Below are 45,956 nucleotides of genomic sequence, written 5' to 3' on the forward strand. Positions count from 1 at the left end.
TTCAAGCACTACATCTTTGGTCTAATACGACTAATCAGTCAGTTTTTGGTGCTTTAGTCCAAGGTGTCGACTTTCACCCGCAAAGTCATGTCATCCCGGCCCTGAGTCGAGTAGCTGCGGGTCAGGCCCTGTTTGTCGGCCTGAGTCTGACGATTCACGCCGGCCAGGGTGATCCACTCGCCCRGTCGACCGCTGACAGTTGTGTCGGTACTTTGCACGTTCACTACATCGGGACGTTCCTGGCTCATCCGGTCACGGTTGGTGCTGATAGCCAGGTGAACGATGTTGCCGGTGACGCTGGCGGTGACGTAGAAACCCTGGGTGACATTGCGGTATTCGGTCTGGCTGCGCAGGTCGCCATAGCCGTCAGTCTGAGTGCTGGTGAGCGGCACGCTTTGGCCGACCTGGATTAGCGCCGGTGCGCCTTCGCTGGCCTGAATCTGCTGGATACCGCCTTCACGGCTGTCGGTGCTGCGATTGATGATGCGGGTTTGATTCGGTGCGGCACCGTTGACCGAGTAGCCCTGATCGCCCTGAAAGTTGTTTTCGTTGGTGTCGACGGTGATCAGTAAGCGTTTGGGGGCGGTGTCGAGTTGCGCGAGGAAGGTCTTGAGTTCATCGATCTTGTCGGGCTCGGCGTTGACGATCAGCTGGTTGCCGTAGGCGCTGACCTTGCCGTCCTTGCCGATGAAGTTCTGCGCTACTGGCAGCAGGTCGGCGCTGGTGCGGTAATTCAGGGGCACGATCTCGGTGGCGGCCATGACCGAAAAACTGCAGGTCAGCAGCAGCGTGGTGAGCAGGGTGCGTAGGGACATGTCCGTTTCTCCGCAAATCAAAGGTTTGATATTGCCAGTTTGTCGGCCCGGCGTGGTGCGAGTTGAATCACAGACAGCAAAACGCCCCGGCATCCGAGAATGGCGGGGCGTTTTGTGGTGTTCTTGATATGTATTTGTGGTGAGGGGGCAAGCCCCCTCGCCACAGGGAATCAAGTCGAGTGACGCACCATGTCCACATGCGGAATCCCGGCTTCCAGGAATTCCTCACTGACCATGCTGAAACCCAGGCGTTCATAGAACGCCGTGGCCTGCACTTGCGCGCTCAGCATCTGCTGCTTCAGTCCGCGCTTCTCGGCTTCACCGATCACCGCTTGCATCAGCGCATCGCCAACCTTCATGCCGCGCCAGTCTTTGAGCACCGACACCCGGCCGATGTGGCCATCGGGCAACAGGCGGGCGGTGCCGATCGGAAAGTCGCCTTCGAAGGCCAGGAAGTGCACCGCCGTGGCGTCATCGGCATCCCATTCCAGTTCAGGAGGAACGGATTGCTCGGCGACGAATACCGCTTCACGAATGCGCCGGATCTCGGCGTTGTCCTTTTGCCAGTCTGCGACACGTACGTGAATCTTATTCATCGGCAAACCCCAGGCTGCCCTGCTTGACCAGTTCACACAGCAGGCCACGGCCGTCTTCGTCGCTCAGCCATGGGCCGAGGTTATCGACATGTAGGGCGTCGGCGGCGCAGATCATTTTCAGCAGCTCGCGCAGCTTGCCCGGCAGGTAACGACTCTGGCCGCTGGCGAACAGCAGCAGGTCATCGTCGACTTCCGACCAGGCCAAGCGCGCACTCGGGTTGCGGATCAGCACGGCACCTTCTTCGAGAGCGCTGAGGAAGTCTTGCTCTTCGACTTCTTCCGGGCCGACCACCAGTTCCGGGTAGCGCGGCTCGGTCATGAACTGGCCGAACCAGGTCAGCAGCAGGCGCTCGTCGCTCATGTGCTCGGCCAGCAGGCTTTTGAGGCGATCAAGGGCATCGTGCTGGATCTGATGAGGATCGACCGCCGGCAGGGCGTCGGCGTCGGTGTAGCGCTCTTCGTCCGACAGGAACTGGCTGAGGAAGTCGGTGAAGTGGGTCAGCACTTCAGCGGCGCTCGGGGCGCGGAAACCGACCGAGTAGGTCATGCAGTCGTCGACAGCCACGCCACAGTGAGCCAGGCGCGGCGGCAGGTAGAGCATGTCGCCCGGTTCCAGTACCCACTCATCGGTGGCTTCGAATTCGGCGAGGATGCGCAGGTCCGCGTGCTGCAGCAGCGGGCTCTCGGTGTCGCACATCTGGCCGATTTTCCAGTTGCGCTTGCCGTGGCCTTGCAGCAGGAACACGTCGTAGTTATCGAAGTGCGGGCCGACGCTGCCACCTGGGGCGGCGAAGCTGATCATCACGTCGTCGACGCGCCAGCTCGGCAGGAAGCGGAAGTTTTCCAGCAGTTCGGCAACTTCCGGCACGAATTGGTCGACGGCTTGCACCAGCAGGGTCCATTCGCGTTCCGGCAGTTTGCTGAATTCGTCTTCGGCGAACGGGCCGCGGCGCAATTCCCAAGGGCGCTCACCGTGCTCGATCACCAGGCGCGATTCGACTTCTTCTTCCAGCGCCAGGCCGGCGAGTTCGTCGGCGTCGATCGGGCTTTCGAAATCAGGAATCGCCTGACGGATCAGCAGGGGTTTTTTCTGCCAGTAGTCGCGCAGGAATTCCCGTGCCGTGATGCCGCCCAGAAGTTGAAGAGGAATGTCAGGATTCATGTGTAACCTATTGAAAAAATGCACTTTTCAGACGGGAATAAAAACGCCCGGCGGCGCCGGGCGTCTCAAGCGGGTAGAGCGGTCGATCAGATGCGTTTGGCTTGTGCTACAGCGTTGCCGATGTAGTTGGCCGGGGTGAGCAGTTTCAGCTCAGCCTTGGCGGCGGCTGGCATGTCCAGGCCGTCGATGAAAGYTTGCAGTGCTTCAGGGCTGATGCCCTTGCCGCGCGTCAGCTCTTTGAGCTTCTCGTACGGGTTTTCGATGTTGTAGCGACGCATCACGGTCTGGATCGGCTCGGCCAATACTTCCCAGCAAGCGTCCAGGTCGGCGGCAATCTTTTGCTCGTTGAGCTCCAGTTTGCTGATGCCTTTGAGGCTGGCTTCGTACGCGATCACGCTGTGGGCGAAGCCGACACCGAGGTTGCGCAGCACGGTGGAGTCGGTCAGGTCGCGCTGCCAGCGGGAAATTGGCAGTTTGCTCGCCAGGTGCTGGAACAGTGCGTTGGCGATGCCCAGGTTGCCTTCGGAGTTTTCGAAGTCGATCGGGTTGACCTTGTGCGGCATGGTCGACGAACCGATTTCGCCAGCGATGGTGCGCTGTTTGAAATAACCCAGGGAGATGTAGCCCCAGATGTCGCGGTCGAAGTCGATCAGGATGGTGTTGAAGCGCGCGATCGCGTCGAACAGCTCGGCGATGTAGTCGTGCGGTTCGATCTGCGTGGTGTACGGGTTGAAGCCCAGGCCCAGTTCGTCTTCGATGAAGGCGCGGGCGTTGGCTTCCCAGTCGATCTCAGGGTAGGCCGACAGGTGAGCGTTGTAGTTGCCGACGGCGCCGTTGATCTTGCCCAGCAGCGGAACGGCGGCGACTTGGGCGATTTGACGCTCCAGGCGGTAAACCACGTTCGCCAGCTCTTTGCCCAGGGTGGTCGGCGATGCCGGTTGGCCGTGGGTGCGCGACAGCATCGGCACTTCAGCGAAACGGAGGGCCAGTTCGCGGATGGCGTTGGCGGTCTGGCGCATCAGCGGCAGCATCACGTCATCACGGCCTTCACGCAGCATCAGGGCGTGGGACAGGTTGTTGATGTCCTCGCTGGTGCAGGCAAAGTGGATGAACTCGCTGACCTTGGCCAGTTCCGGCAGCTTGGCCGCCTGCTCTTTGAGCAGGTATTCAATGGCTTTGACGTCGTGGTTGGTGGTGCGCTCGATCTCTTTGACACGCTCGGCGTGCTCCAGAGAGAAGTTTTCCGCCAGGGTGTTCAACACAGCGTTGGCTTCGGCGGAGAACGCCGGCACTTCGCTGATGGCAGGGTGAGCGGCCAGGCGCTGGAGCCAGCGCACTTCAACCAGAACGCGAGCACGGATCAGGCCGTATTCGCTGAAAATTGGGCGCAGGGCCTGGGTTTTGCCGGCGTAGCGGCCGTCAACAGGGGAAACCGCAGTGAGCGAAGAGAGCTGCATGGGGTGTTCTCGGACAGTCGGGCAACGAAATGGGGCGCGTATCATACATGAAAAATATCCGCCGGTCCGTTGCCAACTGACCGGCGTATTACGCGTTACTGACTACAAAACGGTATTGCAGGCGCGGTTCAGCTGCTGCGCATCAGCGGGTAAAGCTCTTTAAGCAACTTGCGTCGGCTGATCACCAACTGCCAGCGATGACCGCCCAACTGCCGCCACAGGCGTGCCGAACGAATCCCGGCCAGCAACAGTGCGCGGATTTTCGAGGCATTGCTCGGTTGCTGCAGGTTGCGCATGTCGCCATGCACCTGAATCCGTTGGCGCAAGGTGCTCAGGGTGTCCTGGTACAGCGCACCGCAAGCGGCGATCACGTTTTCGTGGGCCGGGCCGAAGTGTTCGACCTGGGACTGAATCTGCGGCAGGCGTTTGCCGATCACGTCCAGCATGTCATTGCGCTTGGCCAATTGGCGCTCCAGTCCCAGCATCGCCAGGGCGTAGCGCAGCGGTTCGCGCTGAAGGGTGCTGGGATCGCGTTCCAGGGCGCCGATCAATGCGCGATAGCCTTCGCGCAAATTGATGTCGTCGCCGCCATACACTTCCAGAGTGTCCTTGGGGTCGCGAATCAACAGGCTGCCGAGCATGCAAGTCAGGCCGGCTTCGTTGGTCTGCCCGGTCTTGGCTATCTTGTCGACCAGCACGGCGGCGAGAAACACGCCGCCCAGGGCCGTCAGTTGCTCCTGAGTCGGGCTCATGAATGGTCCTTGCTGGTCCAGGGTTCGGCCACTTCGATCACGCCGCCGCCGAGGCAGATTTCACCGTCGTAGAACACCACGGATTGGCCCGGAGTGACCGCGCGTTGCGGGTCATCAAAGGTGGCGCGGTAGCCGGTGGCGGTCTTCTCCAGGGTGCAAGGCTGGTCGCTCTGGCGATAACGCACTTTGGCGGTCAGCCTGCGCGGCTCGGTCAAGTCGATCGGGTTGACCCAATAGATGTCCGAGGCGAGCAGGGCGCGGGAGAACAGCTGCGGGTGGGCATTGCCCTGGCCAACGATCAGCTCGTTGTGTTCCAGGTCCTTGATCAATACGTACCACGGTTCTTCACCGGCGTCTTTCAGGCCGCCGATGCCCAGGCCCTGGCGCTGGCCGATGGTGTGATACATCAGGCCATGGTGGCGGCCGATGACTTCACCGTCGGTGGTCTTGATCTCGCCGGGTTGGGCCGGCAGGTATTGCTTGAGGAAATCGCTGAAGCGACGTTCGCCGATGAAGCAGATTCCGGTGGAGTCCTTTTTCTTCGCGGTGGCCAGGTCGTGTTTCTCGGCAATCGCGCGGACTTCGGGTTTTTCCAGCTCGCCGACCGGGAACAGGGTCTTGGCGATCTGTTCGCCGCCGACGGCGTGCAGGAAGTAGCTCTGGTCCTTGTTCGGATCCAGGCCCTTGAGCAATTCGGTGCGACCATCGATGTCGCGGCGACGCACGTAGTGGCCGGTGGCGATCAGGTCGGCGCCGAGCATCATGGCGTAGTCGAGGAACGCCTTGAACTTGATCTCGCGGTTGCACAGGATGTCCGGGTTCGGCGTGCGGCCGGCCTTGTATTCGGCCAGGAAGTGCTCGAACACGTTGTCCCAGTACTCGGCGGCGAAGTTGGCGGTGTGCAGCTTGATGCCAATCTTGTCGCAAACGGCCTGCGCGTCCGCCAGGTCATCCATGGCGGTGCAGTATTCCGTTCCGTCGTCTTCTTCCCAGTTCTTCATGAACAGGCCTTCCACCTCATAGCCTTGCTCGATCAGCAGGAGAGCGGAAACGGAAGAGTCCACGCCGCCGGACATACCGACAATGACGCGCTTCTTTTGTGTGGCAGAAGGGGCTGGATCACGCATAGGGATTTAATGAGTGTCTTGAAAAAGGACGCGATTCTAGCAGGCTCAAGCCTGCAAGGCTAAAGAGAAGGGCGGATCAGCTCGAGGCTGAAGTGTTTACCGTCCAGATAATCATCGATGCAGCGGATGATCAGCTCACTGCGCCAGTTTGCGCGCTGTTGCAGCAGTTCGTCACGCGTCAGCCATTTTGCGCCGACAATACCGTCGTCCAATTGATAGTCGGGATGGTGTTTCAGCGCTTTGGCGGTGAAGCAGACGCGTTGATAGGTCACTCCGTTGCTCGGGGCGGTGTAGAGATAAATGCCTATTACGCCGGTTGGCTCGACGTCCCAGCCGGTTTCTTCGAGGGTTTCGCGTACGGCGGCCTCGATCAGGGTTTCGTCCGGGTCCAGATGACCGGCGGGCTGATTGAGCACCGTTCGTCCGTGTTTGGATTCTTCGACCATCAGGAAGCGACCGTTGTCTTCGACGATGGTGGCGACGGTGATGTGGGGTAGCCAATCCATGAAATGTCCTCGATGTTGAATTTGAAGCGCTTTCCCTGTGGGGGGCGGTGTTCACATTTGAATGCTGTCAACGCTGAAAGCACAAACCCCGGCGCATGGCCRGGGTTTGTGATGTTCCCTTACAACCTTAAACCAACGCAGCAATCGCAGCGTTGAAGGTTGCGCTCGGGCGCATGGCCTTGCTGATCAGCTCGGCATTGGCGTGGTAGTAACCGCCGATGTCCACTGGCTTGCCCTGAACGGCGTTGAGCTCGGCAACGATGGTTGCTTCGTTCGCGGTCAGGGTTTTGGCCAGTTCGCCAAATTGCGCTTGCAGTGCAGCGTCTTCGGTCTGGGCGGCCAGGCCTTGAGCCCAGTACAGTGCCAGGTAGAAGTGGCTGCCGCGGTTGTCGATGTTGCCGACTTTACGCGATGGCGACTTGTTGTTGTCCAGGAACTGGCCAGTGGCCTGATCCAGGGTCTTGGCCAGCACCAGCGCTTTAGGGTTGTTGTACGTCACACCCAGATGCTCAAGGGAGGCGGCCAGGGCCAGGAACTCGCCCAGGGAGTCCCAGCGCAGGAAGTTTTCTTCCAGCAGCTGTTGAACGTGCTTCGGTGCCGAACCGCCAGCGCCGGTTTCGAACAGACCGCCGCCATTCATCAGCGGAACGATCGACAGCATCTTGGCGCTGGTGCCCAGTTCCATGATCGGGAACAGGTCAGTCAGGTAGTCGCGCAATACGTTGCCGGTCACCGAAATGGTGTCGAGGCCGGAGCGAGTGCGCTCCAGGGTGAACTTCATCGCGTCGACTGGCGACATGATGCGGATGTCCAGGCCGGAAGTGTCGTGATCCTTCAGGTAGGCCTGAACTTTCTCGATCACTACGCCGTCGTGGGCGCGCATTGGGTCCAGCCAGAAAATCGCTGGAGTGCTGCTTGCGCGAGCACGGTTGACGGCCAGTTTGACCCAGTCCTGGATCGGCGCGTCTTTGGTCTGGCACATGCGGAAGATGTCGCCGGCTTCAACCGACTGTTCCAGCAGCAGGGTGCCTTTGCTGTCGGTGACACGAACAACGCCGTTGGCCTTGATCTGGAACGTCTTGTCGTGCGAGCCGTACTCTTCGGCTTTTTTCGCCATCAGGCCAACGTTCGGCACGCTGCCCATGGTGGTCGGATCGAAGGCGCCGTTTGCCTTGCAGTCTTCGATCACCGCCTGGTAGATGGTGGCGTAGCAGCGATCAGGGATCACCGCTTTGGTGTCGTGCAACTGGCCGTCGGTGCCCCACATTTTGCCGGAGTCACGGATCATGGCCGGCATCGAGGCGTCGACGATGACATCGCTCGGCACGTGCAGGTTGGTGATGCCTTTGTCGGAGTTGACCATGGCCAACGATGGGCGAACGGCATAAACCGCCTGGATGTCCGCTTCGATCTGCGCTTGTTGCTCGGCAGGCAAGGCCTTGATGCGAGCGTACAGGTCGCCGATGCCGTTGTTCAGGTTGAAGCCGATCTGCGCCAGCACGTCAGCGTGTTTGGCCAGTGCGTCTTTATAGAACTCGGCAACGATCTGGCCGAACATGATCGGGTCGGAGACCTTCATCATGGTGGCTTTGAGGTGAACCGACAGCAGTACACCTTTGGCCTTGGCGTCTTCGATCTCGGCGGCGATGAAGCTACGCAGCGCGTTTTTGCTCATGACCGCGCAATCGAGGATCTCACCGGCTTGTACGGTGGTTTTTTCTTTCAGGACGGTGGTGGTGCCGTCTTGAGCGATCAGTTCGATTTTAACGGCGTCAGCGGCGTCGATCAGGGCAGCTTTTTCGCTGCCGTAGAAATCGCCGGTGCTCATGTGGGCTACGTGGGACTTGGAGTCCTTGGCCCAGGCGCCCATTTTGTGCGGGTGCTTGCGCGCATAGTTCTTGACCGACAGCGGTGCACGACGATCGGAGTTGCCTTCGCGCAGAACCGGGTTTACGGCGCTGCCCTTGATCTTGTCGTAGCGGGCCTTGGCTTCTTTGTCGGCGTCGCTGGTCACGGTTTCCGGGTAGTCCGGCAGTGCATAGCCCTGGGCTTGCAACTCTTTGATCGCGGCCTGCAGTTGCGGAACCGAAGCGCTGATGTTCGGCAGCTTGATGATGTTGGCTTCAGGTGTAACGGCCAGGTCGCCCAGTTCGGCGAGGTGGTCGGCTACTGCTTTGTCACCCAATTGCTCGGGGAAGCTGGCCAGGATGCGCCCTGCAAGAGAGATATCGCGGGTTTCAACGGCGATATCAGCGGAGGCGGTGAAGGCCTCTACGATAGGCAACAGTGAATAGGTGGCGAGGGCTGGGGCTTCGTCGGTGAAGGTATAGATGATCTTCGAGCGGGTGGGCATATTCGGATTAACTCTCTCTTCTTTGCTAAAGCGTGCATAGAAACTCGAGGGGCGCCGGGTAAGCGCGTTCGTTCAAAGTCATCCATGAGCCGAATGTCGAGGTTTCTTTGCGGTGATGTTGGGTGCATCGGTCGAGCGTCAAGCGGGTGGACTGCGGTAACAATCCTGCTTTTCCGGGCCCAGAGTCTCGGCTACATTTCCAGTGGCAGAGAGGTCGGCCGTCGTGACTCTGTGGTCAGCGGCGGCATTATACATAGGTAGCTGGCAATCTGCCGATGGTTCATATGCAACGATTCTCGTCCATTGGTCTAAAGGTCGCAGGCAGGCGTGGGGAGTAGCCTTGTATGGTGTGCTTGAGTTTGGCGCTTTTCCCTTTACTTTCAGGCTTGTACGTCACGAACTGTGCAGCTTCGCGGCAGATGGACGGAACATAGGGTTTGCGCGCCGATTCAACTGGGGTACGCTCGGACGAAGCCAGATGTTCAATCCAAACAATGGAGTTCAGCATGGGATACAAGAAGATTCAGGTTCCAGCCGTCGGCGAAAAAATCACCGTCAACGCGGACCATTCTCTCAATGTTCCTAACAACCCGATCATTCCCTTCATTGAAGGCGATGGTATTGGCGTTGATATCAGCCCGGTCATGATCAAGGTTGTCGATGCTGCTGTTAAGAAGGCCTACGGCGGCGAGCGCAAAATTTCCTGGATGGAAGTCTACGCCGGGGAGAAAGCGACTCAGGTTTACGATCAGGACACCTGGCTGCCTCAGGAAACCCTGGACGCGGTCAAGGACTACGTGGTTTCCATCAAGGGCCCTCTGACCACGCCGGTCGGCGGTGGCATCCGTTCCCTGAACGTGGCGCTGCGCCAGCAACTCGACCTGTATGTGTGCCTGCGCCCGGTGCGCTGGTTTGAAGGCGTGCCGAGCCCGGTCAAGAAGCCAGGCGACGTCGACATGACCATCTTCCGCGAAAACTCGGAAGACATTTATGCCGGTATCGAATGGAAAGCAGGTTCGCCGGAGGCGACCAAGGTCATCAAGTTCCTTAAAGAAGAAATGGGCGTCACCAAGATCCGTTTCGACCAGAATTGCGGTATCGGCGTCAAGCCGGTTTCCCTGGAAGGCACCAAGCGTCTGGCGCGCAAGGCCCTGCAGTATGTGGTCGACAATGACCGCGACTCGCTGACTATCGTGCACAAAGGCAACATCATGAAGTTCACCGAAGGTGCCTTCAAGGAATGGGCTTACGAAGTGGCTGCCGAAGAATTCGGCGCGACCCTGCTCGACGGCGGTCCGTGGATGCAGTTCAAAAACCCGAAAACCGGCAAGAACGTCATCGTCAAGGACGCCATCGCCGACGCCATGCTTCAGCAGATCCTGCTGCGTCCGGCCGAGTACGATGTGATCGCCACCCTGAACCTCAATGGTGACTACCTCTCCGATGCCCTGGCGGCAGAAGTGGGCGGTATCGGTATTGCGCCGGGTGCGAACCTGTCCGACACCGTGGCCATGTTCGAAGCCACCCACGGTACCGCGCCGAAGTACGCCGGCAAGGACCAGGTCAACCCGGGTTCGTTGATTCTGTCCGCCGAAATGATGCTGCGTCACATGGGCTGGACCGAAGCGGCCGATCTGATCATCAAGGGCACCAATGGCGCCATTGGTGCGAAAACCGTGACCTACGACTTCGAGCGTCTGATGGACGGTGCCAAACTGGTGTCGTCTTCGGGCTTCGGTGATGCGCTGATCTCGCACATGTAAGCGAAGAGCGGCTGCAATAAAACCGCCCGGCTCGAGTGATCGAGTCGGGCGGTTTTATTATGACTGGATGCCTTGGGTGGTATGAATCAGCTCACGGCTTTGGCGTGGCTGCTGGTAGCGGCTGCGGCGGCTACTGCGTCAATGGCCACTTTGTCCGTAATGTTGACGGCGTGCAGCCCCTTGGGGCCTTGAACAATGTCAAAGTATACGGCTTGCCCGGCCTTGAGGGTCTTGTATCCATCCATCTTGATTGCCGAAAAGTGGGCAAAGAAATCGATATCCTTGCCATCCTCGTCGCGACCTTCTCCGGCGTCGGTGTTAATGAAACCGAACCCCTTGGCATTGTTGAACCATTTCACCTTACCGACAGCCATACTCATATCCCTCTGCAACAGACTCCATCACTGGAGTATCATCCAGTTAATCCGCAGTCTAATCTTGTAAATAGATTGACTCCGCGGACCTTTTTTACCCACTGTGGGCTCTATTGGTTGTAACACCGTTTTCCCGATAGTCAAGGTGACCGGGCAGTCGGAGTTGAAATCGCTGATGGCCGCCCCCACCACTGTATTTGCACAACTGACGAACCTTTCTTTCCATGCATGCAATCAGCCAGATTCGACTAACATTCAATCAGGATCGCCCTGATTTACACGACGACGATTCCGCAGGCATTGCTGTTCAGGAGGCTAAGCCTGCTTTACAGGCGCCGCCTATGTACAAGGTGGTTTTGTTCAACGATGACTACACACCGATGGATTTCGTCGTCGAAGTGCTCGAGGTGTTTTTTAACCTGAATCGCGAGCTGGCGACCAAGGTCATGCTGGCCGTTCATACAGAAGGACGGGCAGTATGTGGAGTGTTTACCCGCGACATCGCCGAGACCAAGGCCATGCAGGTCAACCAGTACGCCAGGGAAAGCCAGCATCCGCTACTCTGTGAAATCGAGAAGGACGGTTAATCGCCGACCACTTGGGTATGAGGTGAAGCTATGTTAAACCGCGAGCTCGAAGTCACCCTCAATCTAGCCTTCAAGGAGGCTCGTTCGAAGCGTCATGAATTCATGACCGTCGAACACCTGCTGCTGGCCCTATTGGATAATGAGGCTGCCGCTACCGTTTTGCGTGCCTGCGGCGCAAACCTCGACAAACTCAAGCATGACCTGCAGGAGTTCATTGACTCCACCACGCCATTGATCCCCTTGCATGACGAGGATCGTGAAACCCAGCCAACCCTGGGCTTCCAGCGTGTACTGCAACGTGCTGTCTTTCACGTACAGAGCTCGGGCAAACGCGAAGTGACTGGCGCCAACGTGCTGGTCGCGATCTTCAGTGAGCAAGAGAGTCAGGCAGTGTTTCTGCTGAAACAGCAGAGCGTTGCGCGCATCGATGTCGTCAACTACATCGCCCATGGCATTTCCAAAGTGCCGGGGCATGGCGATCACTCTGAAGGTGAACAAGATATGCAGGACGACGAGGGCGGTGAGTCTTCTTCTTCAGGCAATCCTCTGGATGCTTATGCCAGCAACCTCAACGAACTTGCGCGCCAGGGTCGTATCGATCCGTTGGTAGGCCGTGAGCTCGAAGTCGAGCGCGTCGCGCAGATCCTGGCGCGTCGTCGCAAAAACAATCCGCTGCTGGTGGGCGAGGCGGGCGTGGGTAAAACCGCGATTGCCGAAGGCCTGGCCAAACGCATTGTCGATAACCAGGTGCCGGACCTGCTGGCCAACAGCGTGGTGTATTCCCTCGATCTGGGGGCCTTGCTGGCCGGAACCAAATACCGCGGCGATTTCGAGAAGCGCTTCAAGGCGTTGCTCAATGAGCTGAAAAAACGTCCGCAGGCGATCCTGTTCATCGACGAGATTCACACCATCATCGGTGCGGGGTCGATGTGTCGGAGCCTTCGGTGGAAGACACCATTGGCATCCTGCGTGGCCTGAAAGGGCGTTTCGAGCTCCATCACAACATTGAATACAGTGATGAAGCCCTGCGCGCCGCTGCTGAACTGGCCTCGCGTTACATCAATGATCGGCACATGCCGGACAAGGCCATCGACGTCATCGACGAGGCGGGCGCCTATCAGCGTCTGCAGCCAGTCGAGAAGCGCGTGAAACGCATCGAAGTGCCTCAGGTCGAGGATATCGTTGCGAAAATCGCGCGAATTCCGCCAAAACACGTCACCAGTTCCGACAAAGAGTTGCTGCGTAACCTTGAGCGTGACCTGAAGCTCACGGTATTCGGCCAGGATGCGGCGATCGACTCACTGTCGACCGCGATCAAGCTGTCCCGTGCCGGCCTCAAGTCGCCTGACAAGCCCGTCGGTTCGTTCCTGTTCGCGGGCCCGACCGGCGTCGGTAAAACCGAAGCTGCGCGGCAGCTGGCCAAGGCGTTGGGGGTCGAGCTGGTTCGCTTCGACATGTCCGAGTACATGGAGCGCCACACCGTATCGCGTCTGATCGGTGCGCCTCCAGGCTATGTCGGGTTCGACCAGGGCGGTCTGCTGACCGAAGCCATCACCAAGCAGCCTCACTGCGTATTGTTGCTCGATGAAATCGAGAAGGCGCATCCGGAAGTCTTCAACCTGCTGTTGCAGGTCATGGACCACGGTACGCTGACCGATAACAACGGGCGCAAGGCAGATTTCCGTAACGTGATCGTCATCATGACGACCAACGCCGGTGCCGAGACTGCAGCGCGTGCTTCGATCGGTTTCACCTATCAGGACCACTCGTCCGATGCGATGGAAGTGATCAAGAAGAGCTTCACGCCGGAATTCCGCAACCGTCTGGACACCATTATCCAGTTTGGTCGCCTCAGCCATGAGGTCATCAAAAGCGTGGTGGACAAGTTCCTTACCGAGCTTCAGGCGCAGCTGGAAGACAAGCGTGTGCTGCTGGAAGTCACCGACGCTGCTCGCAGCTGGCTGGCGGCCGGTGGTTACGACGTGACCATGGGTGCTCGACCAATGGCGCGCTTGATTCAGGACAAGATCAAGCGTCCGCTGGCGGAGGAGATTCTCTTTGGCGAACTGGCCGAACATGGCGGTGTGGTGCACATCGACATCAAGGATGGCGAGCTGACCTTCGAGTTCGAGACCACGGCTGAAATGGCCTGACGTTAACCGCAACAAAGCCAAAAGGCGCCGAAAGGCGCCTTTTTGCTGCCTGCCATGATCGTTCCTGCGCAGAGCGTGGGAACGATCCGCACACAAAAACGCCCGGCATAGCCGGGCGTTTTGTATTGACTTGATTAGCGAGCGCGGTAGGTGATGCGCCCTTTGCTCAAGTCATAGGGCGTCAGCTCGACGCGCACTTTGTCGCCGGTAAGAATACGAATGTAGTTCTTGCGCATCTTGCCGGAGATATGCGCGGTTACGACGTGCCCATTTTCCAACTCCACACGAAACATGGTGTTGGGCAGGGTGTCGACGACAGTGCCTTCCATTTCGAAGCTGTCTTCTTTCGACATGCAGTAAAGCCCTCGGTGTCCAATGAATGGCCCGGTGCAACTGCGCCAGGCAAAAGCGGCGTGCATTGTGCCCGAAAAGTGGGGTTTAAGCCAAGGGGTTCTAGTTCAGGATGACCCAACGTTGATTAATCAGCAGTTCGATAGGGCGATATTGGGTCTTGTAGCTCATTTTTTTGCAGTTTTTGATCCAGTAGCCGAGATAGACCGCTTCCAGCCCCAGGCGCCCGGCTTCGGCAATCTGCCAGAGAATCGCGTAACGCCCCAGGCTGCGACGCTCCTCGCCGGGCTCGTAGAAGGTGTACACCGCTGACAGGCCATTGGGCAGCAAGTCGGTGACGGCCACCGCCACCAGTCGGCCTTCGAGACGAAACTCGTAGAAGCGGGAGAACGGCAGGTCACGCACCAGGAAGGTCGAGAACTGGTCGCGACTCGGCGGATACATATCGCCGTCGGCGTGGCGTTGTTCGATGTAGCGCTGGTAGAGGTCGAAATACTCCTCGCTGAACGTTGGTCGGGCCGGGCGTACCTGCAAGTCGGCATTGCGTTTGAGAATGCGTTTCTGCTGACGGTTGGGGGTAAATTGCGCCACAGGAATACGCGCCGGTACGCACGCATTGCAATTCTGGCAATGGGGCCGGTAGAGATGATCACCACTGCGACGAAAGCCCATTTCCGACAGATCTGCGTAGACATGCACATCCATGGGCTGACTGGGATCGAGGAACAGCGTAGTGGCCTGCTCCTCGGGCAGATAACTGCAAGAGTGGGGCTGAGTGGCATAGAACTTCAAACGCGCCAACTCGGTCATGATCAACCCTCGGGATAAACTTTTGATAAGGGGACTTTCTCAATTCGTCTCCCCGCATTAAGTGTAAGCCACACGGGCCAATGTCGCTCAGCAAACCCAGGTGGCACGACCGGGTTGATCCAAGTGCCGGGCAAGGTAGCCGGCAAACTCGGTGCGGGGAATCGCTCGGGCGCCCAGGCTATGCAGATGATCGGTAGGCATCTGGCAATCGATCAGCACAAAACCTGAGTCTTTCAGATGTCGCACCAGCGTGGCAAAGCCATATTTGGAGGCGTTGTCGGCGCGGCTGAACATCGACTCACCGAAAAACAGCTGTCCCATGGCCAGGCCGTAGAGCCCGCCGACCAGCACGCCATCGTCCCAGACCTCCACCGAATGGGCGTAGCCGCGCCTGTGCAGTTCGACGTAGGCGTCCTGCATCGCTTGGGTGATCCAGGTGCCATCGGCGTACTCGCGCGGCGCGGCGCAGGCGCTGATGACCGCGGCAAAATCCCGATCGAAGGTCACTTGATAGCGTTGTTGACGCAGCAGTTTATTCAGGCTGCGGGAGACATGCAGTTCGTCGGGAAACAGCACCGTGCGCGGATCCGGTGACCACCAGAGAATCGGTTGGCCTTCCGAGAACCACGGAAAGCAGCCATGGCGATACGCCTGAATCAGACGGTCGGCGGACAGATCGCCGCCCGCGGCCAGCAGTCCGTTGGGGTCGCGCATGGCTTTTTCCAGCGGCGGAAAAGTCAGGGTATTGCGTTGTAACCAAGTCAGCATGGCATCCGGGCTTGCAGAAGGGGAGGGCGGTGGCGGGCGATAAACCCGCCAGATAGAAGGTTAACCGTCAAACGCCGGGAATGTCATCGAGATACTTCTCGGCATCCAGCGCAGCCATGCAACCGGCTCCGGCAGAGGTCACTGCCTGGCGGTAAACGTGGTCGGCCACGTCGCCGGCGGCGAATACACCCTGGATGGCGGTGGCGGTGGCGTCGCCTTCGCTGCCGCCCTTGACCAGCAGGTAGCCGTTGCGCATCTGCAGCTGGCCCTGGAACAGGTCGGTGTTGGGTTTGTGGCCGATGGCGATGAACACGCCGGCCAGCGACAGTTCAGCGGTTTCGCCGGTATGGCTGTGACGCAGGCGGGCGCCGGTCACGCCGCTGGCGTCACCGAGTATTTCGTCCAGGTTCTGGTTCCAGTGCAGGCGGATATTGCCGTTGGCGGCTTTTTCGAAGAGCTTGTCCTGCAGGATCTTCTCCGAACGCAGTTTGTCGCGACGGTGAATCAGATGAACCTCCTTGGCGATGTTCGACAGGTACAGGGCTTCTTCCACCGCGGTGTTGCCGCCGCCGACCACTGCGACCACCTGGTTGCGATAGAAGAAACCATCGCAGGTGGCGCAGGCCGAAACCCCTTTGCCGGCAAAGGCTTCTTCCGATGGCAGCCCCAGGTATTGGGCCGAAGCGCCGGTGGCGATAATCAGCGCATCGCAGGTGTAGGTGCCGCTGTCGCCGATGAGCTCGAACGGGCGCTGTTGCAACTTGGCGGTATGGATGTGGTCGTAAACGATCTCGGTGTCGAAGCGTTCGGCGTGTTTCTGCATGCGTTCCATCAGCACCGGGCCAGTCAGGCCTTCGATGTCGCCGGGCCAGTTGTCGACTTCGACGGTAGTGGTCAGCTGGCCACCGGCCTGTATGCCGGTAATGACAACGGGTTTGAGGTTGGCGCGAGCGGCATAAACGGCTGCGCTGTAACCGGCAGGGCCGGAACCCAGAATGATCAGGCGGGAATGCTTCGCTTCACTCATAAAAACACCTCATAAGCCTTTGTCACAAAAGAGAATGCATGCTCAAATTGGACTGCGCGTATTGTGCTGTTGGCTATGCTGGAGCCAAGGGTCTCAAGCATGGCATTGGGCGAACAAACCCGTACAATGCCCGCTTGTAACAGTGTTTGTATCAAAAAAGCGCTGCGTGCCGTATTTCGAAAAGCCGGGGCACAGTGTTAAAAGTAGTCCCGGTTGGGACTGTTAACTTTTTTACCTGCCTGGATTGGGCAGTTTTTATAGTCATTCAACAGATGGACGCGCCAAGGGCGCAGGAAAAGAAGCGTTTTGAAGAAATCCACCGCAGCACCTAAAACAGTCGTTCCGCTCTGGCGCCAGCAATTGCACTACCGGCTCAAGGAAGGTGCATTGATCGCCATCGGCGCCTTGTGCCTGTTCCTGATGATGGCCTTGTTGACCTATGGCAAGGACGATCCGGGCTGGAGCCATAACAGCAAGATCGACGATGTACAGAACTTCGGCGGGCCTGCCGGTTCTTACAGCGCCGACATCCTGTTCATGGTCCTGGGTTACTTCGCCTACATTTTCCCGCTATTGCTGGCGATCAAGGCCTATCAGATCTTCCGTCAGCGCCACGAGCCATGGCAGTGGAGCGGCTGGCTGTTTTCCTGGCGCCTGATCGGCCTGGTGTTTCTGGTGCTGTCGGGCGCGGCGCTGGCCCATATCCATTTCCATGCGGCGACCGGTCTGCCGGCCGGCGCCGGCGGCGCTTTGGGTGAAAGCCTCGGCGACCTGGCGAAGAATGCGCTGAACATTCAGGGCAGCACGCTGTTGTTCATTGCGCTGTTCCTGTTCGGCCTGACGGTATTCACCGATCTGTCGTGGTTCAAGGTGATGGACGTCACCGGCAAGATCACCCTCGATTTGTTCGAATTGTTTCAGGGCGCGGCCAATCGCTGGTGGGCAGCCCGTACCGAACGCAAGCAACTGGTCGCCCAGCTGCGTGAGGTCGACGATCGCGTGCATGACGTGGTTGCGCCGACGGTCACCGATAAACGTGAGCAGGCCAAGGTCAAGGAACGCCTGATCGAGCGCGAGCAGGCCCTGAGCAAGCACATGTCCGAGCGTGAAAAGCAGGTGCCGCCGGTGATTGCTCCCGCACCGCCGAAGCCGGCCGCTCCGAGCAAGCGCGTGGAAAAAGAGAAACAGGCGCCGTTGTTCGTCGACAGCGCCGTGGAAGGCACCTTGCCGCCGATTTCGATTCTCGACCCGGCGGAAAAGAAACAACTCAATTATTCGCCTGAATCCCTGGCGGCCGTCGGCCACTTGCTGGAAATCAAGCTCAAGGAATTTGGCGTCGAAGTCTCGGTGGATTCGATCCACCCGGGCCCGGTCATTACCCGTTACGAAATCCAGCCTGCCGCCGGGGTGAAAGTCAGCCGCATTGCCAACCTGGCGAAAGACCTGGCCCGTTCCCTGGCCGTGACCAGTGTGCGCGTGGTGGAAGTGATTCCGGGCAAGACCACGGTCGGTATCGAGATCCCTAACGAAGACCGGCAGATCGTGCGGTTCTCCGAGGTCTTGTCGACCCCCGAGTACGATAACTTCAAGTCTCCGGTCACCTTGGCCCTGGGTCACGACATCGGCGGCAAACCGGTCATCACTGACCTGGCGAAAATGCCCCACTTGCTGGTGGCCGGTACGACCGGTTCCGGTAAGTCGGTGGGTGTGAACGCGATGATCCTGTCGATTCTGTTCAAGTCTGGCCCAGAAGACGCCAAGCTGATCATGATCGACCCGAAAATGCTTGAGCTGTCGATCTACGAAGGCATCCCGCACTTGCTGTGCCCTGTGGTCACCGACATGAAGGACGCCGCCAACGCCTTGCGCTGGAGCGTCGCCGAGATGGAACGGCGCTACAAACTGATGGCGAAGATGGGCGTGCGTAACCTGTCGGGCTTCAATGCCAAGGTCAAGGAAGCCCAGGACGCCGGCGAGCCGTTGAGCGATCCGCTGTACAAGCGCGAAAGCATCCACGATGAGGCACCGCTGCTGCAGAAGCTGCCGACCATCGTCGTGGTGGTCGACGAATTCGCCGACATGATGATGATCGTCGGCAAGAAGGTTGAAGAGCTGATCGCGCGTATCGCGCAGAAGGCGCGTGCGGCGGGTATCCACTTGATCCTCGCGACCCAGCGTCCGTCGGTGGATGTGATCACCGGTCTGATCAAGGCGAACATCCCGACCCGTATGGCGTTCCAGGTATCGAGCAAGATCGATTCGCGGACCATCATCGACCAGGGCGGCGCCGAACAACTGCTGGGCCACGGTGATATGTTGTACATGCCGCCGGGCACCAGCCTGCCGATTCGTGTTCACGGCGCATTCGTGTCCGATGACGAGGTGCACCGGGTGGTTGAAGCCTGGAAACTGCGCGGCGCGCCGGAATACAACGATGACATCCTGGCCGGTGTCGAAGAAGCCGGTAGCGGCTTTGAAAACGGCGGCGGTGGTGGTGACGATGATGCCGAAACCGATGCGCTCTACGACGAAGCGGTGCAGTTCGTCCTGGAAAGCCGCCGTGCGTCCATCTCCGCGGTTCAGCGCAAGCTGAAAATCGGCTACAACCGCGCGGCGCGCATGATCGAAGCCATGGAAATGGCCGGGGTCGTGACGTCCATGAACACCAACGGCTCGCGTGAAGTCCTGGCCCCTGGCCCGGTGCGCGACTGATCCGGTATTGAAAGGGGCGGCGTCTTGAGACGCCGCCCGCACTCCCACGAATGTTTATGAGGACTCCCATGCGTCTTATCCGCATGCTGTTGCTGCCGGTACTGGCTCTGACCACGCTCTCGGCCCACGCCGACGACAAGGACGTGGCGCGTCTGACTCAACTGCTGGAAAAATCCCAGACCCTGACCGCGCGCTTCTCCCAGCTGACCCTCGATGGCAGCGGCACCCAGTTACAAGAAACTGCAGGTGAAATGTCCTTGCAGCGCCCGGGCCTGTTCTACTGGCACACCAACGCGCCGGCCGAGCAAACCATGGTCTCGGACGGTAAGAAAGTGACCCTGTGGGACCCGGATCTGGAACAGGCCACCATCAAGACTCTTGATCAGCGTCTGACCCAGACCCCGGCGTTGTTGCTGTCCGGTGACGTGTCCAAGATCAGCCAGAGCTTTGACATCAGCGCCAAGGAAGCCGGCGGCGTGATCGACTTCACCCTGAAGCCGAAAACCAAGGACACCTTGTTCGACAGCCTGCGCCTGTCGTTCCGCAATGGTCTGGTCAATGATATGCAGATGATCGACAGCGTCGGCCAGCGCACCAACATCCTGTTCACCGGCGTGAAGGCCAACGAGCCGATCCCGGCCTCCAAGTTCAAGTTCGACATCCCCAAGGGTGCCGATGTGATCCAGGAGTAAACCTGTAGAAGCGGGCTTGTGTGGCGAGGGGGCTGCTCTTGTCACAGGGTGTTCGCCAAACTTGAGAATTGACTCGAGGTTTTAAAAGTACGTGATGGACCTGTTTCGCAGTGCCCCGATTGCTCAGCCCCTGGCCGCCCGTTTGCGTGCGGCCAATCTGGACGAGTACGTCGGTCAGGAACACGTGCTCGCTCGCGGCAAACCTTTGCGCGAAGCCCTGGAGCAGGGTGCCCTGCACTCGATGATTTTCTGGGGGCCACCGGGCGTGGGTAAAACCACCCTGGCGCGGCTGCTGGCGGAAGTCTCGGATGCGCACTTCGAAACGGTTTCGGCGGTGCTGGCCGGGGTCAAAGAGATTCGTCAGGCGGTGGAAGTCGCCAAGCAGCAGGCCGGGCAGTACGGTAAACGCACCATCCTGTTCGTCGACGAAGTGCATCGCTTCAACAAGTCCCAGCAGGATGCGTTCCTGCCATACGTTGAAGACGGCACGCTGATTTTCATCGGCGCGACCACGGAAAACCCCTCGTTCGAACTCAACAACGCGCTGCTGTCCCGGGCGCGTGTCTATGTGCTCAAAAGCCTCGACGAAGCCGCCCTGCGCAAGCTGGTGCATCGCGCGCTGACCGAAGAGCGTGGGCTGGGCAAGCGGCAACTGACCCTCAGCGACGAGGGCTTCCAGATGCTGCTGTCCGCCGCCGATGGCGATGGCCGGCGTCTGCTCAACCTGTTGGAAAATGCCTCGGACCTGGCCGAAGACCACAGCGAAATCGGCATCGACCTGCTGCAAAGCCTGCTCGGCGACACCCGGCGGCGTTTCGACAAGGGCGGCGAAGCCTTCTACGACCAGATATCCGCGCTGCATAAATCGGTACGCGGTTCCAACCCTGATGGCGCGCTGTACTGGTTCGCGCGAATGATCGACGGCGGCTGCGACCCGCTGTACCTGGCCCGACGCGTGGTGCGCATGGCCAGCGAAGACATCGGCAACGCCGACCCCCGCGCCCTGAGCCTGTGCCTGGCGGCGTGGGAAGTGCAGGAGCGCCTCGGCAGCCCCGAAGGCGAATTGGCGGTGGCCCAGGCCATTACCTATCTGGCTTGCGCGCCAAAAAGCAACGCGGTGTACATGGGCTTCAAGGCCGCGATGCGCAGCGCTACCGAACACGGTTCGCTGGAGGTGCCGCTGCACCTGCGCAATGCGCCGACCAAGTTGATGAAGCAATTGGGCTATGGCGATGAGTATCGTTACGCCCACGATGAACCGGATGCCTACGCCGCTGGCGAAGATTACTTCCCGGACGAGTTGGAGCCTCAACGGTTCTATCAACCCGTGCCCCGCGGCCTGGAGCTGAAGATCGGCGAAAAGCTCAACCACCTCGCGCAGCTTGACCGTCTAAGCCCCCGACAGCGGAGAAAATAGTGATTCCCTTGATTGTTGCGGTTTCTGTCGGTGGTGTCGCCGGCACGCTGTTGCGCTTCGCCACCGGTAACTGGATCAACGCGAATTGGCCGCGGCACTTCTATACCGCGACGCTGGCCGTTAATATCGTGGGCTGTTTGCTGATCGGCGTTCTATACGGCCTGTTTTTGATTCGCCCGGAGGTATCGTTTGCGGTACGCGCCGGGTTGATCGTCGGCTTCCTCGGGGGGCTGACGACTTTTTCATCCTTTTCACTGGATACGGTGCGCCTGCTGGAAACCGGGCAAGTGCCGCTGGCCTTGGGCTATGCGGCCATCAGCGTATTCGGCGGGCTGCTCGCCACCTGGGCTGGCCTGTCCTTGACCAAACTTTGATAACGAGAAACCGACATGCTCGATTCCAAACTGTTACGTAGCAACCTTCAGGACGTAGCGGACCGCCTGGCATCCCGTGGCTTTGCCCTGGATGTTGCGCGCATCGAAGCGCTGGAAGAACAGCGCAAGACCGTCCAGACCCGCACCGAAGCTCTGCAGGCTGAACGTAACGCGCGCTCCAAATCCATCGGCCAGGCCAAGCAGCGCGGCGAAGACATCGCGCCGCTGATGGCGGATGTCGAGCGCATGGCGGGCGAGTTGAGCGCCGGTAAAGTCGAGCTGGACGCGATCCAGACCGAGCTGGATTCGATCCTGCTGGGCATTCCGAACCTGCCGCACGAATCGGTGCCGGTCGGCGATGATGAAGAAGGTAACGTTGAAGTGCGCCGTTGGGGCACGCCGAAGGCGTTCGACTTCCCGGTTCAGGACCACGTGGCCCTGGGTGAGAAGTTCGGCTGGCTGGATTTCGAAACCGCCGCCAAACTGTCCGGCGCCCGTTTCGCCCTGCTGCGCGGCCCGATTGCTCGCCTGCACCGTGCACTGGCGCAGTTCATGATCAACCTGCACATCAACGAACACGGTTACGAAGAAGCTTACACGCCTTATCTGGTACAAGCGCCGGCCCTGCAGGGCACCGGTCAGTTGCCGAAATTCGAAGAAGACCTGTTCAAGATCAGCCGCGACGGCGAAGCCGATCTGTACCTGATTCCGACCGCTGAGGTGTCGCTGACCAACATTGTGGCTGGCGAAATCGTCGATTCGAAACTGCTGCCGATCAAGTTCGTGGCACACACGCCGTGCTTCCGCAGCGAGGCTGGCGCGTCGGGTCGCGACACTCGCGGGATGATCCGTCAGCACCAGTTCGACAAGGTCGAGATGGTCCAGATCGTTGAGCCGTCGACCTCGATGCAAGCGCTGGAAAACCTGACCGCCAACGCCGAGAAAGTCCTGCAACTGCTGGAGCTGCCATACCGCACCCTGGCGCTGTGCACCGGCGACATGGGCTTCAGCGCGGTCAAGACCTACGACCTGGAAGTGTGGATTCCGAGCCAGGACAAGTATCGCGAGATTTCGTCGTGCTCCAACTGTGGCGACTTCCAGGCCCGCCGTATGCAAGCGCGTTTCCGCAACCCGGAAACAGGCAAGCCTGAGCTGGTGCACACCCTGAACGGTTCCGGCCTGGCGGTCGGTCGTACCCTGGTGGCGGTACTCGAGAACTATCAGCAGGCCGACGGTTCGATCCGTGTCCCTGAAGTGCTCAAGCCGTACATGGGTGGCCTTGAGGTCATCGGCTAAATGGACTATCTGCCGCTGTTCCATAACCTTCGCGGCAGTCGTGTGTTGGTCGTCGGCGGGGGGGAGATTGCCTTGCGCAAATCCCGCCTGCTGGCCGAAGCCGGTGCGCTGCTGCGGGTGGTCGCACCTGAAATCGAACCGCAGTTGCGTGAGCTGGTAGCCGGCAGCGGTGGCGAGTGCCTGGTGCGTGGCTACGTCGAGGCGGATCTGGATGGTTGCGGGCTGATCATCGCCGCCACCGACGATGAACCGCTGAACGCGCAAGTCTCCGCCGATGCCCATCGGCGTTGCGTGCCGGTCAACGTGGTGGACGCGCCGGCCCTGTGCAGCGTGATCTTCCCGGCGATCGTCGACCGTTCGCCGCTGATCATTGCCGTGTCCAGTGGCGGCGATGCGCCGGTGCTGGCGCGGTTGATTCGCGCCAAGCTGGAAACCTGGATTCCTTCCGCTTACGGTCAACTGGCCGGTCTGGCGGCGCGTTTCCGCAACCAGGTCAAAGGCCTGTTTCCGGATGTGCAGCAGCGTCGGGCGTTCTGGGAGGATGTGTTCCAGGGCCCGATTGCCGACCGGCAACTGGCCGGGCAGGGCGCCGAGGCCGAGCGCTTGATGCTGGCCAAAATCAATGGCGAAGCCCCTGTGGCCACCGGTGAGGTCTATCTGGTGGGCGCCGGGCCGGGTGACCCCGACTTGTTGACCTTCCGCGCCTTGCGCCTGATGCAGCAAGCCGACGTGGTGCTGTATGACCGTCTGGTGGCGCCGGCGATTCTGGATTTGTGCCGTCGCGATGCCGAGCGGGTCTACGTCGGCAAGCGCCGCGCCGATCACGCCGTGCCTCAGGAACAGATCAACCAGCATTTGGTGGATCTGGCCAAGGCCGGCAAGCGCGTGGTGCGCTTGAAGGGTGGCGATCCGTTCATTTTCGGGCGTGGCGGCGAAGAGATCGAAGAACTGGCGGCCCATGGCATCCCGTTCCAGGTCGTGCCGGGCATTACCGCTGCCAGCGGTTGCGCGGCGTATGCCGGGATTCCGCTGACTCACCGCGATTACGCGCAGTCAGTGCGGTTTGTCACCGGGCACCTCAAGGACGGTTCCACCGATTTGCCGTGGGCCGACCTGGTCGCGCCGGCGCAAACCCTGGTGTTTTACATGGGGCTGGTGGGCTTGCCGATCATCTGCGAGCAGTTGATCAAGCACGGTCGCGCGGCTGATACCCCGGCGGCGTTGATCCAGCAGGGCACCACGGTCAATCAGCGGGTATTTACCGGCACCCTGGCCGACCTGCCACGGCTGGTGGCGGAGCATGAAGTGCATGCGCCGACACTGGTGATCGTTGGGGAAGTGGTGCAACTGCGCGAGAAACTGGCGTGGTTCGAAGGGGCTCAGGCGCAGGTCTGAATACCGAGTCGCTTTCATGTGATCGTTCCCACGCAGAGCGTGGGAACGATCAACCTCAGGCCTTGCGCCAAACCCCTTTCCCGCTCAACCGCCCCCGATCATGTGCCCCGGTGAAATCCTGCGCCGGCCCTTTCGGCACAATCCCGGTCGGATTGATGGTCTTGTGGCTACCATAGTAGTGGTTCTTGATGTGGGTGAAATCCACCGTCTCGGCAATCCCGGGCCACTGATAAATCTCCCGTAGCCAGTTCGACAGGTTCGGATAATCGGCAATCCGCCGCAGATTGCATTTGAAGTGGCCGTGATACACCGCATCAAAACGAATCAGCGTGGTGAACAGGCGAATATCCGCTTCGGTCAGGTATTCACCCGTCAGGTAACGGTTCGCGCCCAGCAGTTGCTCCAGCCGATCCAGCTCGGCAAACAACTCATCGAACGCCTCTTCATAAGCCTGCTGCGAGGTGGCAAACCCGGCGCGATAGACGCCGTTGTTCACTGCTGGATAAATCCGCTCGTTCAGGGCGTCGATTTCGCTGCGCAGCGGTGCCGGGTAGAAATCCAGGTCATTGCCGGTCAAGTCATCGAACGCACTGTTGAACATGCGGATGATCTCCGCCGATTCATTGCTGACGATGCGGTTGGTCTGTTTATCCCACAACACCGGCACGGTGACGCGGCCGGTGTAGTCGGCGGTATCGGCGGTGTAGCGCTGGTGCATGAAATTGAAATGATCGAGCTTGTCGCCGGTCGATCCGAGGTTTTTATCGAAGGTCCAGCCGTTTTCCAGCATCAACCAGCTGACCACCGACACGTCGATCAGGCTTTCAAGGCCTTTGAGTTTGCGCAGGATCAGCGTGCGGTGGGCCCACGGGCAGGCGAGGGACACATAGAGATGATAGCGACCGGCCTCGGCGGCAAAACCACCGACGCCGCTCGGGCCTGGCTTGCCATCGGCAGTCAGCCAGTTGCGACGCTGCGCCTGTTCACGCTGGAACGCGCCATCCTTGCTGCTTTGGTACCACTGATCCTGCCAGCGACCTTCGACTAACAAACCCATGTGCCTGACTCCTCAACCTATAAGCGTTGGAGAGGAGTCTATGCGCATAGGTTCGAACAAAAAGCGCAAAGGTTGGGCTGTTATGATCGACTAAATCGATCGGTCCCGGGCGTCCCAATATTGCTGGGCGGTTTCGAAGGCTTGTTCGCGGGGCTGGCCGAGGCCGCGCAAGGCCAGGGCCATGGTCGAGATCAGCGCCATTTGCGGGTAGCTGTCGACCACGTCGCCACGCCATACGGCTTTCAAGTGCTCCGGGTCCAGGCTCGCCGGTTTGACGTGGCGCTGGCTCGACAGCTGCGGCCATTCTTCATCCCAGCTTTCGCCGCCGGTGGTGCCATACAGGTGACTGTCGGCGTCCGGGTTGATCTCAATCTCGCCGCCATCGCCCTTGACGACGATTGCCGTGTCCCCGAGCAGACCGCTGGCATCGCGATGCACCGCCTGGTAGCCGGGGTGGAAAATGCTTTGCAGGCCACAACGGGCGCCAAGCGGGTTGAGAATCCGCGCCAGGGAATGGATCGGCGAGCGCAGGCCCAGGGTGTTGCGCAGGTCGATCATTCGCTGAAGCTGGGGAGCCCAGTCCACCAATGGCATGAACGCCAGACCGCCCTGATCGAGGGCCGCACCGACCTGCTGCCAGTTGCGGCATAACGGTATGTTCAGCGTCTCGAGCAGTTGTTCACTGTAGAGCCGACCCGCCGTGTGCGCGCCGCCGCCGTGCATGAAGATGCGCACGCCGTTCTGCGCCAGGCACTTGGCCGCCAGCAGATACCACGGCAAATGCCGCTTCTTGCCTGCGTACGTCGGCCAGTCCAGATCGACCGCCAGCGCCGGTGGGTTCAGGCGTTCACGCAAGGCTTCGGTGAACCCGGCCATTTCCTCGGCGCTCTCTTCCTTGTGCCGCAACAGCATCAGGAACGCGCCGAGCTGGGTGTCCTCGACCTTGTCGTCGAGCACCATGCCCATGGCCTCGCGGGCTTCTTCGCGGGTCAGATCGCGGGCGCCGCGTTTGCCTTTGCCAAGGATCCGCACGAATTGGGCGAACGGGTGCTCGGCGGGCGTTTCGAGGGTCAGCGCTGGATAGTCGGTCATAAGCAATTCGTCGGTTTGGGCAGGCCCGCCAGTTTCGCGGCGAGTTTGGCAGGGGTGCCTTTGAACAGTCGGTTCAGGTGCAGGCTGTTGCCCTTGTCGGGGCCGAGCTTCAATGCGGTGTACTTGATCAGTGGGCGGGTGGCCGGGGACAACTGGAATTCGTCGTAGAAACTGCGCAGCAGTTCGAGGATTTCCCAATGTTCCGGGCTCAACTCGATGTCTTCGGCGGCGGCGAGGGCGGTGGCCACCTCGGTAGACCAGTCGCTCAGTTCCACCAGGAAGCCGTCCTTGTCCAGTTCAATGGCGCGGGCGCCAACGGTCAGGGATTTCATAGCCAACTGTTGACCTTGTCATAGTGAATCGACAGTTCGACGAAGGCCGGGTAGTCAATGGCACTGGCCCAGTCCGGAACTTGCAGAGCCCGGGCCTGCGCGTCTTCGGCCAGTACGAACAGTTTCAGGTTGCGAGCATGCAAAGAGCTGAATGGCGCGGTGCCTGGCTGCAGGGCATAGGCCGCATCGCCACTCAGCAGCAGCGCATCGTTGGGGCYGATCACGCGCAGGCAACTGCCCAGGCGCTCGTCGCCGAAAGGGGAATGAGACAACACATGCAAAGTCGACATCAGAGGGTGATCACCTGGTCGTAACGGTCAATAAGGGCGGTGATGTCCTGGGCGCTCAGTACCCGGGCTTCTTCAAGCGACAGACCTTTGGGGTCCAGGCCTCGGGCCGCTACGCTGTCAGCGCACACGAACAGATCTTCGACGCCAAACATCGGCAAGGCTTGCAGGTTGGCGCTCAGGTCTTTCTGCTGCAATGCCTTGGCGTCCTGTTTCGCAGCGAGCTGGAACACGCCGTCATCAAGAAACAGTAGCCCGATCGGCAGATCGAAGGCGCCGCCGGCCAATACAATGTCTAGCGCTTCGCGCGCATTCGGCCCGGACCACGGCGCCTGACGGCTGATAATCAGCAAGGATTTAGCCATCTCACGCGCCTCCGAAACAGATCAGGCGGTCAGCGTCCTGCACCGCGTCATGCAACTGGCCAAGGCCGGACAATTCCCACGGCGCGCCCACGGCGACCGCTTCACGCTGATAGCGCTGGGCTTCTTCCTCGTTCAGCACGCCACGACGCAGGGCGGCGGCGATGCAGACCACGCCATCGAGTTGATGCTCGCTGACAAAGGTGCGCCATTGCTTGGGCAAGTCCTGCTCATCCTGAGGAGTGACCACACTGCCGGACGCGTTGTAGACGCCATCCTGATAGAAAAACAGCCGGACAATCTCATGCCCGCCGGCCAGCGCGGCCTGGGCGAACAGCAAGGCACGGCGCGAGGAGGGCGCATGGGCGGCGGAAAACAGCGCTATGGCGAATTTCATGACGGACTCGATCAGCAAAACTGCGGCCATGATAAAGCTTTATCGGCAGGGCGGCGAAGGGCGTTTGCTCGCAGACCGAGTCGCTGCCATTGCGAGGATTATTTGGTCAGCCCATACAACTCGCAATACTCAAGCCAGTCCATGCCGGCCATCTCTGCAACTTCCTTGTGCACTTCCATGCGTTGGGCCTGATATTCCTCGGGCGTGGCGGTGGTCAGTTGCAGTGTCAGCTCCCAGGCAAACAAACCCAGGCGCTCGGCCTCGGCTTCGAACGCTTCATGCAAGCGTTCGTCGCGGTATTGCGCCACCGTCTCGCCTTTGGCCTGGGCGAGCAGGGGATTGAGATTGTCGAGCTCAAGACGCAGCTCAGGGCGTTCATCGAGAAACTTCCTCAGCGCCTGTTCGTGTTGCTGTTCGGTTGTCGCCATGGTCACTCCTTGAGGGGATTACGAAGACTGCTTTTTGCTCGCCTTGGCAGCCGCAGCCAGACACTCAAGGGCAAACTGCTCGGTGTAGGTCATCTGGATCGGCGTGGTTTCGCCTTTGACGGTTCTTTCGCCGTCGAGAATGTAACGAATCCGCTTGTCGGTGACGCCAATTCGCTTGGCGATCCAGGCCGGCGTCTGGCCGATCTGGCTGATCAGTTTGTCGGCGTAGTCGGTGGAGGGTTTGTAGAACTCGGCATTGGGTGTCATGGCTTTCCTGAAAAATGGGCGATGCGAGGCTATCGGCGCGACAGGGTGCGCGAATCGTTGCGCGGTGTCGCGGTATAAATGAAGTAAAGCAGAACGATACGCCGCGCCGCGGTGGTACAGTCCGCTTTTTCCTGATGAGCGAACGCAATGCGAATTCTGATGGTGGCGCTGGCCGCAACCTTGCTGGCGGGCTGCGCCGGATCGGCGATGAACGACGCCCGCACCAAAACCCCGTACAAAACCCTGACCTCGGACAAACCGGAAAAAGTCGTCGCCCAGTGCGTGCAGTTTGCCTGGCAGGACGAGGCGGTGTTCGGCGTCGATGCCGGTGCGTATTTGCAGCCGGGCAAGAAGGGCGGCTCGACGGTCTACACCCGTTCGGCCGAATCTTTCGTGGACGTGACCAGCGATGCTTCAGGCACGGCCTTGAGCTACTACGCCCAGCATGATGATTTTATTGCCAAGCGTCGTTTGGCGGCGTTGGCGACCTGCCTGTAAGAGGTTTATGAGGCAGTCCCCCTGTGGGAGCGAGCAGGCTCGCTCCCACAACGTTTGCGTTTTAATCAATCAAACGCTTCTGGAAAAAGAAACGCTTATGGCCTGGCGGATAATCGGCAATCTGCCCCAGTTCGCTGAAGCCGTGTTTTTTGTAGAACTCCGGCGCCTGGAAGTCGAAGGTGTCCAGCCAGATCCCGATGCACTCTTTCTCCCGCGCCAGGTCTTCGGCCATCTGCATCAGCTTCGAGCCCAGCCCTTGGCCCCGTGCCTGGGCCGGCACCGACAACAACTCAATGAAAAACCATTGGTAAAACACCCGGCCATAAAGCCCGCCGAGAATCTCGTCGTTGTCATCGCGCACCAGCAAGGCAATCTGCTCTGACACCGTGGGCCCGGCCTTTGAGGCGTTGTAGGCGCGCAGCGGTGTGAGGATTGCTTCGCGCTCTTCCTGAGTGGCGTTTGTCGACAGTTCAATTCGCAGGGTCATGGGCTACATCCATATGGCAAAGAGGGAGCCTATCGCGATCGCAGTTTGTTTGGAACTCCCGGGCGCGCCGGGAGGTCTAGCCTCAATAATGTCATTCGCAATGCACCCATGAGGACCGCCCGTGGATATCTTTGAAGCCTTGCGCGAAAGCCATGATCGCCAGCGTAGCTATGCCGTCGCCCTGATCAAGACCCACGGCGACACCCCGGAACGGCTAGAGGCTTACAAACAGCTCAAAGCCGAACTGCACGCCCACGCAACGGCCGAAGAACGCCATTTCTACATCCCGTTGATGGCATTCGACAATGGCATGGACCTGAGTCGCCACGCCATTTCCGAACACCATGAAATGGACGAAATGATGGAGGAACTGGACGAGACTGAGATGTCCAGCGCCGCTTGGCTGATCACTGCCAAAAAGCTCTCGGAAAAGGTCCATCRCCACCTGAAAGAGGAAGAGCAGAAGTTCTTTCAAATGGCCGGAAAACTGCTCGACAACAAGCAAAAGGAATCACTCGCCGGGCAATACCAGAAAGAATATAAAGCGCAGTTGCCCTGACCTGAAGCACACAATCATTTGTTGCTTTGGCGTGTAGGCCAATTGGATTTCAAGTAACACCGACCCTCTGAATCCGTTCTGAAGGATTGGACAGAGCGTTAGAAAAAAAGAAGCCCGGCAACCATGCCGGGCTTTTCTGTTTTCGCCTAACATGGACGTCTTCTGACGAAAATAGGGATGGATTGTCATGTCGAACACAGCCGAGCGGGTCAACATCATCGAGTCTCAGGTGTTGTCCCACAACTGGTATCTGCTGAAGAAAATCACGTTCGATTACCTGCGCAACAACGGCGACTGGCAGCGCCAGAGCCGCGAGGTCTACGACCGTGGCAACGGCGCGGCGATTCTGCTGTTCAACCGCGAGAAGAAAACCGTCGTGCTGACTCGCCAGTTCCGGTTGCCGGTGTTCGTCAACGGCCATGATGGTTTGTTGATTGAAGTGGCGGCGGGGCTGCTGGAAGGCGCTGCGCCTGAAGAGCGCATTCGCGCTGAAGCTGAGGAAGAAACCGGCTATCGCGTCCACCATGTGCAGAAGGTGTTCGAGTCCTACATGAGCCCCGGTTCGGTCACGGAGAAACTGCATTTCTTTATTGCCGAGTACGACGCCTCTTCGAAAGTCAGCGAGGGCGGTGGGCTGGAAGACGAAACCGAAGAACTGGAAGTGCTGGAGTGGAAATTCGACGACGCCCTTGAGGCGTTTTATCGCGGGGAGATCTGCGATGCCAAGACCATCATGCTGCTGCAGTATGCGGCGATGAAGGACATTTTCGGACCGGTCTGAGTCGGCGGGGTGTGCCTGGATCGAGAGAGCGTTCAGGCACAATGGTCGAGCGTTTCGGCACAGTAATCAGCCTTTGCTCTCTCTAGACTCGTGCTTCACGCCAAGACACCGATGAGGTCAYGATGAACATCCGAATTATCCTATCCGCATTGTCCATGGGGGTCGTCCTCACTGGGCACGCAGCCGACTTCTCGCTGACGAGCCAGGATATTGCTGAAAATCGCCCGCTGACCAGTCGCGAGGTATTCCAGGGTTTCGGTTGTGAAGGGGGAAATACGTCTCCGCAACTGTCCTGGTCCAACGCCCCGGCGGAGACTAAAAGTTACGCAATCACGGTCTATGACCCTGATGCGCCGACCGGCAGCGGCTGGTGGCATTGGACGGTGGTCAACTTACCGGCTTCAACCAAAAGTCTGCCAAGAGGGGTCGGTTCGAACCTGCCTGCCGGAGCCGTACAAGGACGAACCGATTATGGCCAACCGGGATTTGGCGGAGCGTGCCCTCCTGTGGGGGATAAGCCCCATCGCTATCAATTCACCGTATGGGCGTTGAAAGTCGACAAGTTGCCACTCGACAACCAAGCCAGCGGAGCCTTGGTGGGCTATATGCTCAATGCCAACGCCTTGGCCAAAGCGACCATCACTTCAACTTACGGACGTTAAGAACGATGCGCCCTTGTGACGGCATCCAGCACCGGGAAAACATTATCGATGCGTGTGTCATCCGGGCGCGGCAGCCTCATACCTTGCAACGGGTGCCGATCTTCGCGACCACCTTGTGTCGAGTGCGACAGGGGGAAAAACTGTTGCAATGGGATGACCGGGAGATGCGCGCTGGGCCGCAACATCTGATTCTGTTGCCGGCCGGGCGTGAGCTTGGTATCTCGAACTTCCCCGGTCTTCACGGTCACTACATCGCTGATGTCGTGACCTTTCCCGGTTCGACACTGCGCAACTTCAGCAGCCGATATGGCCGGCAGATCATGAATGGTCACCGTGCCCCGAAGACAGATCTGTGTGTTCCCCTGGACAGGCACACGACGCAGGCATGGGATCAGTTATTGGCCGCCATCAATGCGAACGCGCCGGATGCATTGCGCACCCACTATGGGGAAGCGGTTCTGCTCAGCCTGGGCCTCAATGGCCAGGCCGGACCGCTGCTGATGGATCGCAATGATCCACTGTGCGAGCGTGTGCAGCAGTTGCTGATGGGCAGCCCTGAGAGCGACTGGACGGTTGCGAGCGTCGCTCAACACCTGAATCTCGGTGAATCGACGTTGCGTCGCCAACTGGCCAATGAGGGGAGCAGCTTCAGGAATATTCTGGAAAGCGTTCGACTGGCGACCGCGTTGCAATGGTTGCAAACCACGTCTCGGCCCATCGGTGAAATTGCCGGTGCCAGCGGCTACGCCTCGGCCTCACGTTTTGCCGTGCGCTTTCGCTCACATTACGGCCTGTCGCCACGGGAATTGCGGGCGGCGATTTAGGTATTCCTGTGGCCTGTAGGAGCGAGGCTTGCCCGCGAAGAATGCGCCGCGGTTTTTCAGGTATTACGCGTCATCGTTCTTCGCGGGCAACACCAGCACCTCGGCATCCACGCCATTGCTCAAGGTCAGCACCTGTTCTTTGCGAACCCGTACGCCGTCGCCTTCCTGCAGCTGCAGGCCGTTCAGCTCGACACTGCCCCGCGCCACATGCACATAGGCGTAGCGATCGGCAGCCAGTTCCAGCGTGGCGCTTTCCTTGCCGTCGATCAGGCCGGCATACACCCGCGCATCCTGCCGGACTTTCAACGAGCCCTTGGCCCCATCCGGGGAGATGATCAACTGCAAGCGGCCGCGTTTTTTCTGGGTGCTGAAATGCTCTTGCTGATAACGCGGTTTGGCGCCGCTGACGTCAGGCACGATCCAGATTTGCAGGAAGTGCACCGGGCGTGTCGATGAGTGGTTGTATTCACTGTGCGCCACGCCACTGCCGGCACTCATCAGTTGCACGTCGCCAGGGCGGATCACCGAACCGGTGCCCAGCGTGTCCTTGTGTTCCAGCGCGCCTTCGAGCACGTAGGAGAAAATCTCCATGTCGCGATGAGGGTGCTGTCCAAAGCCTTTGCCTGCGGCTACGCGGTCGTCGTTGATCACCAACAGGTCGGAAAAGCCCTGTTCCCGTGGGTTGCGGTAGTTGGCAAAGGAAAAGGTATGGAACGACTTCAACCAACCGTGATTGGCCGCACCGCGATCCGAAGCTTTGCGAAGGGTCAGCATGATGAAATCTCCTGTCAGGACGTGAATTCGTCCGAGTGAGGAGAAGGTTAATGTTTACCTTAAAGTGCAGTAAGTAGATGAAAATTGAAATACTGTCTCGTTCAGGTTGACAGTTGTGTGAACGGGTTCATGTATGCTTGTTGTTACATGTGGCCATAATGTCGGGCGCCAGACCCGTGGGCGGCGCAATGGTATTGAACAGTTCTCTATTAGTGACCTTGAACCCATGAAAACCGTGGCAATGGTGTTGTTCCCAGACTTTCTCCTGCTCGACATGGCCGGCCCCATGGAAGTGTTTTCCATCGCCAATCGTTATCTGCAACCGGCGGACCGATACGAGCTGTTGACCATCGGCACCGTGCAGGGCGCATTGCGGGCCTCCAACGGCGTGAGCGTACTGGCGGATCTGCACATCGATCAGGCTAACGAGCACTATGACCTGTTGCTGGTGCCAGGCGGGCCGGGGGCCTACAACGAAAAGTATCCGCCGCTGCTCGACTGGCTTCGGGGAGCCATCAGCCGTGCTGACCGATACGGGTCGATCTGCACCGGCGCGTTCGTGCTCGGGCATGCCGGATTGCTGGACGGCTTTCGCGTGACCACTCACTGGCATTACACCGAACGACTGATCAAAGGCTTCCCCAAGGCTGTCGTCGAGACCGATCAGATTTTCGTGCAGGACCGCAACCTCATCACTTCCGGCGGTGTCACCGCCGGTATCGACCTGGCGCTGGCGGTGGTTGCCCAGGACCACGGCAAGAAAGTCGCCCAGGACGTCGCCAAAGTGCTGCTGGTGGTGATGAAACGCCAGGGCGGGCAGGCGCAGTTCAGTCCATTGATGGCCGCGGTGGGCCCCCAGGAAACGCCGGTCACCCGGGTGCAGAACCATGTGCTCGAACACCTCGACGAAGCGTTCGGTATCGAGCGTATGGCCAGTCTGGTGAACATGAGTGCGCGGCACTTCGCCAGGGTTTTCACCCGGGAAGTGAATATGACGCCGATGGAGTTTCTACAAAGCGCGCGCATCGATCACGCCAGGAATCTGTTGGAAACCAGCGAGCTGCCGCTCAAGACCGTAGCCTATAAAAGTGGCTTCGGCAGCGTGCGGCACATGCGATTTCTTTTCAGTGAAAAGCTCGGCCTGACCCCCACCCAGTACCGCGAGCAGTTCAGTTAACGCGCTGTTGTCCGTCGTGCGCACCGCGATGACCGTGACGCTCCTCCCATGGCCGTTGTACCGTCACCCATGCCTGCCAAGATACCCGTGAACTCTTTTTTGGGAGGTGCGGAGCCTGGATGGGCGGGATCGATGGAGCTTGCAGTTCCTTGAGCCGAGCCAGGTTTTCAGCATATGAACGTGCATGAACAACCTCAGAGAGATAAACAGTGACACGGTGCTGCGGTTCGGGCCCTACGCATTCCACTTGCATCAGCGGTTGATCCTGGACGGTGATCGGCCGCTGCGCATGGGCGGGCGAGCCCTGGACATTTTGCAGGTGCTGGTTGAGCACGCTGGTGCGGTGGTCAGCAAAGAGGCGCTGATTGCCCACGTATGGCCGACCTCGGTGGTCGAGGAAATCAACTTGCGCGTCCACATTGCCGCCCTGCGTCGAGCGCTCGGCGATGGGCCGAACGGGCAGCCTTATATCGTTAATATTCCCCAGCGCGGTTATAGCTTCATCGCCCCGGTGCAGCACGATCGGGCGGGCACGCCGGTGCTGGTCGAAACCGTGCACAAGCCTCAACACAACTTGCCTGCGCGGCTCACACCGGTGACCGGTCGCGACTCGATCGTCGGCAGCGTGGTTCGGCAGTTGCCGGTTCGACGCTTCATGACCCTGATCGGCCCTGCTGGCATCGGCAAGACCACCGTGGCGTTGCGCGTGGCCGAGTTGCTGTTGCAGCACTATCGGGATGGTGTCTGGATGGTTGACCTGGCGGCCATCGATGACCCGTCGCAGCTTGTCGATCATCTGTCGCGCACGCTGGAACTGGACATTGGCGCAAAGGCGTTGGCGCAACGGCATGCCTTGGTGGTGCTCGACAACTGCGAACACCTGCTCGAACGTTGCAGGACAGTGGTGGACGATCTGTTGGCCTCGGCACCTCGACTGTCGATCCTCGCCACCAGTCGCGAACCGCTGCGAGCAGCGGGGGAAACGCTGCTGCGGTTACCGCCCCTGACGGTGCCGCCAGCCTCGGTGATTTATAGCGTGGACGAGGCCATGGGGTATTCAGCGGTGCAGCTGTTGGTCAGCCGCGCCCGAGCCCGTCAGCAAGGGTTTGCCTTGCGTCAACAGGATCTGAAGGCTGTGCGTGAAATCTGTCGTCGGCTGGATGGCTTGCCCCTGGCCATTGAGCTGGCGGCGGCGCAGATCGATGCATTGGCGCTGGTGGGGTTGCAAGCGCAACTGGGTAACTGTTTTCAGCTGTTGAGCCAAGGTCGACGCACCGCCGTGCCACGGCATCAGAATCTCAAAGCCGCACTGGACTGGAGCTATGAACGGCTGAGCCCGTTGGAACAGATCGTGTTGCAGCGGCTGGCGGTGTTCAAGATGGCGTTCACCCAGGACGCAGCGATTGGCGTGGTCAGTGGCGCGATGTTGCTGCCCGCAAGCCTGGTTAACGTGGTGGAGAGTCTGGCGAATAAATCGCTACTGTCGGTGGAGCAGGGCAGCGGCGTGACGCGCTACCGTTTCCTCAATACCACGCGCACCTACGCCCTGGAGAAACTCGAAAACAGCGGTTACTTGCGTGCCTTCGAACTGCGTTATGAGCGCTACATCAGCCGGGCCCACGGGACATCAGTCGGGCAGGTCGTGCTGCAACTCGTCGAGTAACCGCCGGACTTTGATCAGGTCCGGTGTGGCGAAGCCTTCGGTGAAGCGCTGGTAAATCGGCGCCAGCAGCTCATGGGCTTGCCGGAAGTGGCCCTGACGCTGCCACAACTGGGCCAGCGATGTCGCACTGCGCAGTTCCCAGGCCAGCGCTCCCTGGTTTTTTGCCACGGCTAAAGCCTTGAGCAGCACCGCCTCGGCCGCGTCAGCACTGCTCGGGCAATCCTGCGCCAGTAACGCGTCGGCCCGAGCCCGCAGAATTTCTGCCGTGCTCCAGCCCGCCGCGCCGTTTTCGGCCCGCTCCAGCAACGCATCATCGATGAAACGGCTGCCCAGAGTGACCATGATTTCCTTGACCAACCCGGTGTCCGTTCGCGGGGATGAGGGCGCATCAGTTCCGTCGATCACCTGCGCGTAATGTTTGGCCCAGGTGTAGAACAGCAACACCGAGTGTTTCTTCGCCTGCTCAAGCAGCAAGGCCAGGAGCTCGCGGGCGACCGGCGTGTTGCCGTTGTAGTGCGCGATCAGGCAACCGGACAGCGCCAGGGTGTAGCAGATGGACGTGCCATGATTGATTTGCATCGCGATGTCGAGCGCCTGTCGTGCGGTATGCCAGGCTTTTTCCGGGAGCCCTTGCAGCCAGAGAATGCGCGCCAGAATCGTCAGGGCCGCCACGCTCTGGTCGTATTGCACGCCAAAGCCATGGGTGAAGCGGTTGAGCTGGCCGCTCTGGGCCAGACGTTGAATGACCTGTTCGGCATTCTCCCGCGCCAGTGCCTGATCCCCGGCAAAATGCAGGGCCAGGACCCGCAAGCGTTGGGTGCTGAGGGCCGTCATCGCGTCGTCGTGCGGCCTCAACCGCTCGAATTGTCGGCTCTGCTCCAGGGCCAGTTGGTAGTTGCCGCAACTGAGATCAACCGCCAGGTGCCCGGAAATCGCTTTGAGCTGACCGGCCATATCGTTGCAGTGTTCGGCCAGGTGTTTGGCGCTGACGAAGGCTTCGACGGCTTCGGTGCTATTGCCCTGGGTGTGGTAGCAGGAACTGCCGAGGGCAAGCTTGAGGTTCATGGTCAAACGCGGACAGGGCTGGTGCGTCGTTTCGAGCAACGCCAGGGCTTTGCGCACGTACGCGTCGTATTCCTTCAGCAGCGACAGCTCTTGCCAGAGCGGTGCCGAGGTCGCGGCGAGACGGATGGCCAAGGCCTGCGGCCCTTGAGCGTTCAAGCCCCAATCCAGGACTGCACGAATGTCGTCCAGGCTGCGGGCGTAACGCTCGGTCCAGCGCTCGCTCTGGGTGTGTTCCCATTCACTTTGCGCCTGCTGCATCAAGGCCAGGCAGCATTCGGCGTGGCGCTCTCGGGTGTCCGCCAGCTCTTGGGCCTGGTCGAGTTTTTCCAGTGCGTAGCCACGTGTGGTGTCGAGCAGACGGTAGAACACTTCTTCATCGCCGACTTCCACGTTCAGCAATGACTTGGCCACCAATTGGGTAATCGAGGCAAACACCACATCGGGCTCGACGTACTGGCCGACAATCACGGCAGCCGCCGATTCCAAGGTAAAAGCGCCCCGGAATATCCCCAGTCGGCGCAGGCACGTCTGCTCGCAGGCATTGAGCAGTTCGAAGCTCCAGTCCAGCGTGGCGCGCAGGGTCTGATGGCGGCCCATGGTGGTCGGGCAGCCTTGGGCGAGCAGGCGAAAGCTGTCTTGCAGTTGCGACAGCAAGCCGCTCAAACCCAGGTTGCCGACCTGCGCCGCTGCCAGTTCGATCGCCAACGGAATGCCGTCCAGACGTCGGCAGATTTCAATCGCCAGCGGCAGATCGGCTTCGCTCAGTTCGAAGCTGTCGTGGCTGGCCATCGCCCGCTCGACAAACAATTGCAGSGCCGAAAASGTCAGGGCCTGRGCGCGGTCSAGCACGGCGATGGGCGGCGGGCAGTCCAGTGATTCCAGGCGCTGCACGTATTCGCCTTCGGCCCGCAGGCTTTCGCGACTGGTAGCCAGAATGTGCACTTGGGGCGCCGCGCGCAGGATGCTTTCGCTGAGCAACGCAATGGCATCGATCAGGTGTTCGCAGTTGTCGATGACCAGCAGCATCTGCCGTTCGCGCAAGCATGTGGCGAGCCCGTTCATGGGGTCGGCGTCATGCAACGGCAAGCCCAGCGCTGTCGCCAGGTGCGCGCCGATCATCAAAGGGCAGTTGATCGGTGCCAGGTCCACCAGGCGAATGCCGTCTCGATAGCGACCGATCAGTTGCTCGGCGACGCGCAGCGCCACGGTCGTCTTGCCGATCCCGCCGGGGCCCACGAGGGTGATGAAACGTTGCTGTGAGAGTTGCGCCAGCAGTCTGTCGACCAGGGCCTGACGGCCGATCATGCGAGTCCGGCGCACCGGCAGGTTATGGCCGCCCGGTTCATTGGCGTCGTTTTGGGGATGTTGTTCGATGGACTCCAGGGAAAACGGCGCGACAAAACTGTAGCCGCGCTGGGCGACGGTGACGATGTAACGCTGGCCGGCCTGACCGTCACCGAGGGCTTTGCGCAGTGCCGCCATGTGCACGCGCAGGTTGGTGTCTTCCACTACGCTTTTGGGCCAGACCCGCGCGATCAGTTGCTGCTTGCTCACCACCTGGCCTGCGTGCTCCAGCAACATCAACAGAATGTCCATGGCTTGCCTGCCCAGGCGCAGGGGCTGGTCGGCCTCCATTACCAGGCGTTGGCCAGGGTAGATCCGGTAGGGGCCGAAATGGATGGCCTGTTCGGGGGTAAGGGTCAACGGGTCACTCCTGCTTGCGTCCGTCTATCGCGCGGTATCCAGGCATATTCCTAAGGTTTTTTCGGTAGCGCAACGTGGCGTCATACATCTCGGCAGCAGGTGCAACGGCTGCGGCCTTGCCGTCGGTGCCCGGCGGCCCCGTATTTATTGGACTCAGCGCTGGTGAACGGCACGCCGTGGCCATGGGTGTACGGCAGAAAATTAACAACGTTTAACTCGTACCGATCCGGTCTACGCTCAAAAATCCATTTCTTCAAGTAGCCGAAGGTATCGGCCTTTTTGCAACAGAAAGTGCAACAAAAAGCGTGCCGCAAAAAGGACGAACACTTCTGGAGGAGCCGGAATGAGCAACGTGGTGGTGGTCTATCACAGTGGTTACGGGCACACCCGGGTCATGGCCGAAGCCGTGGGCCTGGGGGTGGAACGACACTTGGGCAGCACCTGTCGGCTGATTCCGGTGGAGGAAGTGGACGATCACTGGGAGCGCTTGCACCGTGCCGATGCAATCATCTTCGGCGCCCCCACCTACATGGGCAGCGCCTCGGCAGCCTTCAAGGGTTTCATGGAGGCCACCGCCTCGTTCTACCTGGCCCAGCCCTGGCGCGACAAGCTCGCTGCCGGGTTTACCAACTCCGGATGCCTGTGTGGCGACAAGCTCAATACCTTGCTGCAGATGGCGGTGTTCGCCGCCCAGCACTCGATGATCTGGGTCGGCCTCGACCTGCTGCCGGCGCGCAGCAGCCTCGGCCTGTTCGACGGGCAGTTGAACCGGCTCGGCAGTTCGCTGGGGGCGATGGCCCAATCGAACGTCGAGCAATCCCCCGAATTTGCTCCGCCCCTGGAAGACCGCCGCACCGCCGCACATTTGGGCGAGCGGGTGGCGCGCCTGGCCGAACGCCTGGCTCAAACCTCTTGTTAATCGTCGTAAACCCATGCATCAGGAGAGTCGTAATGAGCACCTTTACTACCCGAGACGGCACCGAGATTTACTACAAGGACTGGGGCACCGGTCAGCCGATCGTCTTCAGCCACGGTTGGCCGTTGAACGCCGACAGTTGGGAGTCGCAGATGATCTTCCTGGCCTCCAAAGGCTACCGGGTCATCGCCCATGACCGCCGTGGTCACGGTCGTTCGAGCCAGCCATGGTTCGGCAACGAAATGGATACTTACGCCGATGACCTGGCGCAGTTGATCGAGCATCTGGATCTGCAAAACGCTGTGTTGTTCGGTTTCTCCACTGGCGGTGGCGAAGTGGCGCGCTACATCGGTCGCTACGGTACTGGACGCGTGGCCAAGGCCGGGCTGATTTCATCGGTGCCGCCGCAGATGCTCAAGACCGAGGCCAACCCGGGCGGCCTGCCGATGGAAGTGTTCGACGGTATTCGTCAGGCGTCTTTGGTCGACCGTTCGCAGTTGTACAAGGATCTGGCCAGCGGTCCGTTCTTCGGTTTCAACCGGCCGGGTGCCAAACCTTCGCAAGGCATGATCGACTGGTTCTGGCTGCAGGGCATGGCTTCCGGCCACAAGAATGCGTACGACTGCATCAAGGCGTTCTCTGAAACCGACTTCACCGAAGACCTGAAGAAGTTCGACGTGCCGACCCTCGTGGTGCATGGCGACGACGATCAGGTGGTGCCGATTGAAGCCTCGGGCATCGCCTCGGCAAAACTGGTCAAGGGCTCCACATTGAAAGTCTATCCGGGAGCTCCACACGGCCTGACCGATACCCACAAGGATCAACTCAACGAAGATCTGCTGACGTTCATCAAGGGCTGATCAAAATCAAAGGCGCCGGCGCCTACAGGGACATGTGAGCACCTGTAGGCGCTGGCGAAGGCTGCGATCTTTTGCTGTTGTGAGAGGGAAGAGTACGCATGGCACGGCAGCGCCAGGCAAACGGTGTGATGCCTTCGCTGCGGGTGAAGATATGGGAGAAATGCGCCTGGTCGCAGAAGCCACATTCCAGGCTGATTTGCGTCAGGGTCAGGTCGGTGTCCTGGATCAATTGTTTGGCTCGGGCAATGCGTTGCTGTCGGATCCAGTCCTGCGGCGAAACACCGGTGCTGCATTTGAACGCACGGGAAAAATGACTGCGCGACAGGGCACAGACCCGTGCCAGTTCGGTCACTTCCAGGGTGTCGTCGAGGTGGTCGAGGATCAGTTGCTTGACCAGAGTTTCGCGCCAGGGGCTAAGCCCCCCCGTGGTTTTTTTTTGCGTTTCAATGGCACACGCCTTGATCGCGTTTTGCTGAATGAGAGCCATGGCCAATGTCCGTGTCGATGGGCGCGCGCGGATGCACTGCACGGTGGGTCAGCACGTTCCCTTGTCTGAAAAACAAGTCTGCGCAGAAGGCTTCATTCTTGGCCGCGAGGACTTTGGCTTGCGAGTTAAACGTTGTTAATTCCGCAGTCAGGCTTAAGGGTGAAAATGCGGCAACTGAGCACATCACTGCAATTCGCGCCGATGCACGGTCATGCAAGATGGGCGACGTGTAGCGGCCTGGACTGGGCCGCTTTTTCTGGCTCGATCAAGGGTGATCTCATGAAGCATTCCCGCGTTTGCACGCTTGGCGGACTTGGCCTGGCATTGGCGCTGATGTCTGGCATCAGCCTGGCCCAGGCACCGGCTCAGGTGAACACTCAGGTGCCCGGTTACTACCGGCTCGCGGTGGGCGACTACGAGGTGACGGCGTTGTTCGATGGCTACAACGACCTGTCGCCCAAACTGCTCGAGGGGCTGACCCAAGACCAGATCCGCGCGTTGCTGGCTCGTCGTTCGATTGAAACGCCGGGGGTGCAAACCGCGTTCAATGCGTTTCTGGTGAATACCGGCAAACAATTGATTCTGGTGGATACCGGGGCAGGGCAGTGCATCGGTGCCACGGCGGGCCAACTGTCGGCGAACATGAAAGCCGCCGGTTACCAGCCGGAACAGGTCGATACCATCCTGCTCACYCACCTGCATCTGGATCATGTGTGCGGGTTGGTGGATGGGCAGCAAAAGCCCGTGTTCGCCAACGCAACGGTGTACGCGGCCAAGGCAGAAGCCGATTACTGGCTTGATCCCCAGGCCATGGCCAAGGCACCGGCCGGTGCCAGGGAATTCTTCAAGATCGCCCAGGACTCAACCGCGCCGTATATCGCGGCGGGCCGTTTCAAAACCTTTACTGCCGGGCAGTCGCCAGTGCCGGGCGTTGTCGATGCCGAGCTGGAGGCCGGGCACACACCGGGCAGTACCACGTATCGGTTCAACTCCCAGGGTCAGAGCATTCTGTTCATGGGCGATCTGGTGCATAACCTGGCGGTGCAGTTCGAGCATCCTGAGGTGTCAATTCGTTTCGACGTCGACAATCAGCAGGCGATCAAGAGCCGCGCCAAGGTGTTCAGCGATGCGGCGGCCAGCAAGATCTGGGTCACGGCGGCGCATTTGCCGTTTCCGGGTGTCGGCCATATCACCGCTGTGGACAAGCATTTCCAGTGGGTACCGATCGAGTACGGGCCTTACAAACGAGCGGCGAAAGTGCCGATGATCGAGTAAAGTCCGACACACTTGCGCCTGGCTGAACACAAAAGGGAACCGTGCCCATGAACCGTAACGATCTGCGCCGTGTCGACATGAACCTGCTGGTGATTTTCGAAGCGCTGATGTTCGAAAAGAACCTGACCCGAGTCGCCGAAAAACTGTTCATGGGCCAACCGGCGGTGAGCGCCGCACTGGGCCGGTTGCGTGATTTGTTCGACGATCCGTTGTTGCTGCGCAACGGTCGCGGCATGGAACCGACGGCGCGGGCGCTGGCGATTCTCAAGGAGCTGCAACCAGCGATGGACACCATCTCGGGGGCGGTCAGCCGGGCCAAGGAATTCGACCCGGCCAGCAGCTGCGATGTGTTTCGTATCGGGCTGTCGGACGACGCCGAGTTCGGGCTGTTTCCGCCGTTGCTGCGCCAGTTGCAGGAAGAGGCACCGGGGATCGTGGTTGTGGTACGCCGTGCCAATTATCTGTTGATGCCGACGTTGCTGGCGTCGGGGGAAATCTCGGTGGGGGTGAGTTACACCACGGATCTGCCGGCCAATGCCAAACGCAAAAAACTGCGCGACATTCCCTGCAAAGTCCTGCGCGGAGACAGCAGACCGGGGCCGCTGACGCTGGACGAATACTGCTCCCGCCCGCATGCCATGGTGTCGTTCTCCGGCGACTTGAGCGGCAACATCGACGTCGATTTGGCCAAGGTCGGCCGCACCCGCCGCGTGGTGCTCGGCGTACCGCAATTCAGTGGTTTGCGCGCGTTGCTCGCTGGCACGGAAATGATTGCCACTGTCCCGGACTATGCCGCGTGCGCGTTGGTGGAGGGCTGTGCCTTGCGCGCCGAAGATCCGCCGTTTCCCATTGATGCGGCGCAACTGTCGATGGCCTGGAGCGGGGTGCATGACAACGATCCTGCCGAGAAATGGCTGCGGTCGCGGATCAGCCAGTTCATGTCGGCCTCGCTGGATATTCCGGCTGTGTAAGGCGAAACCGCGCCGCGCCGTTCGTCCGAAACAGCCGCACACCTATAAGTTCTGACAGTAGCGCGTGCCCGCGCGTCGGTGTGTGATTCATTCAATGCTCTTTCGGGGGCCGGATCGATCATGCACAGGGACAGAACAATGAACATCGCTACCGCCACAGTGAACGCCGGCAGCCCACCGCCTCCTGTCATTCAGGAAAGCGCCAATCAGTCCCTCCTCAATCCGGTGGACGTGAGGAATACCCTCACGGTCGAGGTGACCGATCCGACGTTGCAGCCCACCGACCAGGTGAGTGTGGCCTGGACAGGTGCACCGGGCTCCGGAGCAAACGGCTCTCTCACTACGGCTTTCATCAACGCCGGTAACACTCGGCCGCTGGTGATTCGAATCCCGGTTTCGCTAGTACTCTTCAATCTGAGCCAGACGGTGACGGTGACTTACACCATCATTCGCGGCACCGCTGCACCCGTGACTTCAGAGCCACAGGTCGTGTACGTGCTGCCTCTGGCGCAACGCGATTTGCCTCGTCCCTTCATCACCCAGGCAGAACAGTCCGGGGAAGGTCCGATACTGGACATCAATGGCCTGACCGACATTACCCTGCGTATCAACGCGTGGCCCTTGAGCGCTCGGGGTCAATTCCTTTGGTTGTGGCTTGAGGGCAAGAACGCCGACGGCAGCGATTTCCGTATGAGGTACTGGAGTGCGCCGAGCAATGTCATCACTGACGAATTCATCCGTTTCGGTTTTTACGAGCGAAGCCACTCCGCCAATGCCTTGCAAGGGCTCAAGGACCGCAGCGTACTGACCCTGAAGTTGATGGTGGGGCTGCAAGGGAGCCCGGATGAGTCCCTTGCCCAGCCGTTTGCCCATCGAAACTATATCGTCCTGACAAACGCAGCGACCCCRCCCGCGATCTTGTCGGTCACCGGTCCCGACGGCCAGGACATCGCCGATGGCGCAGACACCCCTCACACTAGCGTTACGTTAAGCGGCAGTGCCGGGGCTGGCGGTGAAGTGGAAATTTTTGATGGGCCAACCCCCCAAGGCACGGTCATAGCTGTTGGTAGCGCCTGGACGTATAAGGTGGCTGTATTGACGGGCGGCTTGCACGTTTTCACGGTTAAGCTGGCGGATGGCAGTGGAGGGGCGTCCAGCCCATGGACAATCAACGTTGTGCTGCAAAACCTGGAGCTGACGATTGCAGAGGCGCCTGATAACGGCAATCTGGATCCTATTGCGGCATTGACGAGGCTGACGGCTGTCCTGGATTACAACATGCAGGCCGATGACAGGATCAGGGTCATCTGGACTGCTGCGCCAGGAACACCCGCTGCGGGCTCACACACCACCAATACCGTTCAGGCCGGCACTACCATCCGACCCAGGATAATCCAGCTGCCCGTTTCGCTGTTGGCTTTCAGCTTGGGCAAACGGGTGACGGTGAGCTTCGAATATGATCGCGGAACAGCACTCCCGGTGGTTTCACGGCCGCTTGTCCTGAACATCGGGACTATTCCGGCAAACTGGTTCGTCCCTCCGGTAATCACCCAGGCGAACGGTACGACGGTGCTGAATCTGGCCAATGTGCAAGCCGGGGCAACGCTCCTGTTTGGCGGTTGGCCGCTTATTGCCTCCGGTCAGCCGATCTGGCTGGATTTTGAGGGCCAGAACGCCAGTGGGGGCAGCCACAATCTCACCATGTGGACGGGCCCCAACTTCGCAGTCCATCGAAGTTGGGTGTTGAACGGCCGCTACAGCGTTACCGTTTTGTACAGTTATTTGAAGGATCTGGCGGAAGGCAGCCTGTTGTCCATTCACTTCAGGGTCAATTTGGATCAGGTCCCGAATCCGGCGACGGCGGTGGTCTTCGCCGCACGTCGGTACACCATTCGGGCCATTCCTTGAAGAAGGGCTGGCGGGAGGTGTGTTTAACGGCGTTTATCGTTACTTGATGAAAGCTACAGATCCTTGCGCCGTTGCCTACGACTGCGCCAGAATCCGCCGGCTTGTGCGCTTTGGGCCTGGTCTTTATCGTTTCCGTATCGCTGCCAATCAGCGATCGGGTTTAGCGACCTGAACAGGTATAAGCGCAACAACGCTCCGTCATATTGCAGGCATTCCATGTCTGCAGTTTCGATATGGTGGCTGTGCGCGGGAGGCCCTCGGGTCTGCCGGGTCTTATACCTCTCGGTTCGCTAACCTGCGTACAGCCGCCGCCCTTACTTGTTTAGCGACAGGTACTGGTGGTTCCATCAGGTATAACGGAGATTCACCATGTTCAAAGCCACACCTAATCCGCCAGCAACCGATGACGTTTCCCCCTACGATCCCCTCGATCCCAAAAAACTCAACGAAGCCGCCGAACGCGCCCTCGATCACTACCTCAAACCGTCTGACACCAAGTCCCCACGCAAACCGAGCACGATTTACACCGTCGCCCCGGACATCAACATCGAAGAGCTGCTGACCAATGCCTGCGAGTCCTTTGCCTCGGCCAAGGTGATCGCCAGTGACTGCGCCGGATTTCTGGAGGGGCCGCAG

Annotated in this window: 46 protein-coding genes and 1 pseudogene; 22 read left to right on the forward strand and 25 right to left on the reverse strand. The window is 59.8% G+C overall.

From position 1 onward, the window contains the following. Positions 1 to 53 precede the first annotated feature (53 nt). The 8 genes from AC1DIS_RS27315 to AC1DIS_RS27350 all read right to left on the reverse strand — a co-directional run bounded on the left by AC1DIS_RS27315 (position 54) and on the right by AC1DIS_RS27350 (position 8,768). Entirely contained in the window at positions 54 to 815 is a 762-nt protein-coding gene (locus tag AC1DIS_RS27315) for a secretin N-terminal domain-containing protein (protein ID WP_477781203.1), read from the reverse strand. A 170-nt stretch (positions 816 to 985) separates the two neighbouring features. Continuing rightward, positions 986 to 1,411: a GNAT family N-acetyltransferase gene (locus tag AC1DIS_RS27320; RefSeq protein ID WP_019580080.1), complete on the reverse strand. Its 426-nt coding sequence runs from the start codon at positions 1,409 to 1,411 to the stop codon at positions 986 to 988. Further along, positions 1,404 to 2,573 (reverse strand): ribosomal protein uL16 3-hydroxylase, encoded by a 1,170-nt coding sequence (locus AC1DIS_RS27325; RefSeq protein WP_138867900.1) that lies wholly within the window; start codon positions 2,571 to 2,573, stop codon positions 1,404 to 1,406. Before AC1DIS_RS27325 ends, AC1DIS_RS27320 begins: the two co-directional genes overlap by 8 nt. 86 nt (positions 2,574 to 2,659) lie before the next feature. Beyond that, the gene (gene purB / locus AC1DIS_RS27330) at positions 2,660 to 4,030 is read right to left on the reverse strand and encodes an adenylosuccinate lyase (protein ID WP_477781204.1); all 1,371 of its coding nucleotides are present in this window, start codon (positions 4,028 to 4,030) and stop codon (positions 2,660 to 2,662) included. Positions 4,031 to 4,158: 128 nt separating this feature from the next. Then, on the reverse strand, positions 4,159 to 4,782 hold the full coding sequence (gene hflD, locus AC1DIS_RS27335) for a high frequency lysogenization protein HflD (protein ID WP_007940860.1): 624 nt from the start codon (positions 4,780 to 4,782) through the stop codon (positions 4,159 to 4,161). Beyond that, positions 4,779 to 5,909 (reverse strand): tRNA 2-thiouridine(34) synthase MnmA, encoded by a 1,131-nt coding sequence (gene mnmA / locus AC1DIS_RS27340; RefSeq protein WP_026286365.1) that lies wholly within the window; start codon positions 5,907 to 5,909, stop codon positions 4,779 to 4,781. Before mnmA ends, hflD begins: the two co-directional genes overlap by 4 nt. 59 nt (positions 5,910 to 5,968) lie before the next feature. Then, entirely contained in the window at positions 5,969 to 6,415 is a 447-nt protein-coding gene (locus AC1DIS_RS27345; protein WP_018925520.1) for an NUDIX hydrolase, read from the reverse strand. Positions 6,416 to 6,542: 127 nt separating this feature from the next. After that, positions 6,543 to 8,768 carry an NADP-dependent isocitrate dehydrogenase gene (locus AC1DIS_RS27350; RefSeq protein ID WP_477743705.1) on the reverse strand — a complete coding sequence of 742 codons (2,226 nt, stop codon included), beginning with the start codon at positions 8,766 to 8,768 and terminating at the stop codon, positions 6,543 to 6,545. Between the two features lie 506 nt (positions 8,769 to 9,274). Here AC1DIS_RS27350 and icd point away from each other — a divergent pair. Then, positions 9,275 to 10,531 (forward strand): NADP-dependent isocitrate dehydrogenase, encoded by a 1,257-nt coding sequence (gene icd, locus AC1DIS_RS27355; protein WP_019580084.1) that lies wholly within the window; start codon positions 9,275 to 9,277, stop codon positions 10,529 to 10,531. 86 nt (positions 10,532 to 10,617) lie between these two features. Here the strand turns inward: icd and AC1DIS_RS27360 are convergent, their stop codons facing one another. Beyond that, positions 10,618 to 10,905, reverse strand: coding sequence for a cold shock domain-containing protein (locus AC1DIS_RS27360; RefSeq protein WP_064618787.1), 288 nt, complete (start codon positions 10,903 to 10,905; stop codon positions 10,618 to 10,620). Between the two features lie 224 nt (positions 10,906 to 11,129). Here AC1DIS_RS27360 and clpS point away from each other — a divergent pair, with 224 nt between their 5' ends. Then, positions 11,130 to 11,492 carry an ATP-dependent Clp protease adapter ClpS gene (clpS, locus tag AC1DIS_RS27365; protein ID WP_015094394.1) on the forward strand — a complete coding sequence of 121 codons (363 nt, stop codon included), beginning with the start codon at positions 11,130 to 11,132 and terminating at the stop codon, positions 11,490 to 11,492. Positions 11,493 to 11,522: 30 nt separating this feature from the next. Beyond that, positions 11,523 to 13,645 (forward strand): annotated as a pseudogene (locus tag AC1DIS_RS27370) (AAA family ATPase). Positions 13,646 to 13,779: 134 nt separating this feature from the next. On the opposite strand, the gene infA reads toward AC1DIS_RS27370, so the two are convergent. The 4 genes from infA to trxB all read right to left on the reverse strand — a co-directional run bounded on the left by infA (position 13,780) and on the right by trxB (position 16,601). Then, positions 13,780 to 13,998, reverse strand: a complete 219-nt coding sequence (infA, locus tag AC1DIS_RS27375; protein ID WP_002553999.1) for a translation initiation factor IF-1 — start codon at positions 13,996 to 13,998, stop codon at positions 13,780 to 13,782. Positions 13,999 to 14,098: 100 nt separating this feature from the next. Next, positions 14,099 to 14,806 (reverse strand): arginyltransferase, encoded by a 708-nt coding sequence (locus AC1DIS_RS27380; protein ID WP_018925525.1) that lies wholly within the window; start codon positions 14,804 to 14,806, stop codon positions 14,099 to 14,101. Positions 14,807 to 14,893: 87 nt separating this feature from the next. Beyond that, positions 14,894 to 15,574, reverse strand: coding sequence for a leucyl/phenylalanyl-tRNA--protein transferase (gene aat / locus AC1DIS_RS27385; RefSeq protein WP_018925526.1), 681 nt, complete (start codon positions 15,572 to 15,574; stop codon positions 14,894 to 14,896). A gap of 67 nt (positions 15,575 to 15,641) precedes the next feature. Continuing rightward, a complete protein-coding gene (gene trxB, locus AC1DIS_RS27390) occupies positions 15,642 to 16,601 on the reverse strand; it encodes a thioredoxin-disulfide reductase (RefSeq protein ID WP_064618784.1) in 960 nt (319 codons plus the stop codon). A 306-nt stretch (positions 16,602 to 16,907) separates the two neighbouring features. On the opposite strand from trxB, the gene AC1DIS_RS27395 reads away from it, so the two are divergent. The 6 genes from AC1DIS_RS27395 (at position 16,908) to cysG (ending at position 24,487) form a co-directional block, all read left to right on the forward strand. Then, a complete protein-coding gene (locus AC1DIS_RS27395) occupies positions 16,908 to 19,313 on the forward strand; it encodes a DNA translocase FtsK (RefSeq protein ID WP_086944984.1) in 2,406 nt (801 codons plus the stop codon). 68 nt (positions 19,314 to 19,381) lie between these two features. Continuing rightward, positions 19,382 to 20,005 (forward strand): outer membrane lipoprotein periplasmic chaperone LolA, encoded by a 624-nt coding sequence (gene lolA / locus AC1DIS_RS27400; RefSeq protein ID WP_018925528.1) that lies wholly within the window; start codon positions 19,382 to 19,384, stop codon positions 20,003 to 20,005. A gap of 94 nt (positions 20,006 to 20,099) precedes the next feature. Then, entirely contained in the window at positions 20,100 to 21,422 is a 1,323-nt protein-coding gene (locus tag AC1DIS_RS27405) for a replication-associated recombination protein A (RefSeq protein ID WP_064618782.1), read from the forward strand. Then, positions 21,422 to 21,796, forward strand: coding sequence for a fluoride efflux transporter CrcB (crcB, locus tag AC1DIS_RS27410; protein WP_007941127.1), 375 nt, complete (start codon positions 21,422 to 21,424; stop codon positions 21,794 to 21,796). The genes AC1DIS_RS27405 and crcB overlap by 1 nt, the downstream gene beginning before the upstream one ends. A gap of 15 nt (positions 21,797 to 21,811) precedes the next feature. After that, positions 21,812 to 23,092 (forward strand): serine--tRNA ligase, encoded by a 1,281-nt coding sequence (serS, locus tag AC1DIS_RS27415; protein ID WP_018925530.1) that lies wholly within the window; start codon positions 21,812 to 21,814, stop codon positions 23,090 to 23,092. After that, a complete protein-coding gene (cysG, locus tag AC1DIS_RS27420) occupies positions 23,093 to 24,487 on the forward strand; it encodes a siroheme synthase CysG (RefSeq protein WP_477743703.1) in 1,395 nt (464 codons plus the stop codon). Between the two features lie 55 nt (positions 24,488 to 24,542). Here cysG and AC1DIS_RS27425 read toward each other — a convergent pair whose 3' ends face one another. The 8 genes from AC1DIS_RS27425 to AC1DIS_RS27460 form a co-directional block, all read right to left on the reverse strand. Further along, on the reverse strand, positions 24,543 to 25,544 hold the full coding sequence (locus AC1DIS_RS27425; protein WP_018925532.1) for a glutathione S-transferase family protein: 1,002 nt from the start codon (positions 25,542 to 25,544) through the stop codon (positions 24,543 to 24,545). Between the two features lie 90 nt (positions 25,545 to 25,634). Continuing rightward, complete coding sequence (locus AC1DIS_RS27430; protein ID WP_477743702.1) at positions 25,635 to 26,636, reverse strand: glycosyl transferase family protein; 1,002 nt, start codon at positions 26,634 to 26,636, stop codon at positions 25,635 to 25,637. After that, on the reverse strand, positions 26,633 to 26,968 hold the full coding sequence (locus tag AC1DIS_RS27435; RefSeq protein ID WP_018925534.1) for a TusE/DsrC/DsvC family sulfur relay protein: 336 nt from the start codon (positions 26,966 to 26,968) through the stop codon (positions 26,633 to 26,635). The genes AC1DIS_RS27430 and AC1DIS_RS27435 overlap by 4 nt, the downstream gene beginning before the upstream one ends. After that, positions 26,965 to 27,258, reverse strand: coding sequence for a sulfurtransferase complex subunit TusB (gene tusB, locus AC1DIS_RS27440; RefSeq protein ID WP_477781205.1), 294 nt, complete (start codon positions 27,256 to 27,258; stop codon positions 26,965 to 26,967). Before tusB ends, AC1DIS_RS27435 begins: the two co-directional genes overlap by 4 nt. Next, positions 27,258 to 27,620, reverse strand: coding sequence for a sulfurtransferase complex subunit TusC (tusC, locus tag AC1DIS_RS27445; RefSeq protein WP_028941281.1), 363 nt, complete (start codon positions 27,618 to 27,620; stop codon positions 27,258 to 27,260). The genes tusB and tusC overlap by 1 nt, the downstream gene beginning before the upstream one ends. Position 27,621: 1 nt before the next feature. Continuing rightward, positions 27,622 to 28,014, reverse strand: coding sequence for a sulfurtransferase complex subunit TusD (gene tusD / locus AC1DIS_RS27450; protein WP_026345734.1), 393 nt, complete (start codon positions 28,012 to 28,014; stop codon positions 27,622 to 27,624). A 98-nt stretch (positions 28,015 to 28,112) separates the two neighbouring features. Further along, positions 28,113 to 28,442, reverse strand: coding sequence for a DUF6388 family protein (locus AC1DIS_RS27455; protein WP_305409374.1), 330 nt, complete (start codon positions 28,440 to 28,442; stop codon positions 28,113 to 28,115). Positions 28,443 to 28,460: 18 nt separating this feature from the next. Further along, positions 28,461 to 28,709 (reverse strand): hypothetical protein, encoded by a 249-nt coding sequence (locus AC1DIS_RS27460; protein ID WP_007941139.1) that lies wholly within the window; start codon positions 28,707 to 28,709, stop codon positions 28,461 to 28,463. A gap of 147 nt (positions 28,710 to 28,856) precedes the next feature. Here AC1DIS_RS27460 and AC1DIS_RS27465 point away from each other — a divergent pair, with 147 nt between their 5' ends. Next, positions 28,857 to 29,207 (forward strand): hypothetical protein, encoded by a 351-nt coding sequence (locus AC1DIS_RS27465; RefSeq protein WP_477743701.1) that lies wholly within the window; start codon positions 28,857 to 28,859, stop codon positions 29,205 to 29,207. Positions 29,208 to 29,268: 61 nt separating this feature from the next. On the opposite strand, the gene AC1DIS_RS27470 is transcribed toward AC1DIS_RS27465, so the two are convergent. Continuing rightward, positions 29,269 to 29,694, reverse strand: coding sequence for a GNAT family N-acetyltransferase (locus tag AC1DIS_RS27470; RefSeq protein WP_258612359.1), 426 nt, complete (start codon positions 29,692 to 29,694; stop codon positions 29,269 to 29,271). Between the two features lie 121 nt (positions 29,695 to 29,815). Here AC1DIS_RS27470 and AC1DIS_RS27475 point away from each other — a divergent pair, with 121 nt between their 5' ends. The 4 genes from AC1DIS_RS27475 (at position 29,816) to AC1DIS_RS27490 (ending at position 32,520) form a co-directional block, all read left to right on the forward strand. After that, positions 29,816 to 30,253: a hemerythrin domain-containing protein gene (locus AC1DIS_RS27475; protein WP_477781206.1), complete on the forward strand. Its 438-nt coding sequence runs from the start codon at positions 29,816 to 29,818 to the stop codon at positions 30,251 to 30,253. A 187-nt stretch (positions 30,254 to 30,440) separates the two neighbouring features. Then, the gene (locus tag AC1DIS_RS27480) at positions 30,441 to 31,034 is read left to right on the forward strand and encodes an NUDIX domain-containing protein (protein WP_018925541.1); all 594 of its coding nucleotides are present in this window, start codon (positions 30,441 to 30,443) and stop codon (positions 31,032 to 31,034) included. A gap of 122 nt (positions 31,035 to 31,156) precedes the next feature. Continuing rightward, the gene (locus tag AC1DIS_RS27485) at positions 31,157 to 31,696 is read left to right on the forward strand and encodes a kinase inhibitor (RefSeq protein ID WP_477743700.1); all 540 of its coding nucleotides are present in this window, start codon (positions 31,157 to 31,159) and stop codon (positions 31,694 to 31,696) included. A 5-nt stretch (positions 31,697 to 31,701) separates the two neighbouring features. Further along, positions 31,702 to 32,520, forward strand: a complete 819-nt coding sequence (locus AC1DIS_RS27490) for a helix-turn-helix transcriptional regulator (protein ID WP_477743699.1) — start codon at positions 31,702 to 31,704, stop codon at positions 32,518 to 32,520. Between the two features lie 63 nt (positions 32,521 to 32,583). Here the strand turns inward: AC1DIS_RS27490 and AC1DIS_RS27495 are convergent, their stop codons facing one another. Then, positions 32,584 to 33,294, reverse strand: a complete 711-nt coding sequence (locus tag AC1DIS_RS27495) for a pirin family protein (RefSeq protein ID WP_477781207.1) — start codon at positions 33,292 to 33,294, stop codon at positions 32,584 to 32,586. A gap of 226 nt (positions 33,295 to 33,520) precedes the next feature. On the opposite strand from AC1DIS_RS27495, the gene AC1DIS_RS27500 reads away from it, so the two are divergent. Together AC1DIS_RS27500 and AC1DIS_RS27505 are read left to right on the forward strand one after the other, a co-directional pair. Then, on the forward strand, positions 33,521 to 34,471 hold the full coding sequence (locus AC1DIS_RS27500; protein WP_018925545.1) for a GlxA family transcriptional regulator: 951 nt from the start codon (positions 33,521 to 33,523) through the stop codon (positions 34,469 to 34,471). A gap of 184 nt (positions 34,472 to 34,655) precedes the next feature. Next, complete coding sequence (locus tag AC1DIS_RS27505) at positions 34,656 to 36,134, forward strand: ATP-binding protein (RefSeq protein WP_477743698.1); 1,479 nt, start codon at positions 34,656 to 34,658, stop codon at positions 36,132 to 36,134. Here AC1DIS_RS27505 and AC1DIS_RS27510 read toward each other — a convergent pair. Next, positions 36,099 to 38,903 (reverse strand): ATP-binding protein, encoded by a 2,805-nt coding sequence (locus tag AC1DIS_RS27510; RefSeq protein WP_477743697.1) that lies wholly within the window; start codon positions 38,901 to 38,903, stop codon positions 36,099 to 36,101. The two genes, AC1DIS_RS27505 and AC1DIS_RS27510, sit on opposite strands and share 36 nt — an antisense overlap. A 343-nt stretch (positions 38,904 to 39,246) precedes the next feature. Between AC1DIS_RS27510 and AC1DIS_RS27515 the strand changes: the two genes are divergently transcribed. Next, on the forward strand, positions 39,247 to 39,822 hold the full coding sequence (locus AC1DIS_RS27515) for a flavodoxin family protein (RefSeq protein ID WP_018925548.1): 576 nt from the start codon (positions 39,247 to 39,249) through the stop codon (positions 39,820 to 39,822). 32 nt (positions 39,823 to 39,854) lie between these two features. After that, positions 39,855 to 40,679: an alpha/beta fold hydrolase gene (locus AC1DIS_RS27520; RefSeq protein WP_477743696.1), complete on the forward strand. Its 825-nt coding sequence runs from the start codon at positions 39,855 to 39,857 to the stop codon at positions 40,677 to 40,679. A gap of 22 nt (positions 40,680 to 40,701) precedes the next feature. Here AC1DIS_RS27520 and AC1DIS_RS27525 read toward each other — a convergent pair whose 3' ends face one another. Continuing rightward, a complete protein-coding gene (locus AC1DIS_RS27525) occupies positions 40,702 to 41,166 on the reverse strand; it encodes a helix-turn-helix domain-containing protein (protein ID WP_018925550.1) in 465 nt (154 codons plus the stop codon). A gap of 279 nt (positions 41,167 to 41,445) precedes the next feature. On the opposite strand from AC1DIS_RS27525, the gene AC1DIS_RS27530 reads away from it, so the two are divergent. The 4 genes from AC1DIS_RS27530 to AC1DIS_RS27545 form a co-directional block, all read left to right on the forward strand. Next, positions 41,446 to 42,441 (forward strand): MBL fold metallo-hydrolase, encoded by a 996-nt coding sequence (locus tag AC1DIS_RS27530; protein ID WP_477743695.1) that lies wholly within the window; start codon positions 41,446 to 41,448, stop codon positions 42,439 to 42,441. 47 nt (positions 42,442 to 42,488) lie between these two features. Next, entirely contained in the window at positions 42,489 to 43,412 is a 924-nt protein-coding gene (locus AC1DIS_RS27535) for a LysR family transcriptional regulator (RefSeq protein ID WP_111454050.1), read from the forward strand. Positions 43,413 to 43,550: 138 nt separating this feature from the next. Next, the gene (locus AC1DIS_RS27540) at positions 43,551 to 45,320 is read left to right on the forward strand and encodes a hypothetical protein (RefSeq protein ID WP_477743694.1); all 1,770 of its coding nucleotides are present in this window, start codon (positions 43,551 to 43,553) and stop codon (positions 45,318 to 45,320) included. Positions 45,321 to 45,689: 369 nt separating this feature from the next. Continuing rightward, positions 45,690 to 45,956 (forward strand): DUF6124 family protein (locus AC1DIS_RS27545; protein ID WP_477781208.1); only part of this gene is annotated, 267 nt, incomplete at its 3' end.

Source organism: Pseudomonas sp. 05N433, assembly GCF_056396925.1.

Excerpts from the sequence above, each read along its gene's own strand:
- AC1DIS_RS27380 (WP_018925525.1), bottom strand. The coding sequence starts at position 14,806 with ATGACCGAGTTGGCGCGTTTGAAGTTCTATGCCACTCAGCCCCACTCT.
- icd (WP_019580084.1), top strand. The coding sequence starts at position 9,275 with ATGGGATACAAGAAGATTCAGGTTCCAGCCGTCGGCGAAAAAATCACC.
- cysG (WP_477743703.1), top strand. The coding sequence starts at position 23,093 with ATGGACTATCTGCCGCTGTTCCATAACCTTCGCGGCAGTCGTGTGTTG.
- lolA (WP_018925528.1), top strand. The coding sequence starts at position 19,382 with ATGCGTCTTATCCGCATGCTGTTGCTGCCGGTACTGGCTCTGACCACG.
- AC1DIS_RS27520 (WP_477743696.1), top strand. The coding sequence starts at position 39,855 with ATGAGCACCTTTACTACCCGAGACGGCACCGAGATTTACTACAAGGAC.
- AC1DIS_RS27485 (WP_477743700.1), top strand. The coding sequence starts at position 31,157 with ATGAACATCCGAATTATCCTATCCGCATTGTCCATGGGGGTCGTCCTC.
- AC1DIS_RS27325 (WP_138867900.1), bottom strand. The coding sequence starts at position 2,573 with ATGAATCCTGACATTCCTCTTCAACTTCTGGGCGGCATCACGGCACGG.
- serS (WP_018925530.1), top strand. The coding sequence starts at position 21,812 with ATGCTCGATTCCAAACTGTTACGTAGCAACCTTCAGGACGTAGCGGAC.
- AC1DIS_RS27460 (WP_007941139.1), bottom strand. The coding sequence starts at position 28,709 with ATGACACCCAATGCCGAGTTCTACAAACCCTCCACCGACTACGCCGAC.
- AC1DIS_RS27470 (WP_258612359.1), bottom strand. The coding sequence starts at position 29,694 with ATGACCCTGCGAATTGAACTGTCGACAAACGCCACTCAGGAAGAGCGC.
- AC1DIS_RS27515 (WP_018925548.1), top strand. The coding sequence starts at position 39,247 with ATGAGCAACGTGGTGGTGGTCTATCACAGTGGTTACGGGCACACCCGG.
- AC1DIS_RS27495 (WP_477781207.1), bottom strand. The coding sequence starts at position 33,294 with ATGCTGACCCTTCGCAAAGCTTCGGATCGCGGTGCGGCCAATCACGGT.
- AC1DIS_RS27405 (WP_064618782.1), top strand. The coding sequence starts at position 20,100 with ATGGACCTGTTTCGCAGTGCCCCGATTGCTCAGCCCCTGGCCGCCCGT.
- tusD (WP_026345734.1), bottom strand. The coding sequence starts at position 28,014 with ATGAAATTCGCCATAGCGCTGTTTTCCGCCGCCCATGCGCCCTCCTCG.
- AC1DIS_RS27455 (WP_305409374.1), bottom strand. The coding sequence starts at position 28,442 with ATGGCGACAACCGAACAGCAACACGAACAGGCGCTGAGGAAGTTTCTC.
- tusC (WP_028941281.1), bottom strand. The coding sequence starts at position 27,620 with ATGGCTAAATCCTTGCTGATTATCAGCCGTCAGGCGCCGTGGTCCGGG.
- AC1DIS_RS27535 (WP_111454050.1), top strand. The coding sequence starts at position 42,489 with ATGAACCGTAACGATCTGCGCCGTGTCGACATGAACCTGCTGGTGATT.
- AC1DIS_RS27500 (WP_018925545.1), top strand. The coding sequence starts at position 33,521 with ATGAAAACCGTGGCAATGGTGTTGTTCCCAGACTTTCTCCTGCTCGAC.
- AC1DIS_RS27425 (WP_018925532.1), bottom strand. The coding sequence starts at position 25,544 with ATGGGTTTGTTAGTCGAAGGTCGCTGGCAGGATCAGTGGTACCAAAGC.
- aat (WP_018925526.1), bottom strand. The coding sequence starts at position 15,574 with ATGCTGACTTGGTTACAACGCAATACCCTGACTTTTCCGCCGCTGGAA.
- AC1DIS_RS27360 (WP_064618787.1), bottom strand. The coding sequence starts at position 10,905 with ATGGCTGTCGGTAAGGTGAAATGGTTCAACAATGCCAAGGGGTTCGGT.
- AC1DIS_RS27480 (WP_018925541.1), top strand. The coding sequence starts at position 30,441 with ATGTCGAACACAGCCGAGCGGGTCAACATCATCGAGTCTCAGGTGTTG.
- AC1DIS_RS27505 (WP_477743698.1), top strand. The coding sequence starts at position 34,656 with ATGAACAACCTCAGAGAGATAAACAGTGACACGGTGCTGCGGTTCGGG.
- AC1DIS_RS27345 (WP_018925520.1), bottom strand. The coding sequence starts at position 6,415 with ATGGATTGGCTACCCCACATCACCGTCGCCACCATCGTCGAAGACAAC.
- AC1DIS_RS27430 (WP_477743702.1), bottom strand. The coding sequence starts at position 26,636 with ATGACCGACTATCCAGCGCTGACCCTCGAAACGCCCGCCGAGCACCCG.
- hflD (WP_007940860.1), bottom strand. The coding sequence starts at position 4,782 with ATGAGCCCGACTCAGGAGCAACTGACGGCCCTGGGCGGCGTGTTTCTC.
- infA (WP_002553999.1), bottom strand. The coding sequence starts at position 13,998 with ATGTCGAAAGAAGACAGCTTCGAAATGGAAGGCACTGTCGTCGACACC.
- mnmA (WP_026286365.1), bottom strand. The coding sequence starts at position 5,909 with ATGCGTGATCCAGCCCCTTCTGCCACACAAAAGAAGCGCGTCATTGTC.
- AC1DIS_RS27465 (WP_477743701.1), top strand. The coding sequence starts at position 28,857 with ATGCGAATTCTGATGGTGGCGCTGGCCGCAACCTTGCTGGCGGGCTGC.
- AC1DIS_RS27350 (WP_477743705.1), bottom strand. The coding sequence starts at position 8,768 with ATGCCCACCCGCTCGAAGATCATCTATACCTTCACCGACGAAGCCCCA.
- AC1DIS_RS27490 (WP_477743699.1), top strand. The coding sequence starts at position 31,702 with ATGCGCCCTTGTGACGGCATCCAGCACCGGGAAAACATTATCGATGCG.
- trxB (WP_064618784.1), bottom strand. The coding sequence starts at position 16,601 with ATGAGTGAAGCGAAGCATTCCCGCCTGATCATTCTGGGTTCCGGCCCT.
- AC1DIS_RS27320 (WP_019580080.1), bottom strand. The coding sequence starts at position 1,411 with ATGAATAAGATTCACGTACGTGTCGCAGACTGGCAAAAGGACAACGCC.
- AC1DIS_RS27435 (WP_018925534.1), bottom strand. The coding sequence starts at position 26,968 with ATGAAATCCCTGACCGTTGGCGCCCGCGCCATTGAACTGGACAAGGAC.
- clpS (WP_015094394.1), top strand. The coding sequence starts at position 11,130 with ATGCATGCAATCAGCCAGATTCGACTAACATTCAATCAGGATCGCCCT.
- AC1DIS_RS27525 (WP_018925550.1), bottom strand. The coding sequence starts at position 41,166 with ATGGCTCTCATTCAGCAAAACGCGATCAAGGCGTGTGCCATTGAAACG.